This window comes from Pseudomonas sp. NY15181, from assembly GCF_048068055.1.
Taxonomy (GTDB): domain Bacteria; phylum Pseudomonadota; class Gammaproteobacteria; order Pseudomonadales; family Pseudomonadaceae; genus Pseudomonas.
Genome location: NZ_JBLUPT010000003.1, coordinates 57,039 through 112,521 on the forward strand (window position 1 = coordinate 57,039; position 55,483 = coordinate 112,521).

51 protein-coding genes and 2 pseudogenes (2 of these 53 only partly in view) are annotated in these 55,483 nt (G+C 66.1%); 33 read left to right on the forward strand and 20 right to left on the reverse strand.

Features of this window, described 5'->3' with window-relative positions; all coding sequences use genetic code 11:
- Positions 1–2,921, reverse strand: partial view of a transglycosylase domain-containing protein gene (locus tag ACNFBT_RS08780; protein ID WP_416748423.1) — the 5' portion only. Its footprint begins 196 nt before the window's first position; only the first 2,921 of its 3,117 coding nucleotides appear in the window; it begins with the start codon at positions 2,919–2,921; the stop codon falls past the left edge of the window.
- Between the two features lie 279 nt (positions 2,922–3,200).
- Here ACNFBT_RS08780 and ACNFBT_RS08785 point away from each other — a divergent pair, with 279 nt between their 5' ends.
- The 3 genes from ACNFBT_RS08785 to ACNFBT_RS08795 all read left to right on the forward strand — a co-directional run bounded on the left by ACNFBT_RS08785 (position 3,201) and on the right by ACNFBT_RS08795 (position 6,065).
- The gene (locus ACNFBT_RS08785; RefSeq protein WP_416748425.1) at positions 3,201–3,443 is read left to right on the forward strand and encodes a hypothetical protein; all 243 of its coding nucleotides are present in this window, start codon (positions 3,201–3,203) and stop codon (positions 3,441–3,443) included.
- 229 nt (positions 3,444–3,672) lie between these two features.
- Positions 3,673–4,350, forward strand: coding sequence for a class I SAM-dependent methyltransferase (locus ACNFBT_RS08790; protein WP_416748427.1), 678 nt, complete (start codon positions 3,673–3,675; stop codon positions 4,348–4,350).
- Between the two features lie 332 nt (positions 4,351–4,682).
- Complete coding sequence (locus ACNFBT_RS08795) at positions 4,683–6,065, forward strand: amino acid permease (protein ID WP_416748429.1); 1,383 nt, start codon at positions 4,683–4,685, stop codon at positions 6,063–6,065.
- Positions 6,066–6,324: 259 nt separating this feature from the next.
- Here ACNFBT_RS08795 and ACNFBT_RS08800 read toward each other — a convergent pair whose 3' ends face one another.
- The 3 genes from ACNFBT_RS08800 to ACNFBT_RS08810 all read right to left on the reverse strand — a co-directional run bounded on the left by ACNFBT_RS08800 (position 6,325) and on the right by ACNFBT_RS08810 (position 9,556).
- Positions 6,325–8,235: a M48 family metallopeptidase gene (locus ACNFBT_RS08800; RefSeq protein ID WP_416748431.1), complete on the reverse strand. Its 1,911-nt coding sequence runs from the start codon at positions 8,233–8,235 to the stop codon at positions 6,325–6,327.
- An 11-nt stretch (positions 8,236–8,246) separates the two neighbouring features.
- The gene (locus ACNFBT_RS08805) at positions 8,247–8,843 is read right to left on the reverse strand and encodes a LemA family protein (RefSeq protein ID WP_416748433.1); all 597 of its coding nucleotides are present in this window, start codon (positions 8,841–8,843) and stop codon (positions 8,247–8,249) included.
- 164 nt (positions 8,844–9,007) lie between these two features.
- Positions 9,008–9,556, reverse strand: a complete 549-nt coding sequence (locus ACNFBT_RS08810; protein WP_416748435.1) for a cysteine hydrolase family protein — start codon at positions 9,554–9,556, stop codon at positions 9,008–9,010.
- 98 nt (positions 9,557–9,654) lie between these two features.
- On the opposite strand from ACNFBT_RS08810, the gene ACNFBT_RS08815 reads away from it, so the two are divergent.
- Entirely contained in the window at positions 9,655–10,665 is a 1,011-nt protein-coding gene (locus ACNFBT_RS08815; RefSeq protein ID WP_416748437.1) for a GlxA family transcriptional regulator, read from the forward strand.
- Here ACNFBT_RS08815 and ACNFBT_RS08820 read toward each other — a convergent pair.
- Positions 10,655–10,951, reverse strand: coding sequence for a DUF3303 domain-containing protein (locus ACNFBT_RS08820; RefSeq protein ID WP_416748439.1), 297 nt, complete (start codon positions 10,949–10,951; stop codon positions 10,655–10,657). The genes ACNFBT_RS08815 and ACNFBT_RS08820 overlap by 11 nt on opposite strands.
- A gap of 329 nt (positions 10,952–11,280) precedes the next feature.
- Here ACNFBT_RS08820 and ACNFBT_RS08825 point away from each other — a divergent pair, with 329 nt between their 5' ends.
- Together ACNFBT_RS08825 and ACNFBT_RS08830 are read left to right on the forward strand one after the other, a co-directional pair.
- A complete protein-coding gene (locus ACNFBT_RS08825) occupies positions 11,281–11,535 on the forward strand; it encodes a type II toxin-antitoxin system RelE family toxin (RefSeq protein ID WP_416748441.1) in 255 nt (84 codons plus the stop codon).
- On the forward strand, positions 11,519–11,845 hold the full coding sequence (locus tag ACNFBT_RS08830; protein WP_416748443.1) for a helix-turn-helix domain-containing protein: 327 nt from the start codon (positions 11,519–11,521) through the stop codon (positions 11,843–11,845). Before ACNFBT_RS08825 ends, ACNFBT_RS08830 begins: the two co-directional genes overlap by 17 nt.
- An 18-nt stretch (positions 11,846–11,863) precedes the next feature.
- On the opposite strand, the gene ACNFBT_RS08835 is transcribed toward ACNFBT_RS08830, so the two are convergent.
- The gene (locus ACNFBT_RS08835) at positions 11,864–12,232 is read right to left on the reverse strand and encodes a cupin domain-containing protein (RefSeq protein WP_416748445.1); all 369 of its coding nucleotides are present in this window, start codon (positions 12,230–12,232) and stop codon (positions 11,864–11,866) included.
- A gap of 180 nt (positions 12,233–12,412) precedes the next feature.
- Between ACNFBT_RS08835 and ACNFBT_RS08840 the strand changes: the two genes are divergently transcribed.
- The 8 genes from ACNFBT_RS08840 to ACNFBT_RS08875 all read left to right on the forward strand — a co-directional run bounded on the left by ACNFBT_RS08840 (position 12,413) and on the right by ACNFBT_RS08875 (position 16,948).
- Entirely contained in the window at positions 12,413–12,841 is a 429-nt protein-coding gene (locus ACNFBT_RS08840; RefSeq protein ID WP_416748447.1) for a VOC family protein, read from the forward strand.
- 101 nt (positions 12,842–12,942) lie between these two features.
- A complete protein-coding gene (locus ACNFBT_RS08845) occupies positions 12,943–13,767 on the forward strand; it encodes an aldo/keto reductase (RefSeq protein ID WP_416748449.1) in 825 nt (274 codons plus the stop codon).
- A 10-nt stretch (positions 13,768–13,777) separates the two neighbouring features.
- Positions 13,778–14,245, forward strand: coding sequence for an SRPBCC family protein (locus ACNFBT_RS08850; protein WP_416748451.1), 468 nt, complete (start codon positions 13,778–13,780; stop codon positions 14,243–14,245).
- Positions 14,246–14,337: 92 nt separating this feature from the next.
- The gene (locus ACNFBT_RS08855; protein ID WP_275610575.1) at positions 14,338–14,709 is read left to right on the forward strand and encodes a nuclear transport factor 2 family protein; all 372 of its coding nucleotides are present in this window, start codon (positions 14,338–14,340) and stop codon (positions 14,707–14,709) included.
- A gap of 1 nt (position 14,710) precedes the next feature.
- Positions 14,711–15,523, forward strand: a complete 813-nt coding sequence (locus tag ACNFBT_RS08860) for a class I SAM-dependent methyltransferase (protein WP_416748453.1) — start codon at positions 14,711–14,713, stop codon at positions 15,521–15,523.
- Positions 15,524–15,609: 86 nt separating this feature from the next.
- Positions 15,610–16,065, forward strand: coding sequence for a DUF3237 domain-containing protein (locus ACNFBT_RS08865; RefSeq protein ID WP_416748455.1), 456 nt, complete (start codon positions 15,610–15,612; stop codon positions 16,063–16,065).
- Positions 16,066–16,134: 69 nt separating this feature from the next.
- A complete protein-coding gene (locus tag ACNFBT_RS08870; protein WP_416748457.1) occupies positions 16,135–16,563 on the forward strand; it encodes a thiol-disulfide oxidoreductase DCC family protein in 429 nt (142 codons plus the stop codon).
- Positions 16,556–16,948, forward strand: a complete 393-nt coding sequence (locus ACNFBT_RS08875; RefSeq protein ID WP_416748458.1) for a DoxX-like family protein — start codon at positions 16,556–16,558, stop codon at positions 16,946–16,948. The genes ACNFBT_RS08870 and ACNFBT_RS08875 overlap by 8 nt, the downstream gene beginning before the upstream one ends.
- On the opposite strand, the gene ACNFBT_RS08880 is transcribed toward ACNFBT_RS08875, so the two are convergent.
- Complete coding sequence (locus ACNFBT_RS08880; protein WP_416748460.1) at positions 16,945–17,688, reverse strand: TorF family putative porin; 744 nt, start codon at positions 17,686–17,688, stop codon at positions 16,945–16,947. The two genes, ACNFBT_RS08875 and ACNFBT_RS08880, sit on opposite strands and share 4 nt — an antisense overlap.
- A gap of 155 nt (positions 17,689–17,843) precedes the next feature.
- A complete protein-coding gene (locus ACNFBT_RS08885) occupies positions 17,844–19,601 on the reverse strand; it encodes an amidohydrolase (RefSeq protein ID WP_416748462.1) in 1,758 nt (585 codons plus the stop codon).
- A gap of 114 nt (positions 19,602–19,715) precedes the next feature.
- Between ACNFBT_RS08885 and ACNFBT_RS08890 the strand changes: the two genes are divergently transcribed.
- Positions 19,716–20,624 (forward strand): LysR substrate-binding domain-containing protein, encoded by a 909-nt coding sequence (locus ACNFBT_RS08890; RefSeq protein WP_416748464.1) that lies wholly within the window; start codon positions 19,716–19,718, stop codon positions 20,622–20,624.
- A 5-nt stretch (positions 20,625–20,629) separates the two neighbouring features.
- Here ACNFBT_RS08890 and ACNFBT_RS08895 read toward each other — a convergent pair whose 3' ends face one another.
- The 4 genes from ACNFBT_RS08895 to ACNFBT_RS08910 form a co-directional block, all read right to left on the reverse strand.
- On the reverse strand, positions 20,630–22,171 hold the full coding sequence (locus ACNFBT_RS08895; RefSeq protein ID WP_416748466.1) for a diguanylate cyclase: 1,542 nt from the start codon (positions 22,169–22,171) through the stop codon (positions 20,630–20,632).
- Positions 22,172–22,313: 142 nt separating this feature from the next.
- Positions 22,314–23,918: an FMN-binding glutamate synthase family protein gene (locus tag ACNFBT_RS08900; RefSeq protein WP_416748468.1), complete on the reverse strand. Its 1,605-nt coding sequence runs from the start codon at positions 23,916–23,918 to the stop codon at positions 22,314–22,316.
- A gap of 282 nt (positions 23,919–24,200) precedes the next feature.
- On the reverse strand, positions 24,201–25,580 hold the full coding sequence (locus ACNFBT_RS08905; protein WP_416748470.1) for an L-serine ammonia-lyase: 1,380 nt from the start codon (positions 25,578–25,580) through the stop codon (positions 24,201–24,203).
- 406 nt (positions 25,581–25,986) lie between these two features.
- The gene (locus ACNFBT_RS08910) at positions 25,987–26,766 is read right to left on the reverse strand and encodes a response regulator transcription factor (protein WP_416748472.1); all 780 of its coding nucleotides are present in this window, start codon (positions 26,764–26,766) and stop codon (positions 25,987–25,989) included.
- Between the two features lie 149 nt (positions 26,767–26,915).
- On the opposite strand from ACNFBT_RS08910, the gene ACNFBT_RS08915 reads away from it, so the two are divergent.
- From ACNFBT_RS08915 to ACNFBT_RS08925, 3 genes are all read left to right on the forward strand, one after another.
- Positions 26,916–27,737: a carbon-nitrogen hydrolase family protein gene (locus tag ACNFBT_RS08915; protein ID WP_416748474.1), complete on the forward strand. Its 822-nt coding sequence runs from the start codon at positions 26,916–26,918 to the stop codon at positions 27,735–27,737.
- 154 nt (positions 27,738–27,891) lie between these two features.
- Positions 27,892–29,214, forward strand: coding sequence for an APC family permease (locus ACNFBT_RS08920; RefSeq protein ID WP_416748476.1), 1,323 nt, complete (start codon positions 27,892–27,894; stop codon positions 29,212–29,214).
- Positions 29,215–29,273: 59 nt separating this feature from the next.
- Positions 29,274–29,918: a glutathione S-transferase family protein gene (locus ACNFBT_RS08925; protein ID WP_416748478.1), complete on the forward strand. Its 645-nt coding sequence runs from the start codon at positions 29,274–29,276 to the stop codon at positions 29,916–29,918.
- Between the two features lie 279 nt (positions 29,919–30,197).
- Here ACNFBT_RS08925 and metR read toward each other — a convergent pair whose 3' ends face one another.
- A complete protein-coding gene (gene metR / locus ACNFBT_RS08930) occupies positions 30,198–31,118 on the reverse strand; it encodes a transcriptional regulator MetR (RefSeq protein WP_416748480.1) in 921 nt (306 codons plus the stop codon).
- 124 nt (positions 31,119–31,242) lie between these two features.
- On the opposite strand from metR, the pseudogene ACNFBT_RS08935 reads away from it, so the two are divergent.
- Positions 31,243–32,316: pseudogene (locus tag ACNFBT_RS08935) on the forward strand (5-methyltetrahydropteroyltriglutamate--homocysteine S-methyltransferase); the annotation flags it as partial.
- A gap of 49 nt (positions 32,317–32,365) precedes the next feature.
- Here the strand turns inward: ACNFBT_RS08935 and ACNFBT_RS08940 are convergent.
- Positions 32,366–32,803 carry a hypothetical protein gene (locus tag ACNFBT_RS08940; protein WP_416748482.1) on the reverse strand — a complete coding sequence of 146 codons (438 nt, stop codon included), beginning with the start codon at positions 32,801–32,803 and terminating at the stop codon, positions 32,366–32,368.
- Positions 32,804–32,991: 188 nt separating this feature from the next.
- Here ACNFBT_RS08940 and ACNFBT_RS08945 point away from each other — a divergent pair, with 188 nt between their 5' ends.
- Positions 32,992–33,987 (forward strand): alpha/beta fold hydrolase, encoded by a 996-nt coding sequence (locus tag ACNFBT_RS08945; RefSeq protein ID WP_416749439.1) that lies wholly within the window; start codon positions 32,992–32,994, stop codon positions 33,985–33,987.
- A gap of 568 nt (positions 33,988–34,555) precedes the next feature.
- Here the strand turns inward: ACNFBT_RS08945 and ACNFBT_RS08950 are convergent.
- Positions 34,556–35,470, reverse strand: a complete 915-nt coding sequence (locus ACNFBT_RS08950; protein WP_416748484.1) for a LysR substrate-binding domain-containing protein — start codon at positions 35,468–35,470, stop codon at positions 34,556–34,558.
- A 102-nt stretch (positions 35,471–35,572) separates the two neighbouring features.
- On the opposite strand from ACNFBT_RS08950, the gene ACNFBT_RS08955 reads away from it, so the two are divergent.
- The 6 genes from ACNFBT_RS08955 (at position 35,573) to ACNFBT_RS08980 (ending at position 43,827) form a co-directional block, all read left to right on the forward strand.
- Positions 35,573–36,658 (forward strand): tartrate dehydrogenase, encoded by a 1,086-nt coding sequence (locus ACNFBT_RS08955; protein WP_416748486.1) that lies wholly within the window; start codon positions 35,573–35,575, stop codon positions 36,656–36,658.
- Between the two features lie 233 nt (positions 36,659–36,891).
- Positions 36,892–38,511, forward strand: coding sequence for a BCCT family transporter (locus ACNFBT_RS08960; RefSeq protein WP_416748487.1), 1,620 nt, complete (start codon positions 36,892–36,894; stop codon positions 38,509–38,511).
- 139 nt (positions 38,512–38,650) lie between these two features.
- A complete protein-coding gene (locus tag ACNFBT_RS08965; protein ID WP_416748489.1) occupies positions 38,651–39,772 on the forward strand; it encodes an aromatic ring-hydroxylating oxygenase subunit alpha in 1,122 nt (373 codons plus the stop codon).
- Between the two features lie 52 nt (positions 39,773–39,824).
- On the forward strand, positions 39,825–41,273 hold the full coding sequence (gene gabD / locus ACNFBT_RS08970; protein WP_416748491.1) for an NADP-dependent succinate-semialdehyde dehydrogenase: 1,449 nt from the start codon (positions 39,825–39,827) through the stop codon (positions 41,271–41,273).
- A 61-nt stretch (positions 41,274–41,334) separates the two neighbouring features.
- Positions 41,335–42,294: a PDR/VanB family oxidoreductase gene (locus ACNFBT_RS08975; RefSeq protein ID WP_416748493.1), complete on the forward strand. Its 960-nt coding sequence runs from the start codon at positions 41,335–41,337 to the stop codon at positions 42,292–42,294.
- Positions 42,295–42,741: 447 nt separating this feature from the next.
- Entirely contained in the window at positions 42,742–43,827 is a 1,086-nt protein-coding gene (locus ACNFBT_RS08980; protein ID WP_416748495.1) for a PAS domain-containing protein, read from the forward strand.
- Positions 43,828–43,833: 6 nt separating this feature from the next.
- Here the strand turns inward: ACNFBT_RS08980 and ACNFBT_RS08985 are convergent, their stop codons facing one another.
- Positions 43,834–44,397: a carboxymuconolactone decarboxylase family protein gene (locus ACNFBT_RS08985; protein WP_416748497.1), complete on the reverse strand. Its 564-nt coding sequence runs from the start codon at positions 44,395–44,397 to the stop codon at positions 43,834–43,836.
- Between the two features lie 10 nt (positions 44,398–44,407).
- Entirely contained in the window at positions 44,408–45,736 is a 1,329-nt protein-coding gene (locus ACNFBT_RS08990) for an aspartate aminotransferase family protein (RefSeq protein ID WP_416748499.1), read from the reverse strand.
- Between the two features lie 356 nt (positions 45,737–46,092).
- On the opposite strand from ACNFBT_RS08990, the pseudogene glnH reads away from it, so the two are divergent.
- From glnH to ACNFBT_RS09015, 5 genes and pseudogenes are all read left to right on the forward strand, one after another.
- Positions 46,093–46,835 (forward strand): annotated as a pseudogene (gene glnH, locus ACNFBT_RS08995) (glutamine ABC transporter substrate-binding protein GlnH).
- A 17-nt stretch (positions 46,836–46,852) separates the two neighbouring features.
- A complete protein-coding gene (glnP, locus tag ACNFBT_RS09000; protein WP_416748501.1) occupies positions 46,853–47,509 on the forward strand; it encodes a glutamine ABC transporter permease GlnP in 657 nt (218 codons plus the stop codon).
- Complete coding sequence (gene glnQ / locus ACNFBT_RS09005) at positions 47,506–48,228, forward strand: glutamine ABC transporter ATP-binding protein GlnQ (protein ID WP_416748503.1); 723 nt, start codon at positions 47,506–47,508, stop codon at positions 48,226–48,228. Before glnP ends, glnQ begins: the two co-directional genes overlap by 4 nt.
- A 9-nt stretch (positions 48,229–48,237) precedes the next feature.
- Positions 48,238–49,296, forward strand: coding sequence for a C45 family autoproteolytic acyltransferase/hydolase (locus ACNFBT_RS09010; RefSeq protein WP_416748505.1), 1,059 nt, complete (start codon positions 48,238–48,240; stop codon positions 49,294–49,296).
- A complete protein-coding gene (locus tag ACNFBT_RS09015) occupies positions 49,293–50,195 on the forward strand; it encodes a MurR/RpiR family transcriptional regulator (RefSeq protein ID WP_416748507.1) in 903 nt (300 codons plus the stop codon). Before ACNFBT_RS09010 ends, ACNFBT_RS09015 begins: the two co-directional genes overlap by 4 nt.
- A 24-nt stretch (positions 50,196–50,219) precedes the next feature.
- Here the strand turns inward: ACNFBT_RS09015 and glpD are convergent, their stop codons facing one another.
- From glpD to glpK, 3 genes are all read right to left on the reverse strand, one after another.
- Positions 50,220–51,761: a glycerol-3-phosphate dehydrogenase gene (gene glpD, locus ACNFBT_RS09020; RefSeq protein WP_416748509.1), complete on the reverse strand. Its 1,542-nt coding sequence runs from the start codon at positions 51,759–51,761 to the stop codon at positions 50,220–50,222.
- Positions 51,762–51,914: 153 nt separating this feature from the next.
- A complete protein-coding gene (locus ACNFBT_RS09025) occupies positions 51,915–52,670 on the reverse strand; it encodes a DeoR/GlpR family transcriptional regulator (protein WP_416748511.1) in 756 nt (251 codons plus the stop codon).
- A gap of 228 nt (positions 52,671–52,898) precedes the next feature.
- Positions 52,899–54,413, reverse strand: coding sequence for a glycerol kinase GlpK (glpK, locus tag ACNFBT_RS09030; protein ID WP_416748513.1), 1,515 nt, complete (start codon positions 54,411–54,413; stop codon positions 52,899–52,901).
- Positions 54,414–54,586: 173 nt separating this feature from the next.
- On the opposite strand from glpK, the gene ybaK reads away from it, so the two are divergent.
- Together ybaK and ACNFBT_RS09040 are read left to right on the forward strand one after the other, a co-directional pair.
- Positions 54,587–55,057: a Cys-tRNA(Pro) deacylase gene (ybaK, locus tag ACNFBT_RS09035; protein WP_416749441.1), complete on the forward strand. Its 471-nt coding sequence runs from the start codon at positions 54,587–54,589 to the stop codon at positions 55,055–55,057.
- 93 nt (positions 55,058–55,150) lie between these two features.
- Positions 55,151–55,483, forward strand: partial view of a PhzF family phenazine biosynthesis protein gene (locus ACNFBT_RS09040; protein WP_416748515.1) — the 5' end (the start) only. 450 nt of this gene lie beyond the right edge of the window; only the first 333 of its 783 coding nucleotides appear in the window; it begins with the start codon at positions 55,151–55,153; its stop codon lies beyond the right edge, outside the window.

A 55,483-nucleotide genomic window follows, 5' to 3' on the forward strand; every position in this document is an offset into this window, starting at 1 on the left:
AACACGAAGGTCGCGGTGCGGTTCATGGCCTTCGAGCTCTTCACCCAGCCGCTGCGGGTCACGCTCTCGATGCGGTTGTCGCCGGTACCGGTCTTGCCGCCCATCACCAGCGGGCTGCCGTCGGCCAGCTTGAAGCTGCCGGACAGGCGCCGCGCGGTGCCGGCGTCCACCACCTGGGAAAGCGCGGTGCGCAGGGCCTGGGCCACTTCCGAACGCATCACCTGGCGGCCGGTGTTCGACTGCGGGCCGAGGCTGGCCTCGTACGGTGTGTCGGCGGCGAAGCGCAGGCTGTCGATGCGCAGGGTCGGCAGGCGCACGCCATCGTTTAGGATGATCCCCATCAGCTCGGCCAGGGCTGCCGGGCGGTCGCCGGAGCTGCCCAGCGCGGTGGCCAGCGACGGCACCAGGTGGTCGAAGGGGTAGCCCAGGCGCTTCCACTGCTCATGCAGGTCGAGGAAGGCTTCCACCTCCAGCATGATGCGGATGCGCTTGTCGCGCGCGTACTTGTGCCGCGACTTGAACAGCCAGCCGTAGACCTGCTTGCGCTCCGCCACGCTGGCGGCCACCGCGTCGTTGAAGGTGGCCGCCGGCTGCTGTTGCAGGTAGCCGAGCAGCCAGAGCTCCAGCGGGTGTACGCGGGCGACGTAGCCCTGGTCGTTGAGGTCGAAGGCGCCCGGGCCGTAGTGGGTATAGAGGTCGCCGATGCGCTTGTCGGTCAGCTTCTCGCCGACGTACTTGCCTTTCTTCAGACGGTCCTGGAGGAAGGTGGTGAAGGTCGGCAGGTCCGCCTGCGGTTGCAGGTAGCGGTGGATCGCCGCCAGCCGTACCGGCCAGGCGCGCAGGCCATCGAGGAAGGTGTCGAGGCGGTCATCGGCGGTCTTGCCCTTGTATTTCTGCCAGAAGCGCAGCAGGTAGACCTGGCTTTCCTTGTCGACGAAGCGGTTGAGGTAGTCCTGGCGACGCGGGTCCTTGTCGTCGGCCAGCACGGCGACCTTGCTGCCTTCGTTGGCGTACATGTCGTGGCGCACCAGGTCGCGCAGCAGACGCACGAAGGGCAGGTTGATCGACTCGCGCAGGGCGTCCTGGACGGTGGGGATGCGGCCGTTGTCCTCCTTGCGGAAGTTGCTGAAGGTATGGATGCCGCCGCCGGTGAAGAACGCCTCGTAGGGGCTGGCGGAATATTTGCGCTGCATGGCCGCGCTGAGCATGTCCGGCAGGTTGCGGTCCTTGGCGGTGATCAGGTAGTCGATCGCCCAGCGGCTGATGAAGTCTATCGGCTCCACCTGCACCTTCTTCAGCTCGGCGGCGCTCATCGGCGCGTACTGGTCGTGAAGGTCTGCGATGGTTTCCAGGTAGGTGGAGAGCACTCGCAGCTTGGCGGTGGAACCCAGTTCCAGCTTGCTGCCTTCGTTGATGTCAAAGGGTTGTTCGGTGTTGTCGGTCTGCACCCGCACGCGGTTGCCGCTGGGGGTGCGCTCGAACAGGGTGAAGCTGTAGCGCACGTCGCGGGTCTTGTCCTCCGATAGCAGGTGCTCGCCGAACAGCCCGATCTGCGCGGCGAAGTCCGGTTCGGAGAGGTGCCGCAGGTAGGCGGTGACCTGTTCCTGCAGCTCGTGCTGCAGGGTGGTGGTGAAGGAGAGGTCGAAGCGGTCCAGGTCATACAGCGGCACGTCGAGCATCCCGGCCAGGCGGGTGCGCGCCAGGGTCACGCCCTTGTTGTTTTCCAGCGGGGTGACGGTGGGCTGGTTGCGCGGATCGCGGAACACCAGTTGCTGCTTCAGTGCCGCATCGCTCAGCGAGGCACTGATGAGCCCGGATTGGGCGAGCAGGCGCAGGTAGCTGTCGGTCAGCCCGGACAACTGGTCGCGGCCGCGCGCCAAGTACCAGGAGGGGCGGCGGTGGGCGATCATCAGCGAGATGATCTGGCGCAATGCCTTGCCCTGTTCGGCCAGTGAAACGCCGCTGGCCGGCGGTGCGTTGAGCAACTGGTTGACCTGCTGGTAGTCGGCGCCGTACCAGATCCACAGCCCGTCCGGCAGGCCGCTGACTTCGCCGTAGCCCGGCTGCGCCGAGAGCGGCACCGAATTGAGGTAGGTGAGCACCACGTTGCGCCGCGCCGCCAGGTTTTCCGCGCCGCCCTGGTAGGTGCGTACGCTGGCGGATGCCATCTGCCGCAGCTTGTCGGTGATGGAGTTGGTGCGGCCGTCTTCGGAGTGCCGGTATTTCTCGATCTGCGTGGCCAGGGTGCTGCCGCCGGGGGCGTGGTTGCCCATGCCGACCAGTTTGCCCACCTGCGCCAGCGAGGCCTGGGTGAAGCGGCTCCAGTCGATGGCCGGGTTCAGGTAGGGGCGCTGGGCGTCCAGCAGGTCGCGGTTCTCGATGAACAGCAGGCTCTGCACGATCAGCGGGGAAATACTGTCGAAGTTGCTGTACAGCCGCTGCGGGTAGCGGAAGTTGTAGATCGGCAGGCCGCGGCAGTCGGCGATGTCCACGCCGGCCTGGGACTTCTCGGGATACGGCGGGAACAGGCCGTGGCCGGTGTACTGCATCAGCGGTTCGGAGAAGCGCGTCTGGCTCAGGGTGATGAAGTTGCGCTGGTGCAGGCGGTCGAGGAAGGTCGGCAATTGCAGGTAGCCCAGCCGGCGGTCGAACGGACCGCTCTGCGGGTACACCACCGCGCTGCTGGGGCCTTGCGCCAGTTGCCAGGTCAGCTCGCCGGCGTAGCGCGCCAGCTCGCGCGCCTGCAGCTTGGAGGTGCGCGCTTCATAAAGCAGCGCGGCGCCGATGGCGGCAAGCAACGGCAGGAGAAAGAGGAACAGCAGCAGGAAACGGTGATGGTGGACTTTCGTTGGGGAAATACCGGGCTCCGAGCGACCCGGTTGACCTGCATTATGCGTACCGGAATGCTTCGAGCTATCCATTTCACGACCTGCCCATGCTCAGACCACAGCCTAGGTAAGCGGACTCCGCCCACGTGACGACCGGCGCCCCTCCCGACGCCGCGAAAGCCCTGAGATAGCGGCTTTCCTAACATCCAGCGTAGTAGGCGGCGGAAAATCTGCGCGCCGCGCAGCACCCATCCTTGCCGGTCGGATTGATTTGCCGACGGCCAGCAGGTGCAATAGGCAGGTCTGTTGCGTTTCGCCGTACTGTGCCCGGGCGCCAGCAGACCCTAATTCCTTCGACAGGACTCCTCGGCCATGCGTTCGTTATTTCTGCCCGTCGTGCCCCTGCTGCTGGCCTCGCTCTGCGCTGTCGCCGCGCCCATGCCGTTCTACAGGTGGCAGAGCAAGCTGGACGGCAGCTACACCTGCCAGCAGACCTCGCCGGGGGAAGGCTGGCAGAAGATCGGCGGGCCGTTCCGCGACGCCGGCTGCCGCGAGATGTTGCCGCAGACCCCGCCACCCAAGGGGCTGGCGGTGCCCAAGGTGTGGAAGACCTAGTGACAGGGCCTGCCGTGTAGGGCGTACAACCGTTCGCGGTTGTACGCCGCTACGCTGTGCGTATTGTTGGCTCCGTGGCCAGGCTCGGAGCACGCTCAAGCGGCGGCTCCGGGTCAGCTTCGGAGTGTCCTGAGACCAAGGTCAAACGGCGTATAACGTCGAACGTTATACGCCCTACGTTTCCGGTGAGTCCGGCGTGGGGCATTGCCCTGCGATCAAGGAGGAGACCATGACCGACCAGCAAGCCCGCATCCTCCACAGCTGGCAGGCCAACGCCGACGCCTGGACCCGCGCCGTGCGCGAGCAGCGCATCGAGAGCCGGCGCCTGGTGACTGACGCAGCGATACTCAGCGCCGTCGCCGCAGGGCCGGCACGCCGCGTATTGGACATCGGCTGCGGTGAAGGCTGGCTGTGCCGGGCCCTGGCGCGGCGGGGCAGCGAGTGCGTGGGGGTGGACGCTTCCGCGTCGCTGGTCGAGGCCGCCCGGCAGTCGGGCGGTGGGCGCTTCGAGGTGATGGACTATGCCGGGCTGATTACCGAGGGCGAATCCCTGGGCCGCTTCGATGCGCTGGTCTGCAATTTCGCCCTGCTCGACGAATCCATCGCGCCGCTGCTGCTGGCGCTGCGCGAGCTCCTCGAACCCGCAGGCCGCCTGCTGATCCAGACCGTGCATCCCTGGTCCGCCTGCGGTGATGAGCCCTACGCCGATGGCTGGCGGCTGGAGACCTTCGCCGCCTTCGGCGAGGCGTTCAGCGCGCCGATGCCCTGGTACTTTCGCACCCTGGAGTCCTGGCTGGCGCTGCTCGCCAGCAGCGGCTGGCGTGTGCGGCAACTGCGCGAGCCGCGCCATCCCGAGAGCGGAAAACCCTGTTCGTTGCTGCTGGAGCTTCAAGCGCTGGCCGAGTGAGACCGGGTTGCGCTTGACACGGAGCGAGGCCCTCTAGCGCGACGAATCGTCCCTACTCCTTTGGTCAAATGGCACCCTTTTGGGGCAGACGTCTCCTACGGACTTGTGTAAATTCGGCAGCGACCTCAGCCGTGGTCCACTCCCGCAATGCCTACGTCCGCTCCACAAGAGTGGGCAGCCTCTTCCGGTGTGCCGTCCTGGAATTGCCAGAAATTTCCGCCCTCCGTGCCGACCGGCGCGGTGGCGAAGCTTTTTTCCGGCGCTTCCGCATCCCGACTGCACTTCGAGTCCTCAGCTGATACTTCCCAAGAACAAAATGAGGTTGCATCACCATGTCGTCCCACGATCTCCAGCGGGATCTCAACGAGCGGCACATCCGTCTCATGGCCCTCGGCGCCTGCATCGGCGTCGGCCTGTTCCTCGGCTCCGCCAAGGCCATCCAGATGGCCGGCCCGGCCATCATGCTCTCCTACATCATCGGCGGTCTCGCCATCCTCGTGATCATGCGCGCCCTCGGCGAGATGGCCGTGCACAATCCCGTGGCCGGCTCCTTCGCCCGTTACGCACAGGACTACCTCGGCCCACTGGCCGGCTACCTGACCGGCTGGAACTACTGGTTCCTCTGGCTGGTGACCTGCGTTGCGGAGATCACCGCGGTGGCCATCTACATGGGCATCTGGTTCCCCGACGTGCCGCGCTGGATCTGGGCGCTGGCCGCGCTGGCGAGTATGGGCACCATCAACCTGGTGGCGGTACGCGCCTTCGGTGAGTTCGAGTTCTGGTTCGCCTTGATCAAGATCGTCACCATCGTCGCCCTGGTCCTGGTCGGCGGCGGCATGATCCTCTTCGGCCTGGGCAACAACGGTGTCGCCACCGGCATTGCCAACCTGTGGAGCAACGGCGGCTTCATGCCCCATGGCATCACCGGCGTGCTGATGTCGCTGCAGATGGTGATGTTCGCCTACCTGGGCGTGGAGATGATCGGCCTCACCGCCGGCGAAGCGAAGAACCCGCAGAAGACCATCCCGGGCGCGATCAACTCGGTGTTCTGGCGCATCCTGCTGTTCTATGTAGGCGCGCTGTTCGTGATCATGTCGATCTACCCGTGGAACGAGATCGGCACCCAGGGCAGCCCCTTCGTGATGACCTTCGAGCGCCTGGGCATCAAGACCGCGGCCGGCATCATCAACTTCGTGGTGATCACCGCCGCGCTGTCGTCCTGCAACGGCGGCATCTTCAGCACCGGCCGCATGCTCTACAGCCTCGCCCAGCACGGCCAGGCCCCGGCCGTGTTCGCCAAGACCTCCAAGGGCGGCGTGCCGCGCAATGCGCTGCTGCTGTCCATCGCCGCGCTGTTGCTGGGCGTGCTGCTGAACTATCTCGTGCCGGAAAAGGTGTTCACCTGGGTGACCTCCATCGCCACCTTCGGTGCGATCTGGACCTGGGCGATGATCCTGCTGGCCCAGCTGAAGTTCCGCCGTGGCCTCTCCGCCGCGCAAGCCAGCAAGCTGCAGTTCAAGATGTGGCTGTACCCGGTCAGCTCCTACCTGGCCATGGCCTTCCTGGTGCTGGTGGTGGTGCTGATGGCGTTCTTCGAGGACACCCGCATCGCGCTGTACATCGGCCCGGCCTTCCTGGTGCTGCTGACGGTGCTGTACTACACGCTGAACCTGGCGCCGAAAGGCGAGCAGGGCGTTGCCGCCAGCCGTGCGTGAGTGACGGTTGAGTAAATGGAAAGGGCCTCTTCGGAGGCCCTTTTCTTTTGCGCATCTTCCACTGAGGCATCAGGCGTCGTAGGGCGTATAACGTTCGACGTTATACGCCGATTGACCTTGGTTTCGGAGCACTCCGAATCCAACCCGGAGCTGCTGTTTAAAGCGCTCCGAGCCTGACCACAGAGCCGACTGGATGCATGGTGTATCGGCGTACAACCGCAAGCGGTTGTACGCCCTACGCAAGCGGATACTCCTTCCTTCATACCGCCAGCAACGGCGGCATCGGGCAGTCGAGGATATCCGCCACCGCCCGCATCAGCTCCGCCTCGCTGACGTTGATATGACCATCCTGCTCGACGCAACGGGCCATGGCCTTGAGCAGTTGCGGCTTCTGCAGCGGGCGCAGTTGCTCCAGCTTCTTCAGCGCGGCTTCGAGTTCGCGCAGCTGGCCCGCGGCCGGCAGCGGGCGGGGCGCGAAGGGCAGGCCGCCCCAGGCATCGGAGAAGGCCTGCTCGGTCTGCGCAGCGCAGGTTTCGCCGATGCGGGCGAGGAAGGCCAGCAGTACGGCGGCCGGTTCTTCCAGTTCCGCCAGCGCCACATTGCCGATCTTCGCGCTGCCGGGGCGCAGGTTGCGTTCGACGATCCGCAGCAGGGTCCACTCCAGCAGCTTCACCTTGCCGTCGAACTTGATCAGCAGCGCCATGTTCTCGCGCAGGGCGGTAAAGCCCAGGGCGTCGAGCTGCTTCAGCGCCGGCATGGCCAGGTCCAGCAGCGGCAGGCGCTGGCCGGGGTCGAGGTGCAACAGCGACTCTTCCAGCAGGTCGAGTTGCAGCGCCAGGCTCAGGCCCAGGCGAGTCTTGAGCTGTTCCAGCTGGCGGGCGCGCAGGCCGGGTTCGCTGTCCAGCAGCAGGCCGTAGACCAGCGCCTGGGCGCCCTCGGTGTCGTGGGCGGCGCGTTGCAGGCGTTCGTCCAGCCGTTGCAGGGTGCCACGGGCCGCCTGCAGGTGAGCGACGGTAGGGGCGCCGACGGCGGCGACCGCCACGTCGACGGCGCTCGGCTGGTAGGGCTGGCCGCTGACGGCGGCGGTCCAGGCTTCCTTGCTCATCAGCGCCACGTCCAGGCGCGGTTCGAATTTCGGGTAGCGGCCGTCCCAGCCCGGATCGACACGGCGGATGCGCTCCTTCAGCGGCGGGTGGGTGTCGAACCAACTGCTGCCCACGCCGTCGCCGAAGTACATGTGGCTGAATTCCGCGGCGCGCGGAGCGCTGAGCAGTGCGCCGAAGGGATTGCCGCCGATCTTCTTGAGCGCGCCGGCGATGGTCGAGGGATCGCGGGTGAACTGCACCGCCGAGGCATCGGCCAGGAACTCGCGCTGACGGCTGACCGAGGCCTTGATCAACTGGCCGAAGAAGGTGCCGACGTAGCCCAGCACATAGAGCACCACGCCACAGGCGACCACTACCAATATGACTTTACCGGTTCTGCCCTTCTCGTCATCGCTGTTGCTGCGGCGGCTGCCGCCGCCAATGCTGTAACTGCTATCAGACCAGATGCGCAGCATGCCCTCGCCGATCAGACCAAGCAGGAGGATGCCGTGCAGCAGCGCGGTCAGGCGCGTGTTGAGCAGCATGTCACCGTGATGGATATGGCTGAATTCGTGGGCGATCACGCCCTGCAGCTCATGGCGCTCGAGCTGCTCGATGGCGCCGCGGGTGATGCCGATCACCGCATCTCGCGGGGTCAGGCCGGCGGCGAAGGCGTTGATCGAGCCTTCTTCCAGCACGTACACCGGCGGCACCGGCGAGCCGGAAGCCAGGGCCATCTCCTCGACGACGTTCAGCAGCCGGCGTTCGTCGGCATTGCTGGCGCTGAGGTTGAGCAGCCGGCCGCCCAGGCGCTCGGCCACCACCTTGCCGCCGGCTCTCAGTTGCCGCTGCTTGAACAGCGCGCCGAGGACGACGACCGCGATGATTATGCCTGCCACCGTCGGGTACAGCTCGGCATCGGGTAGCGAACTGCGCACGCGTAGCTCCGGTTCGCCCAGATGCCGCCAGAGCCAGCCCAGGGCGAAGCTGGTGATGGTGACCAGGCAGACCACCGCGACGGTGAGCAGCAGGACCAGGCGCCCGGTCTGCCGCCGGGCGCGATCCTGGTGTTCGAAGAAGTTCATGCTGCTTCAGGTCAGAAGGCGACTTTCGGCGCGGCCTGGATTTCCTTGCTGTCCTCGAACTCCAGCAGGCTGGCGTCCTTGCTGTGGCCGTAGGTGGTGGCCAGGAAGATGGCGGGGAAGGACTGGCGGTAGGTGTTGTAGTCCATCACCGAGTCGTTGTAGGCCTGGCGGGCGAAGGCGACCTTGTTCTCGGTGCTGGAAAGCTCCTCGCTGACCTGTTGCAGGTTCTGCGAGGCCTTGAGGTCCGGGTAGGCTTCCAGGGTCACGTTCAGGCGGCCCATGGCGCCGCCCAGGGCATTCTCGGCGGCGGCCAGCTGCGCCATGCGGCCGGCGTCGCCGGGCTGTTCGGAAGCGGCCTTGAGACCTGCGACCGCGGCGTTACGGGCGGCGATCACGGCTTCCAGGGTTTCGCGCTCGTGCTTGAGATAGGCCTTGGCGGTTTCCACCAGATTGGGGATCAGGTCGTAGCGGCGCTTGAGCTGCACCTCGATCTGGGCGAAGGCGTTCTGGTAGCGGTTGCGCAGCGCCACCAGGCGGTTGAACACGCTGACCAGCAGGAAGACCACGCCGGCGATGATGGCGAGGGTGACGATCGACGAAACGCTCATGGGATGTCCTTATCGGCAGGCGATTGAGCCTCGATGATAGCGGAAAGCCGGTAGGGCGTTGGGGAACTTCTCACGTCTCGCTTCGTTGATTCGCAGGCAGTGCTGCGGCACTTTTCTGAACGACGAAGGGCCTCCGAGGAGGCCCTTGCGGTGTGGCGCGCGGATCAGCGGTCGAGGTACTCGGCAGTCGAGATCACCTCGGCATAGGCGAAGGCGAACGCTGCCATGTAGGCCGCATGTACCTGGGCGGCCGGCACCTTCACGCCATTGAACTCCAGGTCCAGGGTGGCGCAGGCATCGTGCAGCACGGTCACGCCGTAGCCGAAGTCGGCGGCGGCACGGACGGCACCGTCCACGCACATGTGGCTCATGTGGCCGACCACGACGACGGACTCGATGCCGTGCTGGTCAAGGATCGCCTTGAGCTCGGTGCCGCGGAACGAGTTGACGAAGTGCTTGAGCACGACGGCTTCGCCGGGCAGATTGGCGACTTTCGCGTGGATCTGCGCGCCTTCGCTGCCGGGGGCGAAGAAGGGCGCGTCGGCGCTTTCGAACTCGTGGCGGACGTGTACGACCAGGTCACCGCGCTCCCGGAAGGCGGCGAGCACCTTGGCAGCCTGGTTGGCGGCGGGCTCGATGCCGACCAGCGGCCATTTGCCGGCGGGGAAGTAGTCGTTCTGGATATCCACTAGGATGAGCGCTTGCTTTGCCATTTCCGAAGTCCTTGGTGAGTGGGAAGTGGAGCCAGTATTGGCCATGCCGCGCCGGCGCGGGATCAGTCGGAACGACAATAACGAGGGGTAAAGTGACAATGGTTGGGCAAAGGCGCGTCGTCGAGATCGGCCTGCTGATCTATCCCGGTGTTCAGGCGGCGGCGCTGCACGGGTTGACCGATCTGTTCGCGGTGGCCGAACGCATCGCCAGCGAAGAGGCCGGCGAGCAGTTGCCGGCACTGCGGGTCAGTCACTGGTCCGGCGAGGACGGCGCCGCGCCCCGGCGCATCTTCGATACCCATCCGGACCTGCCGCTCGACGCCGACAGCCCCCTGGTCGCCGTGCTGGTGCCGCCGTCGCTGTTCGGCCTGCCCGACGCCACGCCCCTGCGCCACCTCACCCAATGGCTGGCCGCGCGCCACGCGGACGGCGCCATCGTCGGCTCGGTGTGCATCGGCGGCTTGCTGGTGGCCGAGGCCGGCCTACTCGACGGGCGCTCCGCCACCGCCCACTGGAGCGGGGCCGAGGCGTTCGCCCGGCGCTTCCCCAAAGTACGCCTGGAGGCGCACAAGCCCATCGTCGACGATGGCGACCTGATCACTTCCGCCGGTCTGATGGCCTGGTCGGAAGTGGGGCTGCGCGTGGTCGACCGCCTGCTCGGGCCGAGCATCGCCTCGCGCACCGCCCGGTTCCTGGTGGTGGAACACAGCGACAGCGCGCAGCAGTGCGGCAGTAACTTCGCACCGCTGCTCGGTCACGGCGACGCGGCGATCCTCAGGGTCCAGCACTGGCTGCAGGGCAACGGCGCGGTGGACGTGAGCCTGCCGGCAATGGCCGCCCGCGCCGGGCTGGAGGAGCGTACCTTCCTGCGCCGCTTCCGGGCGGCGACGGGGCTCAAGCCCACCGAATACTGCCAGCACCTGCGGGTGGGCAAGGCGCGGGAGATGCTGGAGTTCACCAATGGCACGGTGGACCACATCGCCTTTACGGTCGGCTATCTCGACCCCGGCTCGTTCCGCAGCACCTTCCGCAAGATCACCGGGATGTCGCCCAGCGACTACCGCAAGCGCTTCGGCGCCAGGCAGGCCGAGGCCGCCGTCAGGGACTGACCGACATCGCCGCTTCCATCTGCTGCACCAGCAGGGGGGCGTATTCGGCGTCGGTCATGGCCGGATGCACCTGCAGGTTCATCAGGTCGGTCCATTGCAGCATCCAGCGTTGCACGTCGAGGGGATTCTCGGCTTCTGCAAGGCCAAAGCCCATCATGTGGCCCATGGCGTGCCAGCGCCCGACCAGCTTGACGTTGGCCGGCGGCTGGCCGCCGGTCTGCAGGAAGCGCTGGATGACCTTGTCGCGGTTTTCCATGGGAATGGTCCAGTGCACCAGATAGAGCATGTCGCACCTCCGGCCCGGGTCCGGGCAGGCAAGATTCGCGGACCCGAATCGGCACCGCTGCCAGGGTCGCGCCCGTGTATCCCAGGCGTTACAGCCTCCGGCTGGGAGCGGTTTCCTCTCCACAGGCATAGCAGCCGGGCCGGTGCCGACCATGGCCGCTGATCGGCGGTGCGCGAGGTAGTCGATCGACGGTCAGATCCAGCGATCGTTCTGCGCCGTGCGCTCAGCATGCTGTGCGGCTTGGTCGAGAACGCAGTCTCAAATTGCTGCAGTTGCGATAAAATACTTATTGAGATGCTTATATTTCCTGCCTCGTCAGCGAGGCAGGCATGAACAGGATCAACTGGACAAAAAAGGCCGTGAAGCAGCTCGGCAAGCTCAGCAAGGCAGACCAGCCGATGATCTACGACGCCGTGCAGGGCCTGGCGTGGATGCCGAATGTGCAGAACGTGAAGAAGCCGATCAACCACACCCAGGGTTACCGCCTGCGGGTAGGCAATTACCGGGTGCTGTTCGACTGGGATGGTGGAGTCAGGATCGTGAATATCGAAGAGGTCAGGAAGCGCGATGAGCACACGTACTAATGTGCAGATCATCAACGGAGCGGACGGTGTGCCGGCCTTCGTGGTCATTCCCTATGCGGACTACATCGCCAGTCACCCACGGGAGGATCTGGTACCCAACGAGGTCGTCGGGTTCATGGTCAAGGAAGGGCTGACTGCAATCGGGGCCTGGCGCAAGCATCGGGGCCTGACTCAGGCGGAGGTCGCCGAGCGGATTGGTATCAGCCAATCCGCCTATGCCCAGCAGGAAGCTGCCACCCGGCCGCGCAAACCCACCCGGGAGAAGGTCGCGAAAGCACTGGGCGTCCATCCCGATTTGCTGGACCTCTGAGCGCGAGCCGATCCGCGTTCAGACCCAGCGATCATTCTCCGCCGTGCGCTCGCCGCCAGCGTCGCCGGTGTTCAGCACTCCGCGCGGCTCGATCAGCATCACCTGCACCTCGTGCTCGGCATACGGCTTGTGCTCGACGCCACGGGGCACCACGTACAGCTCGCCAGCGCGCAGGGTGAGCGGGCCGTCGCGGAAGTCGATGCGCAGCTCGCCGTCGAGCACGATGAAGGTCTCGTCGGTGTCGGCGTGGCTGTGCCAGACGAAATCGCCATGCAGTTTCACCACCTTGAACTGGTAGTCGTTCATCTCCGCAATGACGCGGGGCTGCCAGGTTTCGTGTAGACGCGAGAGCTTGTCCCGCAGGTTGATCGGTTGGCGCTGGGTCATGCTGTGCTCCTTCAAATGAGTCGCCTGACACTACGGCTCCTTCCGGAGCCGGTCTTGCAGAAAATTGCGCTTCGAGCGTCTGCGCATTGGCGTCATCGGCTCGCCGGGATGCCACTGCCGAGTGGATGTGGCGGGCGGCTATGCTGGAAACATTGCGCCCGCCCCGCGCCGGAGATCGCCATGCCCACGCCCGTTCCCGCCGTCCGCCCCAGCGTCATCCCCTGCCTGCGCTATCGCGATGCGCCCCGGGCCATCGAGTGGCTGTGCATCACCTTCGGCTTCCAGCGCCAACTGGTGGTGGCCGATGAGCATGGGGGGATCGCCCATGCGCAGCTGGTGCTCGAGGATGGCAGCGGCTTGCTGATGCTCGGCTCGTTGCACGACAACGAGTACGGCCGGCTGATGCGCCAGCCCGACGAGGTCGGCGGCTGCACCCAGAGCATCTACGTCGTGGTGAAGGACGCCGAGGCGTTGTACCGCGCGGCGGTGGGCGGCGGCGCGCAGATCGTCATCGACATCAAGGACGAGGACTACGGCGGCCAGGGCTTCACCTGCCGCGACCTGGAAGGACACATCTGGAGTTTCGGCACCTACGATCCCTGGCACTGAGACTCCACGCGAAATCCTGCCGGCTGCGCTACCCTGTCCAGCCCGCTGCCCCGATGGGTGGCCGGCCCCGTGATCCCCAACCCAACGACAAGGAGCACGTGATGAACACAGTGGTATTCGCCGACGGCACCGCCGTTCCCGCCATCGGCCAGGGCACCTGGCGCATGGGCGAGAACCGCGCCGAGCGACCGCGCGAGGTGGCGGCGTTGCGCGAGGGCATCGAGCGCGGCCTGATCCTCATCGACACCGCCGAAATGTACGGCGAGGGCGGCTCGGAGGAGGTGGTCGGCGAGGCCATCGCCGGGCTGCGCGACCAGGTCTTCCTGGTCAGCAAGGTCTATCCGCACAATGCCAGCCGGCGCGGTATCCCTGAAGCCTGCGAACGCAGCCTCAGGCGCCTGCGCACCGACTGCCTGGACCTCTACCTGCTGCACTGGCGCGGCCAGTATCCGCTGGAGGAAACGGTCGAAGCCTTCGAGCGCCTGCGCGAGGCCGGCAAGATCCGCCGCTGGGGCGTGTCCAACTTCGACCTCGACGACATGCGGGAGCTGAACGAGCCTGCCTGCGCCACCAACCAGGTGCAGTACAGCCTGGAGGAGCGCGGAATCGAATGGGACCTGCTGCCCTGGTGCCAGGAAGAACGCATGCCGCTGATGGCCTACTGCCCGGTCGGGCAGGGTGGCAGCCTGCTGCGGCATCGCGTTCTGGCCGAGATCGCCGCCCGGCACGATGCCACCCCGGCCCGCGTGGCGTTGGCCTGGCTGATCCACCAGCCGGGCGTGATCGCCATCCCCAAGGCGGTGGAGTCGCTGCACGTACGCGACAACGCCGCCGCGCTGCAGCTGCGCCTGGGCGCCGACGACCTCGTGCTGCTCGACAGCGCCTTCCCGCCGCCCACGCGCAAGCGGCATCTGGCGATGGTCTGACGAGGTGGCCGTGCGCCGTCTTCGCTTCATCATGCCGGCGCCGGCTGACGTGGTATTCGAGGCTTTCCACGATCATCGCCAGCGTCTGCTCTGGGACACGCTGTTGTCCGAGGCCTACGTCGAGGGAGGGGCGACTCACCCGTCGATCGGGGCGGTCTCGGTGAATCGTGGTCGGGGCCTGCGGCGCTGCTTCGTGCTGCGCACGCGCTTCGTCAATGTCGATCCGCCCAGGCGCGCTGCTGCCGTGCTGGTCGAGCCCAGCGGCCCGTTCCAGCATTGGGCGGCCACGCTGCAGCACCACGACCTCGACGCGGGGTGTTCCGAACTGCTTTACAGCTTCGACCTGTCGGTGCGCCCGCGCTGGCTGGGGCGATGGGTGGATGCATCGGTGGCGAAGCTTTTCGAGCGGGCCACGCGCCGACGCTTTGCCGCCCTGGCGAGCTATCTGCAGTCGCGCGCCGATCCGGATCGCGCCTGACCTCCGCCCCGGTCGTCGCCGCAAGCGGCGTGGCCGGGGTGGGGTGCTAGCCTTGCCCGATACCGGCCGCACCGGTGGGGAGGGCTGCACAGATGAGCAACTACACGGCGGAAAGTGCCGCCATCAACCGGGTTCTCACGGATTACGTGGAGGGCATGACCTTCGCCGACGAGGCGAGGTTGCGCCAGGCGTTCCATCCGTCCTGCAAGATCATCGGCAACTACCACGGTGAGCTGGAATGGGCCTCGCTGGACGACTTCATCGGCGCGATCAAGGCCGAATCGCCTCCTTCGTCCGGCGCACCGCCGGTGTGGGAGCTGAAGTCGCTGGACATCACCGGCGACAGCGCGGTGGCGAAGGTGACGGACGACTTCCTCGGCATGCATTTCACCGATTACCTGTCGCTGCTGCGCATCGGCTCGCAGTGGTCGATTATCAACAAGCTCTACTACCTGCACGAGTGACGTGGAACGCATCGGTCTGCGCGGTACGCCGGAAACCTTGCTGATCACCTTCTATGCCAAGGCGAAGGAGAGCGAGCTGCCCGACAGCCTGCTGCGCGACCATTTCGCCCGACGGGCGCTGGGCCGGGTCGACTATGACTTCGCCCGCCTGCACCTCGGCCGCTCCGGATGGATCGGCGTGGCGCTGCGCGCCAAGCTGTTCGACGACTGGGTGCGCGACTTCCTCGCACGCCACCCGCGGGCGGTGGTGTTGCAGCTGGGCTGCGGGCTCGACAGCCGGGTCTGGCGCATTGATCCGCCCTCCACCGTGCAGTGGTTCGAGGTGGACTTCCCCGAGGTGATCGCCCTGCGCGAGCGCCTGTATCCGCCGCGGGAGAACTGCCACTTGCTGGCCAGCGCGCTGACCACGCCGGATTGGTGGCATGTGGTGCCGGTAGGGCGGCCGGTGCTGATCGTCGCCGAGGGCGTGCTGCCCTATGTGGAAAGCGAGGCGGTGCCCTGGCTGCTGCGGGCGCTGGTGGCGCACTGCGGCAGCGGCGAGCTGATCTTCGACGGTTACACCCGGCAGAGCATCCGCTGGATGCAGTACCACCCGATGATCCGCAGGACCGGCGCCATCCTGCACTGGGGCATCGATGATTCCGCCGAACTGGAAGCGCAGGTGCCCGGCTTGCGCTTCGTCGATGCAGTCGCTCCCTACGACAATGCGCAGATCGCCCGGATGTCCCTGGGCGTGCGCCTGCTGTACCGGATCACCCTGGCGATTCCGCCGCTGCGGCGCATGGGGCGGCTACTGCGTTATCGGTTTGGCTGAAGCTGGCCGCGTCGGCTGGGCGTGGCTGGTGACGGGGCCAGCTGCTTTACTCAAGGATCGATGAGGATGTCTCGCAGGAGCTGCCGATGAAACTCGAGCCGCTGATGAACATGCACGTGAAGGCGAGCGTGCCGCTGGAGATCGGCCGGGTGCCCCACGGCCAACGCCTGATTTCGGCGGCCGGCGGGGGCACCTTCCAGGGGCAGCGGCTGAACGGCGAGGTGCTGCCCGGCGGGGGCGACTGGATCCTGGTGGACAGCGATGGCGGCTGGCACCTGGAGGTGCGCCTGGTGCTGCGTACCGACGATGGCGCGCGGATACTGATGCAGCACAACGGGCTGCTGGTGGCCAACCCGAAGATCATCACGGCGGTATCCCGTGGCGAGAGCGCGGAGTACGGTGACACCTACTTCATGATCCAGCCGCGCTTCGAGGTCGGTGACGAGCGCTACCGCTGGCTGAACCATCTCCTCGCGGTGGGCGAGGGGCGGTTGGGGCCGGGCTGGGTGGAATACCGCTTGTATTCATTGGCCAATGGGTGAGCGATGAAAACCCGTAGTTGTCACATACGGCGGGCAGAGTGTGCGGACCAGGGTTCTGGAGACGAAGCCATGCCGCTGCCCCCCAACATGCTTCCCGGTGACAAAGTAGTGCTGTTCGACGGCGCCTGCCGCCTGTGCAACGGCTGGAGCCGCTTCCTGCTGCGCCATGACCGCGAGCAGCGCATGAAGCTGTGCAGCGTGCAGTCGGCGGAAGGCCAGGCGATCCTCGACTGGTTCGGGCTGCCGACCGACTATTTCGACACCATGCTGTACATCGACGGCCACTGCGGCTACGACCGCAGCGAGGCCTTCCTGCGGGTGATCGGCCAGCTGCCGGCGCCGTGGAACTGGTTGCGGGTCCTGTGGCTGGTGCCCATGTCCTGGCGCGACGCGCTGTATGACCGTATCGCCCTCAACCGCTACCGCCTGTTCGGTCGCGAGGACCGCTGCCTGGTGCCCTCGCCGGAATACCGAGGGCGCTTCCTGGGCAATGGCTAGCGCCGCCATCGCGCGTCTGGCGCTGGGCGTGGTGTTCCTCTACCACGGGCTGGTGCCGAAGCTGCTGTTCCTGAGTCCCGACGAAGTGCGCATGATCGAGGCCCACGACTGGCCGCTGTCGACCCTGCGCATCGCCCAGGTGGCAGGCGCCTCGGAAGTGGTCCTGGGGCTCGCCATCCTCTTGTTGCGTCGCAGCCGCTGGCCCTTGTGGCTTGCCAGTGTGGCCCTGCTGGCCTTGCTGGTGGACGTGGCGCTGTTCTCGCCGGCGCTGCTGCTGGGCGCCTTCAATCCGGTCACCACCAATATCGCCGCGCTGGCGCTGTGCCTGATCGCCCTGCAGGGCGAGCGGGGCGCGCGGCCGCCCCGCCCGAACGCCCTGCGTTAGAAGGTCTTGGAGACGCCCGCTACCACGGTGGCGGTGCAGAGGTCCTTGTAACCCTGGTTGTTGAAGCACTCGTTCTGCGAAAGGTCGGTGTCGACATAGCTCAGCGACCAGTCCAGCCCCACCAGTTCATGGCTCAGCTTGACCTCCCATTCGTTGTAGCCGTCGCGGGTGTCGCCGCTGCCGGACAGGTAGATCGGGTCCTTGGCGTCGTTGTGGCCGAAGCGCGTGCGCAGCTTGAACTCGGCCGGCAGTTCGGCGTTGTAGGCCAGGTAGGTGTAGAGGTTGCTGTTCTTGTCGCCGAAGTAGTTGGGATAGTCGTTGCCGTAGTAGACCCCCGCCTCGAAGCCGTAGGCGTGGAGGATGGCGTACGTGTCGCTCTGGTTGAACTGGCTCGACTTGGGATAGGTGTACTTGACGTAGCCCAGGTCCAGGGCCACGTCATCGTTGGCCTGCCAGTACCAGCCGGCGTAGTAGTCCACTTCCTGGCGGGTGTCGTAGCCGTAGCCGTAGTCGACGTTGGAGGTCCAGGAGCCAAGGTACAGGCCGCTTATGTGCTGCAGGGTGAGGCCGAACTGGGCGGCCGGGTCGCCCTGGGTCTGCGAGATGCCGCGGGTGCGATAGTCGCTGACCAGCGCGGTATCGATCTGCAGGAGGAAGTCCTGGTTGAGTTCCACGGCCAGGGTGGTGGTGAGCGGCGCGCAGGTGAGCAACGCACCGATGAGCCATTGGGGGCGGTTCATGCGGATGTCCCTTTGTTGTGATTGTGTGTGGGGCAGTGCGAAAAGGCCCGCGCAGCGCCAGTGCTCTCCCCGTCGCCGAGGGAGCGGAAGAGAAGGCTGGGCTGGCGGGCAGGGCGCCAGGGGTGTTCAGGCCCCGGCGCAGGAGCCCGACTCGGTCAGAGAGCCGGAGCGTCGTCGGCGCGGTAGACTTCGCGACCTTCGAACAGGGTGTGCAGCACGCGGGCTTCGGCCAGTTGCTCGTCCGGCACGCTGAACACGTCACGGTCGAGAACGACCATGTCGGCCTGCTTGCCGGGGGCGAGGGTGCCGATCGTCTGGCTCATGCCGATGGTCTGCGCGGCATTGCGGGTGTAGGCATAGAACATGGTTTCGCGGTCGACGCGCTGCTCGGCGTTGAGCACGCCCAGCTCGCCCTTGCGGGTGACGGCCTGGTAGATGGCTTTCAGCGGGTCCGGGGTGGACACCGGCCAGTCGCTGGCGCCGGCGATGGTGGCGCCGTTGTCCAGCAGGGACTTGGCCGGGTACATGCCGCGGTATTCGTCATCGCCGATGTAGGGCTTCACCAGTTCGACGGTGTAGGGTTCGGCGGCGGCCCAGTCCAGCTGCATCGAGGCGATCACGCCCAGTTGCTTGAAGCGCGGGTAATCCTGCGGGGTGACCAGCTGCAGGTGGGTGATCGAGTGGGTGATGCCGCTCTGGCGGTCCTTGCGCGCCTGCTCGATGCCGTTGAGCGATTCGCGCACCGCGCGGTCGCCGATGGCGTGGATGTGCACCAGCCAGCCACGGGCGTCGGCGGCGCTGACCAGCTCGCCGAAGTGCTTCGGATCGATCAGCAGTTCGCCGGGCTTGTGGCTGTTCTTGTAGTCCTCCAGCAGGGCGGCGGACTGCGCCGGGAACTCGATCACGCCATCGGCGAACACCTTGATGCCCGGCAGCGTCAGGTTGGGGATGCCCTGGAACTGTTGGCGAACCTTTTCGATCACGTCGAGATCGGCCGGGGTGCTCTTCGGATTGACTACCTGCAGCGCCGCGACGTGGGCGGTGAGCTGGCCGTTCTGGGACAGGTTGCGGTACACCGGCAGTACGCCGACCGACTTCTCGGTGGGCTTGATGTTGAACACCGCTTCACCCGGGCTGCCGTTGGCGGCCGGGTCCATCCAGGCGGTGATGCCGAAGCTGTTGTTGTACTTCACGGCGGCCTGGCCCGCGCGATCCATGGTCTTGGCGTCGGCGGCCGGCATGGCGGCGGCGACCAGGTCGAAACCGGAGTCGACGACGAAGCCGGTGGGGTTGAAGTTCTTGTCGTGGGCGATGTTCTGCTGTTCCAGCTTGCTCAGGGTGCGCAGGCGTTTCGCGTCGAGCCCGGCGCGCTTGAGCATGGCGGCGTTGGCCCAGGCGGTGTGGTGGTCGCTGCCGGCCAGTACCACCGGCACCTTGGCCCACTCGCCGTGGTTCAGGCGCTTGGCCAGGCCGTCGGCCTGGGACCAATAGCTGGAGTGCATGCCGTTCATCACCACGATGTCGCCGACCCGCGCCTTGCCGCTGTCGCGGTCCTGCTCCAGGCGCTTCATGAACGCGTCGAGGTCCATCTGCTCGTCCACCAGGCTGGCGGAGATCAGCTCCAGGCCACCGAAGACGGAGTGCGAGTGGCTGTCGACGAAGCCGGGCATCAGCACCTTGCCGCCCAGGTCGACGACCTTGCTCTTGGCATCGCCCAGGGCGCGGATTTCGTCGTTGGAACCCACTTTCAGGACCTTGCCGTCCGCCACCGCGACCGCCTGTTGCAGTGCCTGGCCGGGCTCGGCGGTGAAGACCTTGCCGTTGAGCAGGATCAGGTCCGCGTTCTGTGCCTGTGCTTCCAAAGTACTGAGCGCGATCGCTACTGCCAGTGCGCCTTTGAGCCACGTATGCATGAGGTTACCTTGCGTGCCGGTTGATTTTTATTGGTCTGCGCAAGAGGCTATCGAGGCGGCCGGCGGCCCGAAAGGCGCTATCGCTCATAACACTTGTGAACGTTTGGAACGAATATGGACAAGTTCAGCAGCCTCGAGATGTTCGTCGCCAGTGCCGAAACCGGCAGTTTCAGCCGCGCCGCCGAGCGCCTCGGCAAGACCCCTTCAGCGGTGACCAAGGCCATCGGCCTGCTGGAAGGCGAGCTGGGCGCACGGCTGTTCGAGCGCACCACGCGCAGCATGTCGCTGACCGAGGCCGGCCAGCTCTACCTGGACGGCGCCCGCGAAGTGCTGGAGCGCATGCGCGAGACCACCGAAGAGATCGCCCAGTTGCAGCACAGCCTGCGCGGTGTGCTGCGGATCACCGCGCCGTTGGTGTTCGGCCCGGCCTTCCTCGACCAGGCCTGCGCGGACTTCCTCGCCCTGCATCCGGACGTGCGCCTGCAGGTGGACCTCTCCGACAGCTACCTCGACCTGCTCGACGGTCGCTACGACCTCGCGCTGCGCATGGGCAACAGCGACCTGCCGGGGCTGATCGCCCAGCCCCTGGCCGGCAGCCGCCTGGTGGTCTGCGCCAGTCCCGCGTATCTGGCGCGGCGCGGTACGCCCCGGCACCCGCGCGAGGTCATCGAGCACGATTGCCTGATCTATCGCCATCCGGCGCTGGAGGAGCGCTGGTGGTTCGACCTGGGCGGCGAGCGTTTTTCGACGCCGCGCCACGGCCGCCTGAGCAGCGACAACCAGGCGGTGCTGCTCTCCGCCTGCCTGGGCGGGCACGGCCTGTTGCCGTGCCCGCGCTGGAGCGTGCTGGAGCATCTGCGCTCCGGGCGGCTGGTCACGGTGCTGGATGAGTTCTACTTCGAGCCGGACACCTTCGGCACGCAGATTCTCGCGGTGTACCCGAGCAACCGCCGCGCCACGCGCAAGATCCACGCCTTCATCGAACACCTGCGCGAGGCGCTGAGCAACAACGGCATCCTCTGAGGCGATCAGCCCTGGGTGCACTCCACCCGGTTGCGGCCATTGGCCTTGGCCCGGTACAGCGCGCGGTCGGCCCGCTCGAGCAGCTGGGCCAGCCCGCAGGCCGTGTCCACCGACACCAGGCCGATGCTGACGCTGACCCGCAGCACACCGCCCTCGACCTCGAGGCTGAGGTCCTGCAGGTTTTCCCGCAGCCGTTCGAGGAAGTGCCGGGCGGCGTCGGCCTCGGTGTTGGGCAGGAGGAACACGAACTCCTCGCCGCCGAAGCGGGCGAACAGGTCGGTGCTGCGTGCCTGCTGCCGGCAGAGCTCGCTGAAGCGGCAGAGCACCAGGTCGCCGACGGCATGGCCGTGCTGGTCGTTGATGCGCTTGAAGTGGTCGAGGTCCAGCACCGCCAGGCTCAGCGGCGTGCCATAGCGCGCGCTGCGCGCCAGCTCGCGCTCGGCCTGGGCCTGGAAGGCGCGGCGATTCAGGGCGTTGGTCAGCGGGTCGAGGGTGGCCAGTTGGCGCAGCTGGTTTTCCAGCGCCTTGTGGTGGCTGACGTCGCGGATTTCCGCCACCTGCTGCTGGCCGTCGGCCAGGCGCTCGATGCTCAGTTCGGCGGCGAAGGTGCTGCCGTCGTCGCGCATGGCGAGGATGTCATGGGGCTTGCCGTCGGCGCTGGCCAGCAGCCCCTGCAGGTCGCTCCGGGCCTCGCTGACGAACAGTTCGCCGAAGGGCTGGCCGAGCAGGCGCTCGCGGGGCCAGAGCAGCATGCGCTCGAGCATCGGGTTGGCATCCACCACGCGCCCTTCACGCAGCACCAGCATGCCGGCGTTGGCGACCTGCATCAGGCGCTCGAAGCGCTCGGCGCTGGCGGCGGCTTCGCGGGCGTGGCGCTGGCTGTCGGCGAGGATGTGGCGCATGGTCATCAGCGCCATGCCCACCAGGGCGATGACCCACAGCGGAATGCCGAAGTTGTAAGGCAGCAGGTAGCTGAAGGAGCGAGTGACATCGGCATGCTCGATGCCCAGCAGGCCATCGTGCAGCCCGATGCCGGCGCGGGCCAGGGTGACCAGTGCATAGCCGCCGAGCGCCGCGGCCACGAAGTGACGCACGCCGCGCAGCTCGCTTTCGCCCGGCGCACGCAGCAAAGCCTGGCACGCCTGGATCGGCAGCAGGCCGCCGATGGTGGCGTAGATGGCGATCAGGTATTCGGAGTTGATCGGCGCCCGCCACCAGTGCCAGCTCAGCGCCAGGGACATCGCCCCGGCGCTGGCCGGGACCGTCCACCAGGGCGGCGGCAGGCCGAGGAAGCGGTACACGCCCAGCAGCAGGGTCGCCTCGCCGGCCAGTTGCAGGGCGTTGCCGAGAATGTTCAGCAGCTTGCTGCCGCTGGCCATGAAGCCCATGAACAGCAGGATGCCGAGGATCAGCGTCCAGGCACCGCTCATCCACAGGCCGGGGCCGCGGTAGGGGCGGGCGAAGTACCAGAGGCCGGTGCAGGCGATGGCGCTGGCGAGCATCAGATTGAGGCCGAGCAGCATCGGCGAGAAGTACAGGGTTTCCACGGCCACCAGCCTCCATGTGGGTTGCCGTGGATTCTGCCAGTGCGGCCGGCGTCTTGTCAGTTGCCGTTAAGGGTGGTGCGCCGGTCCCGGCCCGGCTGCGTGATTCCCGCAGTGCGCTCCGGGACGAGACCGTCTTCGTGACTCAGCCGGCGGCCGCCTCGAAGCTGTCGCTGCGGGCCATGCGCCAGATGCGCTCGTAGAACTCGCCCTCGATGTTGCCCGAGAGCAGTTCGCCGGGCTTGAGGAAGTAGTGCAGGTGGGAGAACAGGCGGATCTCGGTGGCCGAGACGCGGCGCACCAGGTGCTTGGCCTCCAGCTGCGAGGGATGTTGCAGGCCGGCGGCGGCGATCATTTCGGCCAGGCCCTTCAAGGTGTTGTGGTGGAAGTTGAGTACCCGCTCGGCCTTGTCCGGCACCACCAGGGCGCGCTGGCGCAGCGGGTCCTGGGTGGCCACGCCGGTCGGGCACTTGTTGGTGTGGCAGCTCTGCGACTGGATGCAGCCGATGGCGAACATGAAGCCGCGCGCCGAGTTGGCCCAGTCGGCGCCCATGGCCAGCACGCTGGCGATGTCGAAGGCGCTGACGATCTTGCCGCTGGCGCCGATGCGGATCTTGTCGCGCAGGCCCAGGCCGACCAGGGTGTTGTGCACGAACAGCAGGCCTTCGCGCATCGGCAGGCCCATGTGGTCGGTGAACTCCAGGGGCGCAGCGCCCGTGCCGCCTTCCTTGCCATCGACCACGATGAAGTCGGGGAGGATGCCGGTCTCGTGCATGGCCCGGGCGATGCCCATGAACTCCCACGGATGGCCGATGCACAGCTTGAAGCCCACCGGCTTGCCGCCGGAGAGTTCACGCAGTTTGACGATGAAGTCGAGCAGCTCCTTGGGGGTGCTGAAGGCGCTGTGGGAGGAGGGCGAAATGCAGTCCTGTCCCATTGGCACGCCACGGGTGGAAGCGATTTCCGGAGTCACCTTGTGTTTGGGCAGGATGCCGCCGTGGCCGGGCTTGGCGCCCTGGCTGAGCTTGATTTCGATCATCTTCACCTGCGGGTCGACCGCCTGCTTGGCGAAGCGCTCCGGGTCGAAGTGGCCGTCCGGCGTGCGGCAGCCGAAGTAGCCGCTGCCCAGCTCCCAGGTCAGGTCGCCGCCGTACTCGCGGTGGTAGGGGCTGATGCTGCCTTCGCCGGTGTCATGGATGAAGTTGCCCATCTTCGCGCCCTTGTTCAGCGCGCGGATGGCGTTGGCGCTGAGGGAGCCGAAGCTCATCGCCGAGATGTTGAATACCGAGATGGAGTAGGGCTGCTTGCACTCCGGGCCGCCGACGTCGACGCGGAAGGTGCGGGGATCGGACACCGGCGCCGGGCGGATGGAGTGGGCGATGAATTCGAAGCCCGACTGGTAGACGTCGATCAGGGTGCCGAAGGGTTTGTCGGCACTCTCGTTCTTCGCCCGCGAGTACACCAGCGCACGCTGGGCGCGGGAGAAGGGCAGGGCATCGTTGTCGCCCTCGAGCAGGTACTGGCGGATTTCCGGGCGGATGCCTTCCACCAGGTAGCGGATGTTGCCCAGGATCGGGTAGTTGCGCCGTACGGCGTGGCGCTCCTGCAGCAGGTCGAAGACGCCCAGCACGCTGAGGGCGAAGGTCAGTAGGGTCAGTGGCCAGACGTCGCCGAGGAACGGCAGGCTGATCAGGGTGAACAGGACACACGCGGTAAAGAAGGCATAACGGCTTAAGAGCGACAGGTTCATGGAGTCTCCAGTCGTCGGGCTGAACACGGTAAGGGTGAATCGAAAGGACCGCTAGAGCATGGCATTCGTTGCACGAATGCGCCTGGGTGAAGCGCAATGCGGCCTGCTTTCGGAATATTTCGAGTGTTGGTGGACCGACGTTAGTCCGAAGACGGAAAAAAAGAAAGCTAGCTAACGATTTTCTCCGAGGGTGAGAAAGCTTGTCTCCGACGGTGCAAGAAATGGGGCAGGGCGCGTGCTCTTCATAGGAGCGAGCTTGCTCGCGAACCGCACCCTGCCCAACTAACAGGCGATCACATTCACCGCCAGTCCACCCTTCGAGGTCTCCTTGTACTTGTCCATCATGTCGCGCCCGGTGTCGCGCAGGGTGTCGATGGCCTTGTCCAGGCTGACCAGATGCTGGCCGTCGCCGCGCAGGGCCAGTTGGGCGGCGTTGATGGCCTTGAGCGAGGCCATGGCGTTGCGCTCGATGCAGGGCACCTGCACCAGCCCGGCCACCGGGTCGCAGGTCAGTCCGAGGTTATGCTCCAGGCCGATCTCGGCGGCGTTCTCCACCTGCTCCAGGCTGCCGCCGAGGACTTCCGCCAGGCCGCCGGCGGCCATGGCGCAGGCCGAGCCCACTTCGCCCTGGCAGCCTACTTCGGCGCCGGAGATCGAGGCGTTGAGTTTGCACAGGATGCCGATGGCGGCGGCGGTGAGCAGGTAGCGCTCGATGGCGTCCGTGCTGGCCTGGGTGTCGTAGCGGGCGTAGAAGTGCAGCACCGCCGGGACGATGCCGGCGGCGCCATTGGTGGGGGCGGTCACCACCCGTCCGCCGGCGGCGTTCTCCTCGTTCACCGCCAGTGCCCAGAGGTCCACCCAGTCCATCGCGCCGAGGGTGCTGGCGATCAGGTTGCCGCTGTCGGCTTCGTTCAGCCGGCGGTAGAGCATGGGCGCGCGACGGCGCACCTTGAGCCCGCCGGGGAGGATGCCTTCGGTTTCCAGTCCACGGCGCACGCAGGCCTGCATTTCCTCCCAGATATGCGCAAGGCCGGCGTGGATTTCCGCCTCGCTGCGCACGGCGAGTTCGTTGGCCCACATCAGGTCGCTGATGCGCTTGAAGTCGTGCTGGTGGCACAGGCGCAGCAGTTCCTCGGCGCTATGGAAGGGGTGGGGCATGGGGCTGTCGGGCAGGGCGCGGTCGGTGTTGAAGTCGGCCTGGTCCACCACGAAACCACCGCCCACGGAGTAGCAGATGCGCTCGGCCAGCAGCTCGCCATTCGCCGCCAGTGCCCGCAGGTGCAGACCGTTGGGGTGGGAGGGCAGGCTGTCGTCGTGGAAGACCAGTTGCTGCGCCGGGTCGAAGTCGATTTCCCGCACGCCGCCCAGGCGCAGGCGATGGCGCCGCAGGATGTCGTCCACCTGTGGCGCCAGCGCGGCCGGGTCGGCTTCCGCCGGGTCGATGCCGAGCAGGCCGATCAGGCAGGCGCGGTCGGTGGCGTGGCCCTTGCCGGTGGCGCTGAGGGAACCGTAGAGGTGCACCTCGATGGCTGCGACCCGTTCCAGCAGGCCGTCCGTCCGCAGGCGGTCGACGAACTCGCGGGTGGCGCGCATCGGCCCCACGGTGTGGGAGCTGGACGGCCCGACGCCGGGCTTGAACATGTCGAAAACGCTGAGGCTCATGGGGAATTCCTCCTGTCCTCAAGCATGGACCCGCAACGGCGCGGATGCTCACCGGCCGCTCGACGGCCGGTGGTTTTGTGCGAATCGCGGGCATGGCCCACTCCTACGAGAGCAGAAGCAGCTTGGAGCAAGACGCTGTGCTTTTGCTTGGCACTGAAGATTTCCAGAGAAACTCCAGCGCGCACCGGAACGCCCCTTCAGGAGGCCGATGGAGCGAGGGAAGTCCCGCGAAGCGGGACCCGGATGCAGGGGCAGAGACTTTTGCCTACTTTGCGTCGTTTGGCAAAGTAGGTCGCCCGAGGGGGCGAAACAAAAAGTCCCAGTACACGCCGAAGCGGCGCAGGACACCAATCCCCAATCAGCATCGCGGACAGAGTCCGCTCCTACGAAAGCACGAGGCGCGGCGTCACCCCTGCGCCTGCAGGAACAATGAGAACAACTCCGACTGCGACTTGATGCCCAGCTTGGCATACATGTGCTTGCGGTGGACCTTCACCGTCTCGGCGGAAATGGCCAGCTTGCGGGCGATTTCCTTGCTGGAGCAGCCGCTGAGCATCAGCCGGCCGACTTCCAGTTCGCGGGCAGTGAGCGGCGTTTCCACCTGCTGCGCGGTGGCTTCCAGGCGGTTCTGCCAGCGCGGCGGTGGCGGCGCTTCCTGGACTTCGCATTCGAAAGTCATGCGCTGGCGCATCAACCCGGCCACCCAGGGCTGCACCAGGCCCAGCAGGGCGATCTGCTCCGGGCTGAAGCGGCCCTTGCTGCCCACCGAACAGCACAGGGTGCGCTCGCCATCGAGCTGCACGTTGATCTGCACTTCGTCGGCCACCACGTTGAGGCTGAAGTAGCGCTGGTAGTAGTCGGTCTGCTCGAACATCTCCGGCGCCACGTCGTCCAGGCGGAACAGTCCGCTGCCCGGCGCCTCGCGGCTGGCGATGTAGAAGGGATCGAGCAGGTAGAGGCCCTTGAGGTAGTCCTGGAACAATGGGTCCGGCCCGCCGTCCTCGCCCGGGCACTCGGCGAACACCTGGGGCCTGCCCTCGCTGAAGAGCAGCACCACCCAGCTGTCGAACGGCACATACTGGCCCAGCAGGCGTACCAGCAGGGTCCAGAAGTTCGGCTTGTCCAGCGCCTCGATCAGCTGCCCGACCGAGCGGTGCCAGGCAATGTCCTGCAGGGAAAGCTCCATGACTCTACCCCCGTTGGGTTACCACGCGGGCGTAATTACCCGGTGAGGGCGCCGCCGGCATACTCGACCGATACCTTGAGCCGGCGCGGTGCGCAGTTTGACCCTTTTGCAGCGCGCGGTCACTGGAAGACAGGAATCAGAGGAAGCCCATGAAAGTCGAACTCGTGCAACTGGCCGGCCGTGATGGCGATGTGGCCTGGAACCTGGCCCGCACCCTGGAGGCCATCCACGCCTGCGCAGCGGACACCCGACTGGTGGTGTTCCCCGAGACCCAGCTGACCGGCTTCCCCACCGAGGCCAACATCGCCGCCATTGCCGAGCCGATCGACGGCCCCAGCGTGCAGGCCGTGCAGCGCGCCGCGCGGGAGAAGAACATCAGCGTTGCCGTGGGCTTCGCCGAGGCCGCCGCGGACGGCCGCTTCTACAACACCACGCTGCTGATCAGCCCCGAAGGCATCGTCCTGCAGTATCGCAAGACGCACCTGTGGGCGTCGGACCGCGGCGTGTTCACCCCCGGCGACCGCTACGCCACCTGCCTGTGGAACGGCATCCGCGTGGGCATCGCGATCTGCTTCGACATCGAGTTCCCGGAAAGCGTCCGCGCCCTCGGCCAACTGGGCGCCGAACTGGTCATCGTGACCAACGGCAACATGGACCCCTACGGCCCGACCCACCGCACCGCGATCATGGGCCGCGCCATGGAAAACCAGGCGTACGCGGTGATGGTCAACCGCGTCGGCAAGGGCGACGACGGCCTGGTGTTCGCCGGTGGCAGCGCCGTGGTCGATCCCTTCGGCCAACTCCTCTGTGAAGCCGGCCGCGAAGAGTGCCGGCAGATCGTCGAACTGGACTTCGAGCGCCTGGCGCAGGCGCGCCGCGACTACAGCTACCTGGCCGAACGCCGCTTCGTCCTGCCGGGCGAAATGCGCGAGCACGAAGGCGGCCTGCGCGAGCTGATCATTCCGGCCTGAGGTTTCCTTCCGGCCCGGTTTTTCCGGGCCGAGGCGCAGGGCCGCGCCACCACAGCGATCCTCCAAGAAAGACGGGCTCCCCAAGCCTCGTCGGCTTCCGGGTGAGCGGAAGCCACTGCACTGCCATAACAAACACAACGCGGAGTAAGCAGTAATGGCTCAATTGAAACGAACCCTGTCGCTGGGTTCGGTGGTGCTGTTCGGCATCGCCTACATGACCCCGATCATCGTCCTCGGCACCTTCGGCATCCTCGCCGACGTCACCCGTGGCGTGGTGCCCTCGGCCTACCTGGTCGCCTCGGTGGCGATGCTCTTCACCGCGCTCAGCTACGGACGCATGGCTGCGGCCTTCCCGGTGGCCGGTTCCGCCTACACCTACGTGCGCAAGTCGATCAGCCCGAAACTGGGCTTCCTCGCCGGCTGGGCCGTGCTGCTGGACTACCTGTTCCTGCCCATGGCCATCTGGCTGATCGGCGCGGCCTACCTGCACTCGGCCTTCCCGGCGGTGCCCCAGGCGCTCTGGGTGCTGGCGTTCATCGGCGTGACCACCGCGATCAACGTGGTCGGCCTGCGCCTGGCGAAGAACATCAACGGGGTGCTGATGCTGGTGCAGTTCCTCGTGCTGATCGCCTTCGTGGGCCTTGCGATCCACTACGTGATGGGCGACGCCAGCCGTCCGCTGTGGACCCTGGAACCCTTCCTCAAGGAAGGCACCCAACTACCGCTGATCATGGGTGGCGCGGCCATCGCCTGCTACTCCTTCCTGGGCTTCGACGCGGTTAGCACCCTGACCGAGGAAACCCATGAGCCGCGCAAGACCATTCCGCGCGCCATCCTGCTGATCACCCTGATTGGCGGCGGCATCTTCATCGCCGCCAGCTATTTCGTACAGCTCGCACACCCGTCGGTGGAATTCCAGAACGCTGATTCCGCCGCCTACGAAATTGCCCGCAACATCGGCGGCGACCTGTTCGTCAGCTTCTTCCTCATCGGCCTGATCGTCGGCCAGTTCACCTCCGGCCTGTCGGCCCAGGCCAGCGCCTCGCGCCTGCTGTTCGCCATGGGCCGCGACGGCGTACTGCCGCGCCCGTTCTTCGGCCGCATCAGCCAGCGCTTCGAAACCCCGGTGAACAGCATCGTGCTGTGCGGCGTGGTGGCCCTGCTGGCGCTGCGCATGGACGTCACCACCTCCACCTCGTTCATCAACTTCGGCGCCTTCCTGGCCTTCAGCCTGGTGAACCTCTCGGTGATCTTCCACTACTACCTCAACGCCGATCGCCGTGGACCGCGCGAACTGGTGCTGTTCCTGCTGTTCCCGCTGATCGGCCTGGTCGCTGACCTGTGGCTGATGGTCAGCCTCGACCACCTGGCGATCTGGCTCGGCGCCACCTGGCTGCTGCTCGGCGTGATCTGCCTGGCGGTGATCACCGCCGGCTTCCGCGAGCAACCGCCGGAGATGAGTTTCGACGAGGCGTGACGCCCGGGCGGGGCTATGCTGGGGGCTCCATGCAGTGGCGCGCCACAGGAGACACCGCCATGTCCCGCATCACTCTCTATCACTCGCCCCAGACACGCTCCACCGGCACCCTGGTGCTGCTGGAGGAGCTGGGTGCCGACTATGACCTCGAGTTGATCAACATGAAGGCCGGCGAGCAGCGCAAACCGGCCTACCTGGCGATCAACCCGCTGGGCAAGGTTCCGGCGATCCGCCACGGTGAGGCGCTGGTGACCGAGCAGGGCGCGGTTTACCTCTACCTTGCCGACCTGTTCCCACGCGCGGGCCTTGCCCCCGCCCTGGACGACCCGCTGCGCGGTCCCTATCTGCGCTGGCTGGTGTTCTACGGCTCCTGTTTCGAACCGGCCATCCTCGATCGTGCGCTCAAGCGCGACCCCGCGCCGCCGGCCATGAGCCCGTACGGCGATTACGACAGCGTGATGCGCACCCTCGCCGAGCAACTGGAAAACGGACCCTTCCTGCTGGGCAGCCGCATGACCGCCGCCGACGTGCTGTGGGGCACGGCGCTGAGCTGGACCATCGGTTTCGGAGTGGTGCCCAAGCTGCCGGTGTTCGAGCGCTACGTCGATCTCATCACCTCGCGGCCGGCTTTCGCCCGCGTGCGCGAGCGCGACGAGCAGTGGGCGGCGGAGCATGCGCGGGCCGTCGAGGCGAAGACGCCCTGATGCCAGAGGCAGGGGCGTAGCCGCAGGTGAGGACGGGGGGAGACGCCGCTGCGAATTCTGCGAAAACGGTCTCAAGTCATGTGGGAAGTTTCTTTTTTGCTTGTAGCTTTCTTTGCTGGTTTGCACGGTTGATCAATGATTGCCCCAACGCCGCGCTCCCCCATCGCGTGGCGTCGGCAACCTGACAATAACGATAAGCCGATGATTGAACTGTGTCCCCGGGGCCCATTCGCAAGGATGGGCCCTTTTTCTTTCACGGCCGACCTCGGGGCACCCGTGTCAGTTCTTCGCTGCGCTGACGCCTTCCAGGGTGGCGAAGGAGGTGTCCTTCGCGGTCAGCAGGAAGTCGCGCATGAACGGCGCATCCAGCATGTCGGCGCGGATCGCGGCGAACAGCGTGCAGTACAGGCCTTTCTCGCCCAGGCGCTTGGCGGTGACGTAGCCGCGCGAGCTGTATTCGTGCAGCGCCCAGTTGGGCAGGCTGCAGACGCCGCGCCCGGAGGCCACCAGCTGCATCATCATCACCGTCAGTTCCGAGGTCCGCACCTGTGCCGGCTCGATGTCGGCGGGCTCCAGGAAGCGGGTGAAGATGTCCAGGCGGTCGCGCTCGATGGGGTAGGTGATCAGGGTAAGGCTGGCCAGGTCTTCCGGGACTATGTAGGACTTGCCGGCCAGCGCGTGGTGGTTGTCCACCGCCAGCAGCGCCTCGTAGGTGAACAGCGGCACGTAGGTGATGCCGGCCAGATCCACCGGGTCGGAGGTCACCACCAGGTCCAGGTCGCCGCGCGCCAGTGCCGGCAGCGGGGCGAAGGAGAAGCCCGAGGCGAGGTCGAGTTCGACTTCCGGCCAGGCGTCGCGGAACTGGTCGATGGTCGGCATCAGCCACTGGAAGCAGCTGTGGCACTCGATGGCCATGTGCAGGCGGCCGGCGGTGCCGCCGGCCAGGCGCGCCAGGTCGCGTTCGGCGCCGCGCAATTGCGGCAGCACGCTATCGGCCAGTTGCAGCAGGCGCAGGCCGGCGCTGGTGAAGCGCACCGGCTTGGTCTTGCGGATGAACAGCGACAGGCCGAGGCGGTCTTCCAGCTCCTTGAACTGGTGGGAGAGGGCGGATTGGGTGAGGTGCAGGCGCTCGGCCGCCTCCACGAGGCTGTCGGCCTCGCGCAGGGCGTGGAGGGTTTTCAGGTGACGGAGTTCAAGCATGCTGCCGGCCTCGACCTCAATATGAGGAAAACTTGATTTCAACGCGAATGAATTGAGTTTGTCTCATGAGTGGCCGGCTGTCGACAATGGGTGCATCTGACGTATTGGTTTGGAGTTTTTCGCCATGGCATTGGCCCACACCCTCGGCTTTCCCCACATCGGCCACGCCTCTGAAGTGAAGAAGGCGCTGGACGCTTTCTGCAAAGGCGCGCTGGACGAAGCCGACCTGCGTCGAGTGGGGCGCGATCTGCGCGCCGTGCGCTGGCAGGTACAGAAGGACGCGGGCATCGACCTGCTGCCGGTGGGGGATTTCGCCTGGCACGACCCGGTGCTGACCCACTCGCTGACCTTCGGCGTGATGCCTGAGGGCGGCAAGCCAGCCCTGCAAACACTGTTCGCAATGGCCGAGGGTGGTAACGGTGCGCATGCTGCACAGTGGTTCGACACTAACCACCACTACTGGGTCCCGGAGTTCAGCGTTGACCAGCAGTTCGAGCTGAGCTGGGAGCAGCTGTTCGAGGAGGTGGATGAGGCGCTGGCGCTGGGGCATACCGTCAAACCGGTGCTGATCGGCCCGCTGACTTACCTCTGGCTGGGCAAGCTCAAGGGCGAGCACGCCGGCTTCGACAAGCTCGATCTGCTGGAGCGGCTGCTGCCGGTCTACGGCCAGATCTTCCAGCGCCTCGCCGCCCAGGGCGTGGAATGGGTGCAGATCGATGAGCCGATCCTGGTGCTCGACCTGCCGCAGGAGTGGAGGAACGCCTTCGAGCGTGCCTACAACCTGCTCCAGCGTGAGCCGTTGAAGAAGCTGATCGCCACCTATTTTGGTGGCCTTGAGGACAACCTCGGCCTGGCGGCCAGCCTGCCGCTGGACGGTCTGCACGTCGATCTGGTGAGCGCGCCGCGGCAGTATCAGGCCGTCCTCGACCGCTTGCCGTCCTACAAGGTGCTGTCCCTGGGCCTGGTGAGCGGCGGCAATGACTGGGGCTACGATCTGCAGTCAGCGCTGGATGTGCTGCGCCATGCCCATGAGCGGCTGGGTGAGCGGCTGTGGGTGGCGTCATCCTGTTCATCGCTGCAAGGCCCGGCGGACGCTCCGGACGATTCCCTGGTCGCCGCCGCGCAGAAGTGCGCCGAGGTGGCCCTGCTGGCGCGGGCGATCAACCAGCCCGCCGCGCCGGAAGTGCTCGCTGCAGTGGCCGGGATCGAGCGCCGCGAGTGCGCCTGAGGGCGCGTTCGGGAGTGAGTCAGAGGTAGAACATGCCCTTGGCCAGCACCACGATGGCTAGCACGTGGACGAACACGCTGTAGTGGATGTGCCGCGAGCGCTGGCCGGTCATGCGGCCGCTGCGGAAGGAGTACATGGCGAAGGCGAAGTGCCCGAGCACGCTGGTGGCCAGCAGCAGCTTGAGGCTGAGCAGGGTGGCGAAGGTGGACGCCAGCGGGTCGGCCAGCAGCGGCTGGTAGCGCAGGTGCAGCATGCCCAGGCCGGCGCCGAACAGGGTGAGGATGGCCCACGGCATCAGGCGCCGGGCGCGCCGCCCGACGGCTGCTTCCACCATGCGCATCGCCCGCGCCGGTACCTGGTGGCGGACGCTCTCCAGGATCAGCACTTCGAAGAACACCGTGCCGACGAACAGGATGGCGGCGAGCAGGTGCAGGATGAGCAGGAGCGGGTAGGCCATGGCGGCGGGTTCCGAGGGTGGGGCCGCTATCTTCGCCAGTGGGCCCGGGCTCGCCCATGACCCGCGTCATGCCGGGCGCATGACCGCTCGGCGTGTTTCATGAAATTGTCACGGACTTGTGGCAGAGCGAGCGACGGGAATTCATCAGAATCCGCTTTCACTGGGGTTTTGCGTTCCGGATTTTCATGATGCGAGCTTTGCTGCTGGCGGTCGCCCTTTTGTGCGGACTGCCCTCTCTTTCTTTTGCCGGCGATCGTTGCGATGCCAGGGTGCCGACCGAGTTGGTCGACCTGGGGGATGTGCGCCTGGCTTACCAGAGCATCGGTCGTCCGCAGGACCCGGCGCTGCTGCTGATCATGGGCCTGGGTGGCCAGCTGATCCACTGGCCCGACGAGGTGGTCGAGGCGCTCTGCCAGCAAGGCTTCCGGGTGATCCGCTACGACAACCGCGACGTCGGCCTGTCCGCCTGGCGCATCCCCACGCCCACCGGCAACCTGACCTATGAAGTGATCCGCTACCGCCTGGGCCTGCCGGTGAGCGCGCCCTACAGCCTGAGCGACATGGCCGGTGATTCGCTGCGCCTGCTCGATGCCTTGCGCATCCAGCGCGCCCATGTGCTGGGGGCGAGCATGGGCGGGATGATCGCCCAGCATGTCGCCGACCTTGCGCCGGACCGGGTGATCAGCCTGACCCTGGTGATGACCAGCTCCGGCGCCGAAGGCCTGCCGGCGCCCAGCGAGTCGCTGCTGCGCCTGCTCGCCCGGCGCGAGGCGGCCAGCCGCGAGCAGGCCATTGAGCAACAGGCCGATCTGCTCGCCGCGCTGGGCAGCCCCGATGTGCGTGACGATCGCCTGCAATTGCTGCAACAGGCGGCGCGTTCCTACGACCGCGCCTTCAACCCCGAGGGCGTGCAGCGGCAATTGCTGGCGATCCTCGCCGAGCCGAGCCGGGTGGAGCTGCTCAACCGCCTGGATGTGCCGACCCTGGTGGTCCATGGCACCGCCGATCCCTTGCTGCCGGTGATGCACGGGGTGCACGTGGCGGCGCATATCCGCGGCTCGGAGCTGAAGCTGATCCCCGGCATGGCGCATCGATTCCAGGAAGACTTCAAGGAACCCCTGCTCGGTGCGGTGCTGCCCTACCTGCGGGCGCACCAGGGTAGCGGGCACGTGGCGCAGCTCTGATCCTGCGTAGCGCCAGACTGTAGAGGCGCTCTTCGCAGGCATGAGCCGCTCCTCCGGATCTGGGCGGCTTTCGTAGCAGCGGAGCTTCTCCGCGAAGTCCCGACCGGCGCGCCCTGAACGGCCCGGCGTGAATCGGACCACTTCGCGGACAAGGTCCGCTCCTACGAGATACATCTGCACTCGGGGCGGCCCTCACCCTAACCCTCTCCCTGGGGGAGAGGGGACCGTTCGGCGCAGGATCAAACCGAGGTGTCAGCCGGCACGGATGGCTCCCTCTCCTTGGGGAGAGGGCTGGGGTGAGGGGGAGCGCAGGCACGGAGTATCCAGAAGAAGACAGTTGTTCCTACGAGATACATCTGCACTCGGGGCGGCCCTCACCCTAACCCTCTCCCAGGGGGAGAGGGGACCGTTCGGCGCAGGATCAAACCGAGGTGTCAGCCGGCACGGACGGCTCCCTCTCCTTGGGGAGAGGGTTGGGGTGAGGGGGAGCGCAGGCACGGATTATCCAGAAGAAGACAGTTGTTCCTACGAGATCAAAAGCCCTGGGGAAGCGCGGGGCCTATGACCGTTACGTTTCCGGCAAGCTGTAGCGCTCGGCAAAGTACTGCCGGAGAAACTCCACCGCGACCCGCACCTTGGCCGAACTGGCCAGCGGCGCGGTGTACACCGCCCAGATGTCCGCCGGCTGCTGGTACTCCGGCAGCACCCGCTGCAGGCGCCCGTCGGCCAGGCTGTCGTGCACGTCCCACCAGGAGCGCAGCAGGATGCCGCGTCCGTCGATGCACCACTGGTGCACCACCTCGCCGTGGTTGGACGACAACGGTCCCGTCACCTTCACGTTTTCCTCGCCATTGGGGCCCTGCAGGTGCCAGATGCCGAAGGGGTGGTCGCGTTCCTTGATCACCAGGCAGTCGTGCCCGGCCAGGTCCGCCAGGGTGCGCGGTGTACCGCGCCGCTCGAGGTAGGCGGGGGCGGCACAGAGCACCCGGCGGTTGCGCGCCAGGGGCTTGGCGATCAGGTGCGGGTCGATCTCGTTGCCTACTCGCACGTCGAGGTCGAAGCCTTCGTCGATCAGGTCCACCAGGTGGTCCTGCACATCCAGGCGGATATCCAGCTGCGGGTGGCGCGTCGCCAGTTCCGACAGCGCCGGGGCGACGAAGCGCCGGCCCAGGCCGAGGCTGCTGGCGATGCGCAGCTGGCCGCTGGGTTCGCGGTGCAGGGCGGACACGTCGTCACCCATGCGCTGCACCGCGTCGAGGATGCGCAGCGCCCACTGGTAGACGCGCTCGCCATCCTCGCTCACCGATACCCGACGAGTGGTGCGATGCAGCAGGCGCACGCCGAGGTCCTCCTCCAGCAGGCGGATGCGCTTGCTGACGAAGGCTGTGGACATGCCCAGCTCGGCGGCGGCGTTGGCGAAGCTGGAGCGGCGGGCGACCTGGATGAAGACCCGCAGGTCCTCCAGGTTGGGAAGATTGTTCACGAATCGTGATCCAAGAATCCACGGAAGTGGTGATTATGTTTGATTTGTCGGCTTATAGCATGAGGGCCACTTCTTCCCCATCCCATCTGCAAGGGTGCCCTCATGAGCAAGACATACAGAATCGCTGCCATTCCCGGTGACGGTATCGGCCACGAAGTCCTTCCCGAGGGCCTGCGCGTGGTTCAGGCGGCGGCGCGAAAGCACGGCCTGAATCTGGAGATCGAACACTTCGAGTGGGCCAGCTGCGACTACTACCTGGAACACGGCAAGATGATGCCGGACGACTGGTTCGAGCAGCTGCAGCAGTTCGACGCCCTGTACTTCGGCGCCGTCGGCTGGCCGGACAAGGTGCCGGACCACATCTCCCTGTGGGGTTCGCTGCTCAAGTTCCGCCGCGAGTTCGACCAGTACGTGAACATCCGCCCGGTGCGCCTGTTCCCCGGCGTGCCGTGCCCGCTGGCCAACAAGAAGCCCGGCGACATCGACTTCGTGGTGATCCGCGAGAACACCGAGGGCGAGTACTCCTCCCTGGGCGGCCGCATGTTCGAAGGCACCGAGAATGAGTTCGTGCTGCAGGAGTCGGTGTTCACCCGCCGTGGCGTGGACCGCATCCTCAAGTACGCCTTCGACGTGGCCCAGACCCGCGAGCGCAAGCACGTCACCTCGGCGACCAAGTCCAACGGCATGGCCGTGAGCATGCCCTACTGGGACGAGCGCACCGCCGCGATGGCCGCCAACTACCCGGAAATCAGGTGGGACAAGCAGCACATCGACATCCTCTGCGCGCGCTTCGTGCTGCAGCCGGAGCGTTTCGACGTGGTGGTGGCCTCCAACCTGTTCGGCGACATCCTCTCCGACCTCGGCCCGGCCTGCGCCGGCACCATCGGCATCGCGCCGTCGGCCAACCTCAACCCCGAGCGCAAGTTCCCCTCGCTGTTCGAGCCGGTACACGGTTCGGCGCCGGACATCTTCGGCCAGAACATCGCCAACCCGATCGCCATGATCTGGTCCGGCGCGCTGATGCTGGAGTTCCTCGGCCAGGACGACGCGCGCTACCGCGCCGCCCACGACGACATCCTGAGCGCCATTGAGCAGGTCATCGCCAACGGCGACGTGACCCGCGACATGGGCGGCAAGCTGTCGACCCAGGCGGTCGGCCAGGCCATCGCCGAGATCGTCGCCGGCTGATCCCTTCGCTTCATGGCGGCGCCCGCCCTGGACGGGGTGTGGCGCTGTCATGAGGCGATGGACTGCTCTTGCGTTGCGCGACAAACCACCGCACACTGTTAACCAATAGATCTATGTTAACCAGTGGTTGATAGATAGGAGAAACGTCAACCTGCCCAAGCGCTGCACTTCATGTCCCATCGCCTGCCTGCGCGGGATGTGAAGCACAATAAAATCGTCCCAGGAGACGCCTGATGTCCCACAAGAATAAAAAGGTCGATGTATTCCTGATCACTATGAGCCTGGTTGCCGTCCTGCTCACCGTGATCGGCCTGGCTGCCTTCCCGGCTGAGGCGGAACACGCGGCCAATCAGCTGTTCGAGTTCTCCACCCGTTCCTTCGGCACCGCGGTCCAGTTGCTGATCTTCGGCAGTTCGCTGGTGGTGCTGTACATCGCCTTCAGCAAGTACGGAAACATCCGTCTGGGCAGCGGCAAGCCGGAATACTCCACCGCCACCTGGGTATTCATGTTCATCTGCGCCGGCATGGGCTCCTCGACCCTCTACTGGGGCGTGATGGAGTGGGCCTACTACTACCAGTCGCCCGGCCTGAACATCGTCCCGCAGTCCCGTGAGGCCCTGGAGTACAGCGTCAGCTACTCGTTCTTCCACTGGGGCATCAGCGCCTGGTCGATCTACGCCCTGGCTTCGCTGGCCATGGCCTATCACTTCCACGTGCGCAAGAAGAGCGGCCTGAACCTGGCGTCCATCGTCGAGGCCGTCACCGGCTTCAAGGCCACCGGCCCCGTCGGCCGCCTGGTCGACCTGGTGTTCCTGCTGACCATGATGGGCGCGCTCACCGTGTCCTTGGCGCTCACCGCCTCGACCCTGACCCGTGGCCTCTCCGGCCTGGTCGGCACCCCGGACACCTTCACCGTGCAGGTCATGGTGATCGGCATGATCGCCGTACTGTTCTCCCTGAGTTCCTACATCGGCATCGACGGCGGCCTGCAGAAGCTGAGCAAGATCGTCTGCTACGGCGCCCTGGTGTTCGCCGCGGTGGTGCTGCTGGTCGGTCCGACCCAGTTCACTATCAACAACACCGCCAACGGCATCGGCCTGATGATCCAGAACTACGTGCACATGAGCCTGTTTACCGACCCGGCGGGCGATGGCGCGTTCACCCGCAACTGGACGGTGTTCTACTGGCTCTGGTGGGTGTCCTACGCACCGGGCGTGGCGATGTTCGTGACCCGCGTATCCCGTGGCCGGCAGATCAAGGAAGTGGTGTTCGCCCTGCTGCTGGGCGGTAGCTTCGGCTGCTGGTTCTTCTTCGGCGCGCTGGAAAGCTACAGCATGCACCAGTTCATCACCGGCGCCATCGACGTACCGAAGATCCTCACCGAGCAGGGTGGCGAAAGCGCGGTGGAAGCGCTGCTGATCGGCCTGCCGTGGGGCAAGGTGTTCCTCGCCGTGTACCTGTTCATCATGGCCGTGTTCTGCGCCTCGCACATGGACGCCGCTGCCTACGCCGTGGCCGCCACCAGCACCCGCAACCTGGAAGAAGGCGACGACCCGACCCCGACCCACCGTCTGTTCTGGGCCATCACCCTGACCCTGGTGCCGCTGGCCATGCTGTTCGCCAAGGCCTCGCTGTCGACCATGAAGACCGCCGTGGTGCTCACCGCGATTCCGTTCACCCTGATCCTGCTGGTGAAGGTCTATGGCTTCCTCAAGTGGATGCTGGAGGACTATTCCAAGGTGCCGGCTTACCGCATCGAGGAGGAGGCCGCCGCCATGGCCGACGAGGCGCTGCCGGAAAGCGCCGAGCCCGTGCCGCTGCGCAAGCCGCTGGCCGAGGCAATGGCCCAGTAATTCCTGCGTGGCGCCGTCCGCCTCTGGGCGGCGCCACCCGCAGGCTTTTTTTTGCCTGTTTTGTTAACCATCAGATTGCAGTTAACCAATAAGTAAATCGACCGCCCCGCCGCGAGTCGTTGAAGCCTGGAGATACGAGATGACCGATTTCGAACGCCTGCCCGCCGATTTCTGCAACAACCCGAACCACGCCTACACCATCCCGGCGAAGTTCTACACCAGCGACGCCGTGTTCGAGCACGAGAAGGAAAAGATCTTCGCCCACAGCTGGATCTGCATGGGCCACCGCAGCGAAGTGGCCCAGAAGAACGCCTACATCGTCCGCGAAGTGATTGGCGAGAGCATCATCGTCGTCCGTGGCCGCGACGACGTGCTGCGCGCCTTCTACAACGTCTGCCCGCACCGCGGTCACCAGTTGCTGGAAGGCACCGGCGGCATCGCCAAGAACGTCATCGCCTGCCCGTACCACGCCTGGACCTTCAAGCTCGACGGCGAACTGACCCACGTGCGCAACTGCGACCAGGTGGAAGCCTTCGACAAGGGCGATTACAGCCTGGTGCCGGTGAAGGTCGAAGAGTACGCCGGCTTCATCTTCATCAACATGGACCCCAATGCCGGCAGCGTCGAAGAGCAACTGCCGGGCCTGGAAGCGCGCATGCGCCAGGCTTGTGGCGTGATCGACGACCTGCACCTGGCCGCCCGCTTCGTCAGCAACACCCCGGCCAACTGGAAGTCCATCGTCGACAACTACATGGAGTGCTACCACTGCGGCCCGGCTCACCCGAGCTTCGCCGACTCCGTGGACGTCGGCCAGTACACCCACACCCTGCACGGCAACTGGTCGCTGCAGTACGGCATCGCCAAGTCGTCCGAGCAGTCGTTCAAGGTCGACGAGGGCGTTTCCGATCCGTCCTTCTGCGGCTTCTGGGCCTGGCCGTGCACCATGTTCAACGTGCCGCCGGGTGCCAATTTCATGACCGTGATCTACGAGTTCCCGGTCGACGCCGAAACCACCCTGCAGCACTACGACATCTACTTCCTCAACAAGGACATCACCGAAGAGCAGCAGAAGCTGATCGACTGGTACCGCGAAGTCTTCCGCCCCGAAGACCTGCGCCTGGTCGAGAGCGTGCAGAAGGGCCTGAAGTCCCGCGGCTACCGCGGCCAGGGCCGGATCATGGTGGACAAGGAGCGCTCCGGCATCAGCGAGCACGGTATCGCTCACTTCCACAACCTGATCGCCGTCTCCCACCTCGACTGATGAAGCTCGCCGCCGGCCCCTGCGGTCGGCGGCCTCTCGCGGAGTGCCTTGCGTGAAACTCAACGATTCCAACCTGTTCCGCCAGCAAGCCTACGTCGATGGGCGCTGGTGCGACGCCGACGACGGCCGCAGCCTGGACGTGCATGACCCGGCCAGCGGCGAGCGCCTGGGCAGCGTGCCGCTGATGGGCGGCGCCGAAGCGGTGCGCGCCATCGAAGCGGCCAACGCCGCCCTCGAAGGCTGGCGGGCGAAGACTGCCAAAGAGCGTGCGCAGATCCTGCGTCGCTGGTTCGAACTGCTGCTCGAACACGAAGAAGACCTGGCCCGCCTGATGACCTTCGAGCAGGGCAAGCCGCTGCACGAAGCCCTCGGGGAAATCCGCTACGCGGCGTCCTTCATCGAGTGGTTCGCCGAAGAAGGCAAGCGTATCTATGGCGATGTGATTCCCAGCCCGGCGGCGGACAAGCGCCTGCTGGTGATCAAGCAGGGCATCGGCGTCTGCGCGGCCATCACCCCGTGGAACTTCCCGGCGGCGATGATCACCCGCAAGGCCGCGCCGGCCCTGGCCGCCGGCTGCACCATGGTGATCAAGCCGGCCAACGAGACGCCGTTCTCCGCACTGGCGCTGGTGGAACTGGCCGAGCGTGCCGGCGTGCCGGCGGGCGTGCTCAGCGTGGTCACCGGCGATGCGCCAGCCATCGGCGCCCAGCTCACCGGCCACCCGCTGGTGCGCAAGCTCAGCTTCACCGGCTCCACGCCGGTCGGCCGCCTGCTCATGGGCCAGTGCGCCGAGACCATCAAGAAGGTTTCCCTGGAGCTGGGCGGCAACGCGCCCTTCATTGTCTTCGAGGACGCCGACATCGAGGCGGCGGTGGAAGGCGCGCTGATCGCCAAGTACCGCAATGCCGGGCAGACCTGCGTGTGCGTCAACCGCTTCTATGTGCATGACGCGGTGTACGAGCGCTTCTCCGCACGCTTCGTCGAGCGTGTGCGTGAACTGGCGGTCGGCCACGGCGCCGAGCAGGGCACCCAGATCGGTCCGCTGATCACCGACAAGGCCGTGGCCAAGGTGCAGAGCCTGGTCGACGACGCTACCGCCAAGGGTGCCGAACTGGTGCTGGGCGGCAAACCCCATGCGCGTGGCGGCAACTTCTTCGAGCCCACCGTGCTCGGCGGCATCCGCCCCGGCATGGACCTGCTGCAGGACGAGATCTTCGGCCCGGTGGCGGCGCTGGTGCGCTTCTCTTCCGACGCCGAAGTGATCGAGCTGGCCAACGACACCCTCTATGGCCTCGCCGCGTACTTCTACAGCCGCGACCTGGCCCGCGTGTTCAGGGTCGCCGAGCGTCTCGAATACGGCATGGTCGGGGTCAACACCGGGCTGATCTCCAACGAGGTCGCGCCCTTCGGTGGCGTCAAGCAGTCGGGCTTGGGCCGCGAAGGCTCCAAGTACGGCATCGAGGACTACCTGGAAATCAAGTACCTCTGCCTGGCGGTGTGAGCCGGGCGAGGAATAGCCGGGGCGGCGAGGCCGCCGCCCCGTGTCGCAATTGAGGTGAATGATGGCCAACACATACGAGATGTTCAGCGTGCGGGTGACCGCGGTAGAACAGGCGACCCCGCAGATCAAGCGCTTCACCCTGGCGCGCGCCGATGGCCAGCCGATGCCGGCCTTCACCGGCGGCAGCCACGTGATCGTGAAGATGACCGAGGGCCTGAGCAACGCCTACTCGCTGATGAGCGACCCGCGCGACCTGAGCCACTACCAGATCGGCGTGCGCCTGGAAGAACAGTCCAAGGGTGGCTCGGCCTTCATGCACCAGCAGGTGGAAGTCGGCAGCGAGCTGACCATTTCCACCCCGAACAACCTGTTCGGCCTGGACCCCAAGGCCGGACGCCACGTACTGATCGCCGGTGGTATCGGCATCACCCCGTTCCTCTCCCAGCTGCATGAGCTGGAAGGCGGCGCGGTGCCCTACGAACTGCACTACGCCTTCCGCAGCCCGGAGCACGGCGCCTTCCAGGGCGACCTGGCCGACGGCCCGCATGCGCAGAGCGTGCGCTTCTACATCGACAGCCTGGAGCGCCGCCTGGACCTCGCCGGGCTGTTCGCCTCGCTGGCCGACGACGCCCACGTCTATGTCTGCGGTCCCAAGCCGCTGATCGACGCGGTGATCGACGGCGCGAAAAAGGCCGGCATCGCCGACGCGCGCGTGCACTTCGAACAATTCGCCGCGGCCCCGGCCAGCGGCGGCGCCTTCACCCTGGTGCTGGGCCGCTCCGGCCGCGAACTGCGGGTGGAGGAGGGCATGACCATCATCCAGGCCATCGAGAACGTGAAGGCCGCCAAGGTGGAATGCCTGTGCCGCGAGGGTGTCTGTGGCACCTGCGAGACGGCAATCCTCGAAGGCGAGGTCGAGCATTTCGACCAGTACCTCTCCGACGATGAAAAAGCCTCGCAGCAGACCATGATGCTGTGCGTCTCGCGTGCGCGTGGCGAGCGGCTGGTGATCGATCTCTGACCTGTGCGTAGGGCGTACAACCGTTCGCGGTTGTACGCCGATGCTCTAAGGCACGCGATGCTTTCGCAGGAGCGACTGTCTTTTCCCGAAAGTCCGTGCCTGTGTTTCCCCCTCACCCCAGCCCTCTCCCCGGGGAGAGGGAGCAGATTGTGCCGGCTGACGCTGTGGTTGCATCCTTCACCGAACGGTTCCCTCTCCCCCTGGGAGAGGGCTAGGGTGAGGGTTGATCCGGGGCGCAGAGCCATCCGGTAGGGGCGGAGCTTCTCCGCGAAATCCCGGCAAAGCCGGGACGGTCGTTGTGGCCGGCCTTGCGGCTGGATCGCGGATAAGATCCGCTCCTGCGAGAGGTCCTTCCCCTTCCATCCGCAACCACCACGCATCTGTTATCCATCAGTTTACAGCTGTGTATACTGCGGTCCTCGACGACCTTCAGGGACCATGCCTTCCATGCAGGAAAACAGCTTCGCCTTCCGGCTCAAGGAACTGCTCGAACTCCACAAGCTGACCCTGCAGGCGGTGGGCACAGCCCTGGGCATTTCGCGCACCGCGGTGCACAAGTGGACCAAGGGCGGCGAGATCGACTACGACAACCTGCGCAAGCTGGCGGACTTCCTCAAGGTCAACTGGATCTGGCTGCGCTACGGCGAGGAAGCCCTGCGCGACGTGCAGCAGGCCGAGCCGATCGAGCTGCCGATGACCGACCTGCGTCGTCGCTACACCGCCGAGATCATGGAAAGCGAAGCCCGCATGAAGCTCGCCCAGGAAGGTGCGCGCATCGTCACCTGGGAATGGAACCTGATCAGCGACGAAGTGACCTACTCGCCCAACGTCGAAGTCGTCTACGGCTGGCCGGTCACCTCCAACCAGGACTTCTGGCGCCACCTTCCGCCGGAGGACGTCGCCGCCATGCAGGCCATGTACGACCGCGGCATCGCCGAGGGCGGCACCTGCGAGTGCGACTTCCGTATCTTCCAGCCCGACGGCTCGCTGCGCTGGATCGCCTCCCGCGCCACCGTGGTGCAGGACTCCGTGGGGCGGCCAGTGAAAATGGTCGGCATCAGCATGGACAACACCGCGCGGATGATCACCGAGGAAGCGTTGCGCAACAGCGAGGAACGCTTCCGCGCGATCTTCGAGCTGACCTGGGGCGCGCTGGCCTACATCGGTCTGGACGGCGGCTGGCAGCGGGTCAACGGCAGCCTCTGCGAACTGCTCGGCTACAGCCCGCTGGAGCTGTACGCCATGACCTTCCAGGAACTCACCCACCCGGAGGACCTGGGCAAGAACCTCGAGCTGCTGCGCCAGTTGCTGGCCGGCCACTTCGACCGCTACGTGGTGGAAAAACGCGTGCGTCGGCGTGACGGTGCCTATGTGTGGGTGCGCGTGCGCACCTCGCTGCAGCGCCGCCGCCAGGACGGCCTGCCCGACCACCTGATCAGCGTGTTCGAAGACATCAGCGCCGAGCGCGCCGAACGTGAACGCCTGCAGGCGCGTATCGCGGAGCTGGAAGCCAGCCTGGCCGAGCGCGCCTGACGAACCTCAGGGTTCGTTGAACGGCAGCGGCGTCTCGCTGCCGCGCCGCACGGCGAAGGCGTTGAGCGTCATGGCGACCAGCGCGTAGTAACCGAAGATCCCCACCAGCTCTACCAGGCCTGCCTCGCCGAAGCAGGCCGTCGCTTCCTCGTACAAGCTTGGGTCGATACGTCGGGTCTCGTACAGCGAGCGGCCCAGGCGATGGATCAGGCGCTCGTCGTCCCGTTCGAAAACCGGCGCCCGGTTGGTGCGCAGGGCTTCGATCACCTCGTCGCTGATGCCCGTCTGGCGCGCGATGGGTTCATGGATCTGCCATTCCGCCTGGGATTGCCACCAGGCGGCGGTGACCAGGATCGCCAGTTCGCTCAGACGTAGCTCCAGGCGTGTGCCGTAGCGACAGAAGGCGCCGAGTTTCTGCGCGTTGTCCGCCAGTCCCGGGCTGTGCACCCAGGCCAGAAATGGGCCGTCGAGGTTGCCGCGTGGGCCGCTGAGAATATCCTGGAGCACGCGGCGTTGTTCATCGTCCATGTTCGCGTCGGTGAGCGGGGTGAGGCGCGAATCGATCTTCATGTTCAGTCCCTCAGAGGCTGCCGACGGCTTTTACGATGGCGCGCTGCAGCTTCTCGACCAGTTCGTCCAGCTGCGCCTCTTCGAGGATGAAGGGCGGGGCCAGAAGGATATGGTCGCCACTGCGACCGTCGAGCGTGCCGCCCATGGGATAGCACATCAGACCCTCCTGCATGGCGGCTTTCTTGACCCTCGCATGCAGTTTCGCCTCGGCGGGGAAGGGCATCTTGCTGGCGCGGTCGGCCACCAGCTCCAGTCCCTGGAACAACCCGCGACCACGGATTTCGCCGATGTTCGGATGCTCGCCCAGCGCACTGCGCAGGCGTTGCTGCAGTTTCTCGCCGAGGTCGCGCACGCGCGGCAGGAGATCGCGCTGTTCGATGGTCTTCTGCACCGCCAGGGCGGCCGCGCAGGCTGTGGCGTGGCCGATGTAGGTGTGGCCGTGCTGGAAGAAGCCCGAACCCTGGGCAATGGCGTCGTGGATGCGCTGGCTGACCAGGGTCGCGCCAATCGGCTGGTAGCCGGCGCCCAGGCCCTTGGCGATGGTGATCAGGTCGGCGCTGATGCCTTCCTGCTCGGCGGCGAACAGGCTGCCGGTACGCCCCATGCCGCACATCACTTCATCGAGGATCAGCAGCACGCCGTAGCGGTCGCAGATTTCCCGCACGCGCTTGAAGTAGCCCGGCACAGCGGTCACAGCGCCCAGGGTAGCGCCCACCACCGGCTCGGCGACGAAGGCCATGACCTTTTCCGGGCCCAGGTTGAGGATTTCCGTTTCCAGCTCTTGGGCCAGGCGTTCGCCGTAGGCTTCTGGCGTTTCGCCTTCGGCCTGGCCGCGATAGGCATAGCACGGGCTGACGTGGCTGACGTCGATCAGCAGCGGCTGGAACTGCTGGCGCCGCCAGGCGTTGCCGCCGGTGGCAAGGGCGCCGAGGGTGTTGCCGTGGTAGCTCTGGCGCCGCGCGATCAGGTGCGTGCGCTCTGGCTGGCCGATCTCCACGAAGTATTGGCGGGCCAGCTTGAGTGCCGCTTCCACCGCTTCGGAACCACCCGATACGAAGTACACCGAGCGCATCCCGGCGGGGGCGCGGGCGATCAGGAAGTCGGCCAGCTCTTCCATCGGCTGGCTGGTGAAAAAGGAGGTATGGGCGTAGGCCAGGGTGCCGATCTGCCGGCGCACCGCGTCGATCACCTCGGCATCGCTGTGCCCCAGGCAGGACACCGCTGCGCCACCGCTGGCGTCGAGGTAGCGGCGGCCCTCGCTGTCGATCAGGTAGGCGCCATCGCCGCGTACGGCCGTGGGGTAGGACTGAGTGAGGCTGCGGTGCAGGACGTGGCTCATGGTGACCTCCAGGGAGTTTGCGCAAATATTAAATGCATTTTTGCGATTGGCAAATTTTTATTGCGCATTTGGAGGATGAGCTATGCGCGCTGGAGCCCGCTATTTCAGCGTTAATACGTATGAAATTGGCGGTTTAGGTTGTTTTGGTCGATTCGCATGCCGGCGGAAAATGCTTGCAATGATTTAATTTGCATGTTTATTTTGCATAAAAGCACTCAAGTGCATGCAGCCCAGAAAGTGGGTTAGCCGCTCAAAACAATAAAGTCCGGGCCCTGGTCCGTTGCATCGAACTGCCGCTAATACGCGCCGGCCCCAGGGCACGGCGCATCCCGCTGACCCGCAAGAGGAAGTCCTGCATGAAAAAGCTGCTTCAAGCCTCGTTCGCCGCGCTGTCCCTGATCGCCGCCAGTCATTCGATGGCCGCCGACAAGGAACTGCTGATCGCCACCGACACCGCCTTCGTACCCTTCGAGTTCAAGCAGGGCGACAAGTACGTCGGCTTCGACATCGACCTCTGGAGGCCATCGCCAAGGAAATGGGCGTGACCTACCAGCTCAAGCCGATGGACTTCAACGGCATCATCCCCGCGCTGCAGACCCGCAACGTTGACGCTGCCCTGGCCGGCATCACCATCAAGGAAGACCGCAAGCAGGTCATCGATTTCTCCGACGGCTACTACGACAGCGGCTTCCTGCTGATGGTCAAGGCCGACAACGACAGCATCAAGAGTTCGGCCGACATCGCCGGCAAGAGCCTGGCGGTGAAGAGCGGCACCTCGGCGGCGGACTACGCCAAGGCCAACCTCAAGGCCGGCGACCTGCGTCAGTTCCCCAACGTCGACAACGCCTACCTGGAACTGCGCACCGGTCGCGTCGACGCCGCCATGCACGACACCCCCAATGTCCTCTACTACATCAAGACCGCCGGCGACGGGCAGGTGAAGGCCGTGGGCGAGCAGATGATGGCCCAGCAGTACGGAATCGGCTTCCCCAAGGGCAGCGAGCTGCGTGAACCGGTGAACGCCGCGCTGAAGAAGCTGCGCGAGAACGGCACCTACACGCAGATCTATCGCAAGTGGTTCGGCACCGACCCGAAGTAAGGCGGAGGTAGTCATCCATGCATTTCCAATGGTCCGCCATCTGGGACGCATTGCCGGTGCTGCTCGAAGGCGCCCGGCTGACCCTGTGGATATCCATTCTCGGCCTGATCGGCGGCGCGGTGATCGGCCTGGTGGCCGGCGTCGGCCGAGCCTACGGCGGCTTCTTCGGTAGCCGCCTGGCGCTTGTCTTCGTCGAGCTGATCCGTGGCACGCCGATCATGGTCCAGGTGATGTTCATCTACTTCGCCCTGCCGCTGATGATCCCGGTGCGCATCGATCCGTTCAGCGCGGCGGTGGTCACCATCATGATCAACTCCGGGGCGTACATCGCCGAGATCACCCGCGGCGCGCTGCTCTCGGTGAACAAGGGCTTCCGCGAGGCGGGGCTGGCACTGGGGCTGTCCGGGCGCGACACGTTGCGCTACGTGATCGCTCCACTGGCCTTCCGACGGATGATCCCGGCGCTGGGCAACCAGTGGATCGTCAGCATCAAGGACACCTCACTGTTCATCGTCATCGGCGTCGCCGAACTGACCCGCCAGGGCCAGGAAGTGATCGCGGGCAACTTCCGCGCGATGGAAATCTGGTCGGCGGTGGCGGTGATCTACCTGATCATCACCCTGGTACTGAGCTACGTGCTGCGGCGCATGGAATCGAGGCTGAAGATCCTATGATCGAGTTCAAGAAGGTCTCCAAGCACTTCGGTCAGACCGAAGTGCTCCACGACATCAACCTGAAGATCGGCAACGGCGAGGTGGTGGTCATCATCGGCCCGTCCGGGTCCGGCAAGTCCACCTTGCTGCGCTGCATCAACAAGCTCGAAGTGATCACCGGCGGCGAACTGTTCGTCGACGGAATGGAGGTCAACGATCCGAAAGTGGACGAGCGCCTGATCCGCCAGGAGGCGGGGATGGTGTTCCAGCAGTTCCATCTGTTCCCGCAGATGACCGCGCTGGAGAACGTCGCCTTTGGACCGGTCCGCGTACGCGGAGCCAAGAAGGCCGATGCCGAGGCGCTGGCGCGTACGTTGCTGGCCAAGGTTGGTCTGTCCGAGCGGGCCGGGCATTACCCGTCGGAGCTCTCCGGCGGCCAGCAGCAGCGCGTGGCAATCGCCCGCGCCCTGGCGGTGAAGCCCAAGCTGATGCTGTTCGATGAGCCCACCTCGGCGCTCGACCCGGAGCTGCGCCACGAGGTGCTGCAGGTGATGAAGGACCTGGCGGAGGAGGGCATGACCATGGTCATCGTCACCCACGAGATCGACTTCGCCCGCAAGGTCGCCTCGCGGCTGATCTTCATCGACAAGGGGCGGATCACCGAGGATGGCGACCCCGCCAGCCTGATCGGCAATCCCACCAGCCCGCGCCTGCGCGAGTTCCTGCAACATGTCGCCTGAGGTGCGTCGATGATCCTGCAAACCCTGAACCTGGGCGGCAGCCCCTATGACATCGGCCTGGGCCTGGGTCGCTTCGGCCGCGACGCGGTGCACCAGCGCCTGCGCCCGCTGCCGTTGTGGCAGAGCCTGGCGAACCTGGCCGGCTCCAGCGTGGCGAAGGCCATGCAGGCGCAGGTCGAGGCGGACTTCCCGCGCATCTGGGAGGAGATCCGCGGCCTGGCCGACGGTCTGGCGTTGCCGGTCGAAGAAGTCTTCCTGTGGAACTGCCGGGGCGATTTCGTCCGCTCGCAGAGCGTGGACGGCTGCACCACGGTGTTCGGCCCGTCCGCCGAGGGCTGGCTGATCGCCCACAACGAGGACGGCCTGCCGTCCCTCGATGGCGCCTGTGGCTTGCTGCAGGCCGCGCCGGAACAGGGTATGGCCTTCACCAGCTTCGTCTATCCCGGCTCCATTCCCGGCCACACCTTCGCGGTGAATGCCGCCGGGCTGGTCAGCACGGTGAACAATATCCGTCCGACCCGCATTCCGGCCGGCCTGCCGCGCCAGGTGCTGGCTCGTGCGGTACTGGATTGCGCGAGCCTGGATGAGGCCGTCGCGGTGTTGTCCCGAGCGGGCCGCGCCGGTGCCTTCCACCATGCCCTCGGGCAGGTCGGCTCGGCTTGTCTGCTAAGCGTCGAAGCCTGCTCATCCGGCGTCATGGTGCGCGAGGTGCGCCGCCCCGGCGGACACTCCAACCATCTGCTGGACGCCGGGCTGGATGCCTTCGGCCAGCGCATCACCGGCAGCTCCGGCAGTCGCCAGCGGCGCGTCGATGTCTTGCTCGGCGATGCCGGCGGGACGCTCGATGAGGCGCGTGCGCTGTCGATCCTGCGCGACGGTGCCGATGCCGAGCTGCCGATCTACCGTCGCGCGGAGGACGATCCGGACGAGGAAAATACCCTGGCCACCGCCGTATTTCGCATCGGGGCGAACTCGGTAGAATGGCGCGTCTACTGCCAGCCGGACGTCCAGCACGTCGAAGCTGCCGGCAGTATCCGCCCTCATTCTGCCAACGGACCTGCACGATGACCCAAGCGCCCGCCGCATTGCCCGATAACCTGGGAGCCCTCAAGCAGCTGCTGGAGGCTATCGAGCGGGGCGAGACGGATATCTCCCTGGGCGGCAGCTCGCGGCGGGTGCTGGCGGCGCTGATCGAGGCGCCGCAGCGCACCGCGGTGTCTTCCATCAGCGAACTGGCCGAACAACTCGGGGTGAACGCCTCGACGTTGTCGCGCCTGGCCCAGCGCCTGGGCTACGGCGGCTTCAGCAAGTTCCAGGACGTGTTCCGCCGTGAACTGACTGAAGGCAAGAGTTTCTACAGCGACCAGGCCTCGCGCCTACTGCTGACCCCGGCGGACACCACGCTGTCGCGCCTGACCCGCCTGGGCCGACAGGAAAGCACCAACATCGCCGGGATGATCGAGCAGGTCGAGCCGGAAGTCTTCGCCCGCGTGGTGGCGCTGCTCGCCAGCGCCCGCCGCGTGCGCATCCACGGTATGCGGCAGTTCACCTCGCTGGCGCTGTTCATGTCCTACGGCCTGGGCATGTTGCGCCAGGACGTGGCGGCGCTGGACGCCAGCCGCCAGGGCGTCGCGGACGCGCTGGCGCAGCTGGATGTCGGTGACGTGCTGGTGGTCGCCAGCTGCTTCCCTTACACGCCCAGCGTACTGGCCACGGCGGAAGTCGCGGTGCGTCATGGCATCGAGGTGGTGGCCCTGACCGATTCGTCCAGCTCGCCGCTGGCGCGGGTGGCGCGCCACAGTTTCTACGTGCCGAACCACAGCCTGTTCTATAGCAACAGCATGTGCGCCTTCATGCTGCTGGCGCAGGGCCTGCTCAGCGAAGTGGCGGGGCGGTTGGGAGAAAGCGCGCTGGAGTCGCTGCGGCAGCGCGAAGAACTGATCAGCGAGCTCAACGCCTCGCTTTGATGCCGTGCCGACTCAGGGCGGCGTTCAGGCCACCTGCGTGCTCGGCTCCAGCGGACGTTCACTGTGCAGGAACTGCTCCAGCCGTTCCTGTTGCCGGGCGGTGAGGAACAGGCCGAGCTTGGTGCGCCGCCAGATAATGTCGTCGGCTTCGCGCGCCCACTCCTCGCGGCACAGGTATTCCACTTCGCGGGCGTAGAGCCCGCCACCCAGGTGTTCGCCCAGTTCGCTGAGGTTGGCGGCGCCGCCCAGCAGCTTCCACACGCGGCTACCGTAGGTGCTGGCCCAGCGCCGGGCAAGGGCTGGGTCGAGCTGGCGCAGCTGCTCCATCAATTGCACGGCGAGGTCTTCAACGCTGGTCAGCGCTTCGCCGCCGGGCAGCGGGGCGGCGGCGGTCCAGCGCGGGCCCATGACGCCCGCGAAGTAGGGCGCCAGTTGTTCCAACGCGGCTTCGGCGAGCTTGCGGTAGGTGGTCAGCTTGCCGCCGAACACCGAGAGCAGCGGAGCTTCGCCGGGGGTGTTGTCCAGTGCCAGGGTGTAGTCGCGGGTGACGGCGGACGGATCGTCGGACTCGTCGTCACACAGCGGACGTACGCCGGAGAAGCTGCGCAGGATGTCCTCGCGGCCGAGTTGGCGCTTGAAGTGGGCATTGACCACGTTCAGCAGGTAATCGGTTTCTTCCTCGCTGATGCGGATCTGCGCCGGATCGCCGTGGTACTCGCGATCGGTGGTGCCGATCAGGGTGAAGCGCTGCAGGTAGGGAATGGCGAAGACGATGCGACGGTCCTCGTTCTGCAGGATGTAGGCGTGATCGCCGTCGTACAGGCGCGGCACTATCAGGTGGCTGCCCTGGATCAGGCGGATGCCGTAGGGCGGCTTCTGGCGCAGTTCCTCGCGCAGGAAGCGGTCGACCCACGGGCCTGCGGCATTGACCAGGCAGCGGGCGCGGACCGAGTAGAGGCTGCCGTCCTTGCGCTCCAGGTGCAGATGCCACAGCCCCTTGCTGCGCCGCGCACTGACGCAACGGGTGCGCGGATGAATATGCGCGCCGTGCTCGCGGGCGCTCATGGCGTTGAGCACGACCAGGCGGGCGTCGTCCACCGAGCAGTCGGAGTATTCGAAGCCGCGGCTGATTTCGGCTTTCAGCGGGCTCTCCGGACCAAAGCGCAGGCCGCGCGAGCCGGGCAGCTTTTCGCGCTTGCCGAGGTGGTCGTAGAGGAACAGTCCGGCGCGGATCATCCAGGCCGGGCGCAGGTGCGGGCGGTGCGGCAGGACGAAGCGCAGCGGGTGGACGATGTGTGGCGCCTTGGCCAGCAGGACTTCGCGTTCGGCCAGGGCTTCGCGCACCAAGCGGAATTCGTGGTGTTCGAGGTAACGCAGGCCACCGTGGATCAGCTTGCTGCTGGCGGAGGAGGTGTGGCTGGCGAGGTCATGCTGTTCGCAGAGGAACACCGACAGGCCGCGCCCGGCCGCGTCCGCCGCGATGCCCACGCCATTGATGCCGCCGCCGACGACGGCCAGGTCATAGACTTCGGCCAGGGGCGCGTGGCGCGAATGGGGTGGGTTCATGGGGACGCCTCGGTATTGGAAGTGAACGCAATTATGTTCGTTTTCGAAAATATCTTAGATCGATGAACGAAACATGACCAGCCAAAAGCGCGAATTCGCGTAGGCGTTCGTCAGTTTCTTCGAAATTGAACGTTCGGGATGAAAGGCGCCGGCTCAGACCAGTTCGAGCTGGACCTTGTGCTGCGTCAGCAGGCGGGCCACGGCGGCGGGGGGCGGGCTGTCAGTGAACACACGGTTGACCAGGGCGATCGGCCCCAGGCGCACCATGGCGTTGCGTCCGAACTTGCTGGAGTCGGCGGCGAGGAATACCTGCCGGGCGTTGTCGATGATGGCGCGGGAGACGCGCACTTCCTGGTAGTCGAAGTCCAGCAGGCTGCCGTCTTCGTCGATGCCACTGATGCCGACCACGGCGAAGTCGACGCGGAACTGCTCGATGAAGTCCACCGCCGCCTGGCCGACCACGCCGCCGTCGCTGCGCACGGTGCCGCCAGCGACCAGCACTTCGAAGTCGTCCTTGCCGGCCAGGATGCTGGCCACGTGCAGGTTGTTGGTGATGATCTTCAGGTGGTTGTGGCCGAGCAGGGCGCGGGCGATGGCCTCGGTGGTGGTGCCGATGTTGATGAACAGCGAGGCGTTGTCCGGGATGTGCGCGGCGATGGCTTCGGCGATGCGCTGCTTTTCGTCGCGCATCTGGTCGGCTCGGGTGTTGTAGGCGGTGTTCTCGACGCTGGAGTCCCAGGCGGCGCCGCCGTGGTAGCGGCGCAGCAGGCTCTGTTCGGCGAGTTGGTTGATGTCGCGGCGGATGGTCTGCGGGGTGACGGCGAACTGCTGGGCGAGCTCCTCGATGCTCAGGTAGCCGCGCTCGCGGACCAGGTCGAGGATGCTTTGCTGTCGGGGTGGCAGGTTCATGCGCGGTGCTCGTTAGGACGGGCCGAAGGGGCAAGGATGCCGGAGTAGGGCGCCGCTGTCATGCCGGGTGAGTTCGGTGCGTGCGGTTTTCCCTCACCCTAACCCTCTCCCAGAGGGAGAGGGGACTGTCCTGAGTTGCAGGGGAGAGCGGTGTTAGCCGGCTCCTCGGTACGGCTCCCTTTCCCTCCGGGAGAGGGCTGGGGTGAGGGCGGAAATGGCACCTTACTTTCAGTCTTCAGCTGCCCATCCACGGGTACGTTCGACCGCCTTCTTCCACCCTGCATACAGGCGCGCGCGCTCGGCTTCGTCACACGCAGGCTGGAACACCCGCTCGATCACCGCCTTGTTCTTCAGCTCCGCCAGGCTCCCCCAGAATCCGCAGGCCAGGCCCGCCAGCACGGCGGCTCCGAGGGCGGTGGTCTCGCGCATCTGCGGGCGCTCCACCGGGGTGCCGAGGATGTCGGCCTGGAACTGCATGAGGAAGTTGTTGGCCACCGCGCCGCCGTCCACGCGCAGGGCGCGCAGCGGCTCGCCGGCGTCCTGCTGCATGGCGTCGAGTACGTCGCGGGTCTGGTAGGCGATGGATTCGAGGGTGGCGCGGATCAGGTGGTCGGCCTTCACCCCGCGGGTCAGGCCGAACAGCGCGCCACGGGCGTACGGGTCCCAGTAGGGCGCGCCGAGGCCGGTGAAGGCGGGCACCAGGTACACGCCATTGCTGTCCTTCACCTTGGTGGCGAAGTATTCCGAATCGCGGGCATCGCCGATCACTTTCAGCTCGTCGCGCAGCCACTGCACGGTGGAGCCGCCGTTGAACACCGCGCCCTCCAGCGCGTAGGCCACTTCGCCACGCGGCCCGCAGGCTATGGTGGTGAGCAGGCCGTGGGTGGACTTCACCGCTTTGGCTCCGGTGTTCATCAGCAGGAAGCAGCCGGTGCCGTAGGTGTTCTTCGCCTGACCCGGCTCCACGCACATCTGGCCGAACAGCGCGGCCTGCTGGTCGCCGGCGATCCCGGCGATCGGCGTGTGGTGCACGCCCAGGCCACCGACCTTGCAGTGACCGTAGATTTCGGAGGAGGCGCGCACCTGCGGCAGCATGGCGCGGGGGATGTCCAGGGCGTTGAGCAGGCGCTCGTCCCAGTCAAGCCTGTGGATATCGAACAGCAGGGTCCGCGAGGCGTTGGTGTAGTCGGTGACGTGTACCTCGCCCTCGGTGAGCTTCCAGATCAGCCAGCTGTCCACGGTGCCGAACAGCAGCTCGCCGCGCTGTGCGCGTTCGCGGGCACCCTCGACGTTGTCGAGGATCCACTTGAGTTTGGTGCCGGAGAAGTAGGGGTCGATGACCAGCCCGGTGGTGTCGCGGATGTGCTGTTCCAGGCCGTCGCGCTTGAGCTGTTCGCAGATCGCCGCGCTGCGCCGGCACTGCCAGACGATGGCGTTGTGGATCGGCCGGCCCGTGTTCTTGTCCCACACCAGGGTGGTCTCGCGCTGGTTGGTGATGCCGATGGCCGCCACTTCGGCAACGCTGATGTTGGCCTGGGCGAGGGCTTCGACCAGGGTCGAGCTCTGGGTCGCCCAGATTTCCATGGGGTCGTGCTCGACCCAGCCCGGCTGCGGGTAGATCTGCGCGAACTCGCGTTGGGCCACGCTGACCACGTTGGCGTCATGGTCGAAGATGATGGCGCGGGAACTGGTGGTGCCCTGGTCGAGGGCAACGACGTATTTCTTGTTCTTCAGGTCGGTCATGGTGGCGGCCTTGTGCGGATTCCGTTCGGCGATCCCGGCTGCGGGAGCCGAGAGGAGAATGGCGCAGAACATACGGGATTCATCCCCGTCGGTGAAGCGAACTCCGTGCAGCGCGCCACACCTTGGCTTACTGTTATGCGCTGGAAAGCCGCTTGCGAGAAGCCCGCCCGATCATGACCCCCGCCATCGACCTGCTGAAGAAGAACCGCGCCGAACACCAGGTGCTGAGCTACGAGCACGACCCCAAGGCGCCGTCCTATGGGCTGGAGGCCGCCGAGAAGCTCAACCTCGACCCGGCGCGGGTGTTCAAGACCCTGCTCGCCGCCAGCGAAAAGGGCGAGCTGCTGGTGGCGGTGGTACCGGTGGTGGGCACCCTGGACCTCAAGGCGCTGGCCCATGCCGCCGGGGTGAAGAAGGCCGACATGGCCGACCCCAACGCCGCCCAGCGCGCCACGGGCTACCTGGTGGGCGGCATCAGCCCGCTGGGGCAGAAGAAGCGCCTGCGCACCTTTATCGACGAATCCGCCCAGGGCTTCCCGACCATCCACGTCAGCGCCGGTCGCCGAGGACTGGAAGTGGAACTGAGTGCCGAGACGCTGGCCGCGCTGACGTCCGCGAAGTTCGCACCGATCGGTCGAAGCTGATCGGTCGAAGCAGACGACTGACTGGTCCCTTCTGTACGGTTCGCTGTTCGCCGGCTTCTGTCATGCTCGGGCATCATTTTTCAGGAGACTGCCATGCAACTCGACTTCCATCAGGTCGATGCCTTTACCGACCGCCCCTTCGCCGGCAACCCGGCGATGGTCTACCGCCTGGATGCCTGGCTGGCCGACGAGCTGATGCAGAAGATCGCCGCCGAGCACAACCTGTCCGAAACCGCGTTCCTGGTGCATGAGGCCGACGGCTGGCGCATCCGCTGGTTCACCCCCACCGCCGAGGTGCCGCTCTGCGGCCATGCCACCCTGGCGAGCGCCCATGTGCTGTTCGAGGTGTTCGGCGAGCCGGGCCAGTCCCTGGAGTTCAATTCACAATCCGGGCCGTTGCGGGTGTTCCGCGAGGGAGGCCGGTTG

Coding starts and splice junctions, on each gene's coding strand:
- ACNFBT_RS08785 (WP_416748425.1), top strand. CDS start 3,201: ATGCGTTCGTTATTTCTGCCCGTCGTGCCCCTGCTGCTGGCCTCGCTC.
- ACNFBT_RS08790 (WP_416748427.1), top strand. CDS start 3,673: ATGACCGACCAGCAAGCCCGCATCCTCCACAGCTGGCAGGCCAACGCC.
- ACNFBT_RS08795 (WP_416748429.1), top strand. CDS start 4,683: ATGTCGTCCCACGATCTCCAGCGGGATCTCAACGAGCGGCACATCCGT.
- ACNFBT_RS08800 (WP_416748431.1), bottom strand. CDS start 8,235: ATGAACTTCTTCGAACACCAGGATCGCGCCCGGCGGCAGACCGGGCGC.
- ACNFBT_RS08805 (WP_416748433.1), bottom strand. CDS start 8,843: ATGAGCGTTTCGTCGATCGTCACCCTCGCCATCATCGCCGGCGTGGTC.
- ACNFBT_RS08810 (WP_416748435.1), bottom strand. CDS start 9,556: ATGGCAAAGCAAGCGCTCATCCTAGTGGATATCCAGAACGACTACTTC.
- ACNFBT_RS08815 (WP_416748437.1), top strand. CDS start 9,655: ATGGTTGGGCAAAGGCGCGTCGTCGAGATCGGCCTGCTGATCTATCCC.
- ACNFBT_RS08820 (WP_416748439.1), bottom strand. CDS start 10,951: ATGCTCTATCTGGTGCACTGGACCATTCCCATGGAAAACCGCGACAAG.
- ACNFBT_RS08825 (WP_416748441.1), top strand. CDS start 11,281: ATGAACAGGATCAACTGGACAAAAAAGGCCGTGAAGCAGCTCGGCAAG.
- ACNFBT_RS08830 (WP_416748443.1), top strand. CDS start 11,519: ATGAGCACACGTACTAATGTGCAGATCATCAACGGAGCGGACGGTGTG.
- ACNFBT_RS08835 (WP_416748445.1), bottom strand. CDS start 12,232: ATGACCCAGCGCCAACCGATCAACCTGCGGGACAAGCTCTCGCGTCTA.
- ACNFBT_RS08840 (WP_416748447.1), top strand. CDS start 12,413: ATGCCCACGCCCGTTCCCGCCGTCCGCCCCAGCGTCATCCCCTGCCTG.
- ACNFBT_RS08845 (WP_416748449.1), top strand. CDS start 12,943: ATGAACACAGTGGTATTCGCCGACGGCACCGCCGTTCCCGCCATCGGC.
- ACNFBT_RS08855 (WP_275610575.1), top strand. CDS start 14,338: ATGAGCAACTACACGGCGGAAAGTGCCGCCATCAACCGGGTTCTCACG.
- ACNFBT_RS08865 (WP_416748455.1), top strand. CDS start 15,610: ATGAAACTCGAGCCGCTGATGAACATGCACGTGAAGGCGAGCGTGCCG.
- ACNFBT_RS08870 (WP_416748457.1), top strand. CDS start 16,135: ATGCCGCTGCCCCCCAACATGCTTCCCGGTGACAAAGTAGTGCTGTTC.
- ACNFBT_RS08875 (WP_416748458.1), top strand. CDS start 16,556: ATGGCTAGCGCCGCCATCGCGCGTCTGGCGCTGGGCGTGGTGTTCCTC.
- ACNFBT_RS08880 (WP_416748460.1), bottom strand. CDS start 17,688: ATGAACCGCCCCCAATGGCTCATCGGTGCGTTGCTCACCTGCGCGCCG.
- ACNFBT_RS08885 (WP_416748462.1), bottom strand. CDS start 19,601: ATGCATACGTGGCTCAAAGGCGCACTGGCAGTAGCGATCGCGCTCAGT.
- ACNFBT_RS08890 (WP_416748464.1), top strand. CDS start 19,716: ATGGACAAGTTCAGCAGCCTCGAGATGTTCGTCGCCAGTGCCGAAACC.
- ACNFBT_RS08900 (WP_416748468.1), bottom strand. CDS start 23,918: ATGAACCTGTCGCTCTTAAGCCGTTATGCCTTCTTTACCGCGTGTGTC.
- ACNFBT_RS08905 (WP_416748470.1), bottom strand. CDS start 25,580: ATGAGCCTCAGCGTTTTCGACATGTTCAAGCCCGGCGTCGGGCCGTCC.
- ACNFBT_RS08910 (WP_416748472.1), bottom strand. CDS start 26,766: ATGGAGCTTTCCCTGCAGGACATTGCCTGGCACCGCTCGGTCGGGCAG.
- ACNFBT_RS08915 (WP_416748474.1), top strand. CDS start 26,916: ATGAAAGTCGAACTCGTGCAACTGGCCGGCCGTGATGGCGATGTGGCC.
- ACNFBT_RS08920 (WP_416748476.1), top strand. CDS start 27,892: ATGGCTCAATTGAAACGAACCCTGTCGCTGGGTTCGGTGGTGCTGTTC.
- ACNFBT_RS08925 (WP_416748478.1), top strand. CDS start 29,274: ATGTCCCGCATCACTCTCTATCACTCGCCCCAGACACGCTCCACCGGC.
- metR (WP_416748480.1), bottom strand. CDS start 31,118: ATGCTTGAACTCCGTCACCTGAAAACCCTCCACGCCCTGCGCGAGGCC.
- ACNFBT_RS08940 (WP_416748482.1), bottom strand. CDS start 32,803: ATGGCCTACCCGCTCCTGCTCATCCTGCACCTGCTCGCCGCCATCCTG.
- ACNFBT_RS08945 (WP_416749439.1), top strand. CDS start 32,992: ATGCGAGCTTTGCTGCTGGCGGTCGCCCTTTTGTGCGGACTGCCCTCT.
- ACNFBT_RS08955 (WP_416748486.1), top strand. CDS start 35,573: ATGAGCAAGACATACAGAATCGCTGCCATTCCCGGTGACGGTATCGGC.
- ACNFBT_RS08960 (WP_416748487.1), top strand. CDS start 36,892: ATGTCCCACAAGAATAAAAAGGTCGATGTATTCCTGATCACTATGAGC.
- ACNFBT_RS08965 (WP_416748489.1), top strand. CDS start 38,651: ATGACCGATTTCGAACGCCTGCCCGCCGATTTCTGCAACAACCCGAAC.
- ACNFBT_RS08975 (WP_416748493.1), top strand. CDS start 41,335: ATGGCCAACACATACGAGATGTTCAGCGTGCGGGTGACCGCGGTAGAA.
- ACNFBT_RS08980 (WP_416748495.1), top strand. CDS start 42,742: ATGCAGGAAAACAGCTTCGCCTTCCGGCTCAAGGAACTGCTCGAACTC.
- ACNFBT_RS08985 (WP_416748497.1), bottom strand. CDS start 44,397: ATGAAGATCGATTCGCGCCTCACCCCGCTCACCGACGCGAACATGGAC.
- ACNFBT_RS08990 (WP_416748499.1), bottom strand. CDS start 45,736: ATGAGCCACGTCCTGCACCGCAGCCTCACTCAGTCCTACCCCACGGCC.
- glnP (WP_416748501.1), top strand. CDS start 46,853: ATGCATTTCCAATGGTCCGCCATCTGGGACGCATTGCCGGTGCTGCTC.
- glnQ (WP_416748503.1), top strand. CDS start 47,506: ATGATCGAGTTCAAGAAGGTCTCCAAGCACTTCGGTCAGACCGAAGTG.
- ACNFBT_RS09010 (WP_416748505.1), top strand. CDS start 48,238: ATGATCCTGCAAACCCTGAACCTGGGCGGCAGCCCCTATGACATCGGC.
- ACNFBT_RS09015 (WP_416748507.1), top strand. CDS start 49,293: ATGACCCAAGCGCCCGCCGCATTGCCCGATAACCTGGGAGCCCTCAAG.
- glpD (WP_416748509.1), bottom strand. CDS start 51,761: ATGAACCCACCCCATTCGCGCCACGCGCCCCTGGCCGAAGTCTATGAC.
- ACNFBT_RS09025 (WP_416748511.1), bottom strand. CDS start 52,670: ATGAACCTGCCACCCCGACAGCAAAGCATCCTCGACCTGGTCCGCGAG.
- glpK (WP_416748513.1), bottom strand. CDS start 54,413: ATGACCGACCTGAAGAACAAGAAATACGTCGTTGCCCTCGACCAGGGC.
- ybaK (WP_416749441.1), top strand. CDS start 54,587: ATGACCCCCGCCATCGACCTGCTGAAGAAGAACCGCGCCGAACACCAG.